This is a genomic window from Streptomyces sp. NPDC051180, from assembly GCF_040689545.1.
In the GTDB taxonomy this organism is placed as follows: domain Bacteria; phylum Actinomycetota; class Actinomycetes; order Streptomycetales; family Streptomycetaceae; genus Streptomyces.
Window position 1 is genome coordinate 1 of sequence record NZ_JBFBBC010000002.1, and the last position, 55896, is coordinate 55896.

The following is a 55896-nucleotide window of genomic DNA, read 5'->3' on the forward strand; positions in this document are numbered from 1 at the left end:
CCGGCAGGACTTTCAAAGGAACCTCGCCATCCGAAGATGGACGGGGTATCAACTAATCTGGCGTTGATTTTTGGCACGCTGTTGAGTTCTCAAGGTGCGGACGCTTCCTTCGTTCCTGTTTCCAGGCCCTCCGGGCGCTTCCTTCGTTTCCGACTCTATCAGATCTTTCCGATCCGATTTCCTCGGTGCTTTCCGGTCCCTTTTGCTTTCGCTCCGGGGCCTTTCGGCGTGGTCACTACATTAGCTGATTTCCCTGGAGGCTCATAATCGAGTCATTCGAAACGAATTTCGGAATGCCCAAATGAACCCCGACCGGGGTGATCATCTTGAGTAGTGGGTGGCCGCTCCGGGGTGCTTGAACAAGCAGGCCCGGTTCCAGCGGCTCGGGCCACGTTAGTCGCTCGGGTGGGCAGAGTCAAGCCTTCTCTTGCGAGGTGTGTGAGGACGGTAGGGACTGACGGTGCGGTCGTCCTCCAGCCAGAAGCGCCAGGGGTGGGTAGCCCCGTCGCCGCCGACGCCCGTGCGGGGGCCGGTGCGGATGCGGGCGGGGGGCGGTGGGGTGCCGGTGAGCAGGGAGAGGGGAGCGTCCGGGCCCGCGCAGACGTCGGTGCCGTTCAGGGAGAGGGCGACGTCGAGGGCGGTGGCGAGACGGGCCGGGCCCTTGGCCAGCTCGTGGTCGGAGCGGGCCGAGCGGCGGCGGGGACGGGCCTGGTCGGCGCCGCTCAGGATCTCCCCCGCGCGCAGCAGGACTCCGCTCGCCTCGCCCTCGGGGCCGCAGACCAGGTTCAGGCAGTGCCACATGCCGTAGGTGAAGTAGACGTACGCGTGACCGGGCGGACCGAACATGACGGTGTTGCGGGGGGTGCGGCCGCGGAAGGCGTGCGAGCCGGGGTCGATCGCGCCGGCGTACGCCTCCACCTCGGTGAGCCGCAGCTCCATGCGCCCTTCCTCGGTGACGCGGACCAGTGTGCGGCCCAGCAGATCGGGGGCGACCTCCAGTACGGGGCGGTCGAAGAAGGTGCGTGGGAGCGGCGTACGGTCGGGGCTCTCGCTCATGGCGCCCGAGGGTAGTGGGGAACCGGCTACGGTCGTCGCGCGTATGAGGGGTCAGGACTGAGAAGGAGTGGAAGTCATGGGATTCAAGAAGCTGCTCGCGAGCCTGGGCGCCGGTGGGGCCACTGTGGAGACGGTGCTCACCGAGGAGAACGTGGTCCCGGGTGGGGTCGTCCAGGGTGAGGTGCGGATCCAGGGCGGCAGCGTCGACCAGCAGATCGAGGGACTGTCGGTCGGTCTGCAGGCGCGCGTCGAGGTCGAGGGCGGCGACCAGGAGCACAAGCAGGACATCGAGTTCGTCAAGGTGCGTCTGGGCGGTGCCTTCGAGGTGAAGGCCGGCGCGGTGCACGTGGTGCCGTTCGGTCTGGACATCCCCTGGGAGACGCCGGTCACGTCGGTCGCCGGACAGCAGCTGCGCGGCATGAACATCGGTGTGACGACCGAGCTGGAGATCGCGCGGGCCGTGGACTCCGGTGACCTGGACCCGATCAGCGTGCACCCGCTGCCGGCGCAGCAGGCGATCCTGGACGCCTTCATCCAGCTGGGCTTCCGCTTCAAGAGCGCGGACATGGAGCGCGGTCACATCCGGGGGACGCGGCAGAAGCTGCCCTTCTACCAGGAGATCGAGTTCTTCGCGCCGCAGCAGTACCGCGGTCTGAACCAGGTCGAGGTCAGCTTCGTGGCCGACGACCGCGAGATGGACGTCGTGCTGGAGATGGACAAGAAGCCGGGCCTGTTCGGCGAGGGAAGCGACTCCTTCCGTGCCTTCACGGTGGGGCTGCACGACTTCCACACGACCGATTGGGCGGCGTACCTCAACCAGTGGCTCGCCGAGGTCGGCGGCCGTCGCAACTGGCTCTAGGCTCGGCCGGAAGTGCTGCTGTTGAGGCAGTAGCGACAGGCGATACGGAGGATTCGACGTGTCCGAGGGCAAGAGGGCGCCGCTCCCGCATGACTTCCATCCGCCGGTGGCGGCGTTCACGGTGGTGAGCGACGACATCGTGCCGGGCGGGGTCCTGAAGGACGCTCAGGTGTACGCGGCGGGGAACACTTCACCGCAGCTGCGCTGGGAGGGGTTCCCGGCGGAGACGAAGAGCTTCGCCGTCACGTGCTTCGATCCGGACGCCCCGACGGGCAGCGGTTTCTGGCACTGGGTGCTGTTCGACATCCCGGTGTCGGTGACGGAGCTGCCGGTGGGTGCGGGGTCGGGTTCCTTCGAGGGGCTGCCGGCCGGCGCCGTGCACGTACGGAACGACTACGGGTCCCGGGATTTCGGCGGGGCCGCTCCCCCGCCCGGGGATCCGGCGCACCGCTATGTGTTCACGGTGTACGCGGTGGACGGCGAGAAGCTCGGTCCGGACGGCGACGCGTCGCCGGCGGCGATCGGTTTCAACCTGCGCTTCCACACGCTGGGGCGCGCCCAGTTGGTCGGTGAGTACGCGGCTCCCGCGTCGGTCTGATCGTTCGTTTGTTGTTTGCCCGCTTCTGGTCTTGGAGAGATCAGAAGCGGGCACCTTTTGTTTCGCGAGAAATTCCGTTGTCCGACCCGGCCGGCCCGGCCATCGTTGATCCAAGCCCGAAGCCCCGCACGGGGCTGGGGCCGGCACACGGGAGGTGGGCAACATGCGGGACACCCTGGTACTCAACGCGAGCTTCGAGCCGCTGTCGACGGTCACGCTCAACCGTGCGGTGGTGCTCGTCCTGCAGGACAAGGCCGTCGTCGAGCAGGCCCATCCCGAGCTGCGGGTGCGCGGTGCGGCGGTCGATCTGCCGGTGCCGCGGGTCATCAGGTTGTGCCGTTACGTCCGGGTGCCGTTCCGAAGACAGGCCCCGTGGTCGAGGAGGGGGGTGCTGGTCAGGGACCAGCACCGGTGCGCGTACTGCGGGCGGCGGGCGACGACGGTCGACCACGTCGTGCCGCGGGCTCAGGGCGGTGGGGACAGTTGGCTGAACACGGTCGCCTCGTGCGCCGAGGACAACCACCGCAAGGCCGACCGGACGCCGGAGCAGGCGGGGATGCCGCTGCTGCACCAGCCGTTCGAGCCGACGCCGGCGGACGCGATGCTGCTCGCGCTGCGGGCGCGCGAGAGGTCGGAGCTGCCGGAGTGGCTGTCCGGCGCGGCCGCGTGATCCCGTGACCGGGTGACCGTCCGGTCCCGGTCCGTACGTGTGGAAGGGCCCGTCTCCCCTGGTGGGGAGGCGGGCCCTTCCGGCGTGCGGGGGGGCGTCCCCGGGTCAGCGGAGGGTCAGCTGGACGATGGCGACGACGCCGACCGCGATGATCACTCCGCGCAGGACGGCGGGGGGCAGCTTCCGTCCGACCTTGGCGCCGATCTGGCCGCCGAGGGTGGAGCCGACGGCGATGAGGAGGACGGCGGTCCAGTCGAACTCGGCGACGAAGAGGAAGAAGACGGCGGCGACGCCGTTGACGAGGGCGCCGAGGATGTTCTTGACGGCGTTGATGCGCTGCAGGGTGTCGTGGAGCAGCAGGCCCATGAGGGAGAGGTAGAGCACTCCCTGCGCGGCGCCGAAGTATCCGCCGTACATGCTGGCGAGGAGGAGGCCGACCAGGAGGACGGGGCCGCCGTCGGGGTGGGCCTCGGTGCCGGTCTGCTCGCGGCGGCGTTGTACGGCGGCGGCGATGCGGGGCTGGAAGAGGACCAGGACGAGCGCGAGGCCGATGAGGACGGGGACGATCGCGTCGAACGCCCGGGACGGCAGGGCGAGGAGCAGGACCGCGCCGATGAGCCCGCCGAGGAGGGCGACGGCCCCGAGGCGCAGGATGCGGGATTTCTGTCCCTTCAGCTCGCGGCGGTAGCCGATGGCGCCGCTGATGGAGCCGGGTACGAGGCCGAGGGCGTTGGAGACGTTCGCGGTGATCGGGGGGAGCCCGGTCGCGAGAAGGACCGGGAACGTGATCAGCGTTCCCGATCCGACGATGGTGTTGATGGTGCCGGCGCCGATGCCGGCGGCGAAGACCGCCAGTGCTTCCCAGATGGACAACGCCATCTCCTTACATGGTCAGTGGCTCGCCTCCCCGCCCTGAGGTCGTCAGGGTCGAGGGGCTCGCACCGATCATGCACGAAGAATTACGTGTACGTGTCAGTCAACCGAAGGTTCGTCCCGGCGCTGGGCCGGGGGGGTGCCCTTCACGTTGAACCCGGGGGCGCCGCCGCCGACGTTGCCGAAGGCGCCGGAGAGGCCCTTGAGGGCGTCGCCGATCTCGCTGGGCACGATCCAGAGCTTGTTGGCGTCGCCTTCGGCGATCTTCGGAAGCATCTGGAGGTACTGGTACGACAGCAGCTTCTGGTCGGGGTCGCCGGCGTGGATGGCCTCGAAGACCGTGCGGACGGCCTGGGCCTCGCCCTCGGCCTTGAGCGCGGCGGCCTTGGCCTCACCCTCGGCGCGGAGGATGGCGGACTGCTTCTCGCCCTCGGCGGTGAGGATCGCGGACTGGCGGGTGCCCTCGGCGGTGAGGATCGCGGCGCGCTTGTCGCGCTCGGCGCGCATCTGCTTCTCCATCGAGTCCTGGATGGAGGTCGGCGGCTCGATCGCCTTGAGCTCGACGCGGTTGACGCGGATGCCCCACTTGCCGGTGGCCTCGTCGAGGACGCCGCGCAGGGCCGCGTTGATCTCCTCGCGGGAGGTGAGGGTGCGCTCCAGGTCCATGCCGCCGATGATGTTGCGCAGGGTGGTGACGGTGAGCTGCTCGATCGCCTGGATGTAGCTGGCGACCTCGTACGTCGCGGCCCGGGCGTCGGTCACCTGGTAGTAGATGACCGTGTCGATGTTGACCACCAGGTTGTCCTGGGTGATCACCGGCTGCGGCGGGAAGGGGACGACCTGTTCGCGGAGGTCGATCCGGTTGCGGATCGAGTCGATGAACGGGACGACGATGTTCAGTCCCGCGTTGAGGGTGCGCGTGTAGCGACCGAAGCGCTCCACGATCGCCGCGCTCGCCTGCGGGATGACCTGGATCGTCTTGATCAGGGCGATGAAGACGAGCACCACCAGAATGATCAGGACGATGATGACTGCTGACATCGTGTTCCCCGTGCCCTTCGCTGCCTGTTGACTGCCGGGTGGCCTTGCATGATCGAGTTTCCCAGATGGCGGGGCGTCATGGGCGAGGTTCGGTCACATGACGACGGCGGTCGCCCCGTCGATGTCGACGACGTCGACCTGTTCACCCGGTTCGAAGCTCAGTCCGGTGTCGAGGGTGCGCGCGGACCAGATCTCCCCGGCCAGCTTGATGCGGCCTCCCTGGCCGTCGACCCGTTCCAGCACGACGGCCTGACGGCCCTTCAGGGCGTCCACTCCGGTGGCCAGGTGCGGCCGGTCGTCGCGGTGACGGGCGGCGATCGGGCGTACCACCCCGATGAGTGCCACCGAGACGACGACGAAGACGAGCACCTGCGCGACGACTCCGAAGCCGAGGGCGGCGGTCACCGCTCCGGCGACGGCCCCCACGGAGAGCATCCCGAACTCCGGCATCGCGGTCAGCACCAGCGGAATGCCGAGCCCCACCGCGCCGATCAGCCACCAGACCCATGCGTCGATGTCCACAGGGGCAATGGTAGGGCGGGTGGGGCTCTCCGGGACAGGGCGCGGGCGGCTGTGCGGGACGCCGGCGCTCCGTACGGCTACTTCAGGGGCAGACCGTGCGCGGTCCAGCGGTCGCCGACGCGCTCGACGACGAGCGGCAGGCCGAAGCAGAGCGAGAGGTTGCGGGAGGTGAGCTCCATCTCCACGGGGCCGGCCGCGAGCACCTTGCCCTGACGGATCATCAGGACGTGGGTGAAGCCCGGGGCGATCTCCTCGACGTGGTGGGTCACCATGATCATGGAGGGGGCGTACGGGTCGCGGGCGAGGCGGCCCAGGCGGCGGACCAGGTCCTCGCGGCCGCCGAGGTCGAGACCGGCGGCGGGCTCGTCGAGGAGCAGGAGCTCGGGGTCGGTCATCATTGCCCGGGCGATCAGGGTGCGCTTGCGCTCGCCCTCGGAGAGGGTGCCGAACCTGCGGTCCAGGTAGTCGTTCATGCCGAGCCGGTCGAGGAACGCCTTGGCACGGTCCTCGTCGACCGGGTCGTAGTCCTCGTGCCAGGTGGCGGTCATGCCGTACGCGGCGGTGAGGACGGTCTGCAGGACGGTCTGGCGCTTGGGGAGCTTCTCCGCCATGGCGATGCCCGCCATGCCGATGCGGGGCCGGAGCTCGAAGACGTCGGTGCCGACGCCGCCGAGCTGCTCGCCGAGGATCCGGGCGTCGCCCTTGGTGGGGAAGAGGTAGCTGGAGGCGATGTTCAGAAGGGTGGTCTTGCCGGCGCCGTTGGGTCCGAGGATCACCCAGCGCTCGCCCTCCTTGACCGACCAGGAGACCTCGTCCACCAGAGCCCGTCCGTCGCGGACCACGGATACGTCCACCAGCTCCAGTACATCGCTCATGAGCGCGTTGTCTCCCCTTGCGGTCGAGTCGTGTCGTCGCCTTGCGCCGATGGGCGCGGCGTCCAGGGGAAAACCTACGTTATCGGCGGAGCGGGCCGGTCCCTAGGGCTTCCTTAGAGTCCCTAGTCTGGGGGGATGCTTTCGGAACCACGCTCAGGACGCCTGGCCGCTTGGGGCAACGCCCTGCTGGCCGGGGCGGTGTCGCCGGACGACGCGGCGCTGGCCATTGTCGGGGAGGACGCGGTGCACCGCGTCGAGGGGCTGCCGGGTGAGGCGGGGCCGGTGGGGCTGACACTGGCCCTGGGGCGGCTGCGGCGGCTCGGGGTGACCGGGTGGCGGGTGGCGCTGCCGGCGCCGGGGCATCCGCTGGGGCTGAGCGGGCCGCCCGACTTCAACGCGCGCGCCCTGGAGGCGGAGGAGGCCGCGGTCGGCTTCGGCGCGCCCTACGGGCTCGTGCCGGAGGTCACCGAGGCGGGCCCGCCGGGCGATCTCCACGTGGAGGTCCTCTGGCGCTGTCTCGCGGTGCGCGAGGCCCCGCCGGCGGACGTGCCGTCGCTGGGCGAGGCGGAGCGGGAGCTGGCGGAGGCGCTGCGGGACGCGACCTCGGTCCTCACCCGGCTCGACGTGGCGGCCTCGGGTGCCGCCGCCGACGCGGCGCGCGAGGCGTACCGGGCCCGTGCCGAGGTCGGCCGCGAGGTGCTCGCCCCCGGCTATCCGCCCCGCGCGGTCCGGGTCCTGGAGCTCGCCCAGCGCATCGGGCTGCTCGTGGACCTGGCGTACGACCACGGGCACGGCGGTGCGGTGAGCGCCTCGGAGATGGCGGCGCGCGGAGAGGCGCTGCGGCCGGTGGAGCGGGTGGCGCGGAGGGCTCAGGTCGCGGCGTACAACGCGTATGTGGAGGAGAGGGAGCGGGAGCGGGGGTTCTGACGCGGACGTCGTCGCCGGTCGGCGGCTCCGGGGCGAGCCCGGCGCGCCGGGGCGGGCGGTGAGGGGGCACAGCGGACCCCCCGGCTCCCCGGGAACGGCGGACCCCCGGCGCCCGAGGGGCGTCCGGGGGCCGGGGGGCGGGGGCGGGAGGTCAGCCGTTGACGGCGCCGTTGCCGAAGGCCGGGTTGAGCAGGCCGATCACGTTGACCGTGTTGCCGGAGACGTTCACGGGGACGTGGACCGGGACCTGCACCAGGTTGCCGGAGGCGACGCCCGGCGAGTTGAGGGCCGTGCCCGCGGCCTCGGCACCGCCGTGGGCGGAGGCGACACCCGCACCGGCGGCGACGATGCCACCGGCGACCATGGTGAGGGCGGCGGCCTTCTTGAGGTTCTTCACTTGGTACATCCTCCTGGTCATCGCTGCGGCAGGTCCGCCGCAGCACGCCCTGGAGAACGCGGCACGCCCCGTCGGGTTGCGCCGAACGGGGGATATACACACGACGGTATGAAGGATTGAACGGTCGTGCGCCCGGCGCGTAAGGGGGGCGCGTCAGTCGGTGAGGCCGTGGCGGACGGCCCAGAGGGCGGCCTGGGTGCGGTCCGCCAGGTCGAGCTTCATCAGGATGTTCGAGACGTGCGTCTTGACCGTCTTCTCCGAGAGGACGAGGGCGCGGGCGATCTCGCGGTTGGAGCGGCCGTCGGCGATGAGGCCGAGGACCTCGCGCTCCCGCTCGGTGAGCGTGGTGCCGCGTCCGGTGCCCCCGGGGGCCTCGTCCTGGGCGAGGAGGGCCTCGGCGACCTCGGGCTGGAGCAGGACGTGCCCGGCGTGGACGGAGCGGATCGCGCCGGCCAGGGCGTCGGGGTCGATGTCCTTGTAGACGTATCCGCACGCTCCGGCGCGGAGCGCGGGGACGACCGTGCGCTGCTCGGTGAAGCTGGTGACGACGAGGACCCGGGCGGGGTTGGCGAGCTCGCGGAGCCGCTTGAGCGCCTCGATGCCGTCCGTGCCGGGCATCTTCACGTCCATGAGGACGACGTCGGGGCGGAGCTCCTCGGCGCGGGCGACGCCCTCGGCGCCGTCGGACGCCTCCCCCACGACCTGGATGTCGTCCTGTACCTCCAGGAAGGTGCGCAGGCCCCGGCGGACAACCTGGTGGTCGTCGACGAGCAGGACGCGGATCGGGCGGTCAGCCACCGGGTACCTCCATCTCGATCGTGGTGCCCTCGCCGGGGGCCGAGGTCACGGTCAGCACGCCGCCGACGCCGCTCGCCCGGTCCCGCATGGAGACCAGGCCGAGGTGGCGGCCGGCGCTGCGGACCGTACGCGGGTCGAATCCCCTGCCGTCGTCGGTGACGGTGAGCCGCGCCCCCTGGCCGCTGCGGGTGAGGGCCACGGCGACGGACGCGGCGTCCGCGTGCCGCAGGGCGTTGTGCAGGGCCTCCTGGGCGACCCGCAGCACGGCCTCCTCCTGTGCGGCCGGCAGGGCGCGTGCGCCCTGGCCGTCGAAGGTGACCCGGGCGGTGTGGGCGCGGTCGAGGACCTGGATCTGGGTGCGCAGGGTAGGGACGAGGCCGTCCTCGTCCAGGGCCGCGGGGCGCAGCTCGACGACGGCGGCGCGCAGCTCGTCGGCGGCCTCGGCGGCGAGGGCGGCGACCTCGTGGAGCTCCACCTTGGCGCGGGCCGGGTCGCGGTCGACGAGGGCCGCCGCGGCCTGGGCGGTGAGCCGGAGCGAGAAGAGCTTCTGGCTGACGGCGTCGTGGAGCTCGTGGGCGAGGCGGGAGCGTTCCTCGGCGATGGTGAGCTCGCGGCTGCGCTCGTACAGGCGCGCGTTGGTCAGGGCGATGGCGGCGTGCTGGGCGAGGATCGAGAGCAGTTCCTCGTCCTCGGCGGTGAAGCCGCAGCCGCCGCTCTCCTTCGCGCAGCGCTTGTTGGCCAGGAAGAGGGCGCCGAGGATCTCGTCGCCGTCGCGGACGGGCAGGCCCAGGAAGTCGGACATCTCGGGGTGGGCGTCGGGCCAGCCCTCGAACCGGGGGTCGAGGCGGACGTCGGCGAGGCGTTCGGTCTCCGCCTTCTGGAGCATGGCGGCGAGGATGCCGTGCTGGCGGGGCAGCGGCCCGATGGCCTTCCACTGCTCCTCCCCGACGCCGTCGACGACGAACTGGGCGAAGCCGCCGTGGTCGTCGGGGACGCCCAGGGCCGCGTACTCGGCGTCGAGCAGCTCGCGGGCGGAGGCGACGATCGTCTTGAGGACGTCGCGCACCTCCAGGCGGCGGCTCATCGCGAGCAGGGCGGTGCTCACGGCGGCCAGGCCGGAGCTCGGTCGATGGCTCATGTGGTCACCGTACCGGCGGGATGTGACCGTCCGTATCCGTCCGGGGACGGCGGCGGGGGGACGGGGGACCTAGGTCGCAGGGCGGGGGCGGCCTGCCTCCTCCTTCGGGAGGAGGGGGCTCACCGTGCGCATTGCGCACGCAACGCCGGGTGAGGTTGTTACGGGGTCGATGTGAGCCCGCGCATAGGGCCCACATCACTTACGAAGCTCGCTAGTGGACGCCATGGAGCCAGGTAGAGGCGGTGCGGGCGGGCTTCCTGGGGGTGTCGGTGGCCCGTGCACGAGCCCCTGATCCACTACCCGGGATCGTACGTCACACCTTTGCCACAGGATTTTGCGGCCGCTAAGAATTGCCCTCGTCGCCGCCGAAGAAGGCGCAGCGCCGCCCCGGCCGAGCGACCCCCAGCGATTCGAAGAGGTAGTCCGTTATGTCTGCGAACACCCCTGGCCACATTCGTGGTCTGAAGAAGACCCACAAGGCCACGATCGCCGGCGTCGCCGCTCTGGGCGCCGCGGCGCTCACCCTGTCCCTGGTGCCCGGCAACGGCTCCACCGAGACCGAGCCGCAGGCCCTCTCGGGCACGCAGCAGGTCGCCTGGTCGTACGACGCGGCCAGCCCCCAGGCGAAGGCGCTCGCCGCCAGCATCGACGAGCAGCAGTCCACCATCGGCCTGAAGGCCAAGCAGGAGGCCGAGGCGAAGGCGAAGGCCGCCGCGAAGGCCAAGGCGGACGCCAAGGCGAAGGCCGCCGCGAAGGCGAAGGCGGACGCGAAGGCCAAGGCCGCCGCGAAGGCGAAGGCGGACGCCAAGGCGAAGGCCCAGGCCGCGGCGAAGAAGCGCGCCGCGGAGAAGTCGGCCGCGAGCCGTTCCGTCGCCCGTACCCCGGTCTTCGCGAACAACCTCGACGGCTGGATCCGCGAGGCGCTCTTCATCATGGACAAGCACGACATCCCGGGCTCGTACAACGGCCTGCACAAGAACATCATGCGTGAGTCCAGCGGCAACCCCCGCGCCATCAACAACTGGGACATCAACGCCATCAACGGCATCCCGTCCAAGGGTCTGCTCCAGGTCATCTACCCGACCTTCAAGGCGTACCACGTGCCCGGCACCGCGTTCGACCAGTACGACCCGGTCGCCAACATCGTCGCCGCCGCCAACTACGCGGCCGACCGCTACGGCTCGATCGACAACGTCAACAGCGCGTACTGATCCGCTGTCGCACCCCCGCACGCCGAAGGGCGGCACCCCCACGCAGGGGGTGCCGCCCGTCGGCGTACTGCCGGATCCGGTTACTTGCGCATGACCTCGGGCTCGTGGCGGCGCAGCAGGCGCGCCACGACGACGCAGCAGACGACGGCCATCAGGAGCTGGATGCCGAGGTCCAGGCTCCACTGGGCCACCGTGTGCTCCCACAGGGGGTCGGTGTCGGTGGGGTTCTTGTGGTCCCACGGCGGCATGAGACGGGCCAGGTCGAGCGTGGTGCCGGCGCCGGCGATGCCCCAGCGGGAGGGCATGAGCCAGGCGAACTGCTCCAGGCCCGGCGAGCCGTAGACCTGGAAGAGGATGCCGGTGAAGACGACCTGGATGATCGCGAACATGACCAGGAGGGGCATGGTCTTCTCGGCGGTCTTCACGAGCGCGGAGATGACCAGGCCGAACATCATCGAGGTCAGGCCGAGGGCGATGACCTGGACGCACAGCTCGACGGCCGGCGGCATGAACAGGCCCTCCTCGGGCAGCGCCCGGGTGGAGAAGCCGATGCCGCAGATGATGACGCCCTGGAAGGCCGTGATCAGGCCGAGCACGATGACCTTGGACATCAGGTACGCGGAGCGGGAGAGGCCGGTGGCGCGCTCCCGTTCGTAGATGACCCGTTCCTTGATCAGCTCTCGTACGGAGTTGGCGGCGCCGCTGAAGCACATGCCGACCGCGAGGATCAGCATGATCGTGCCGGCGTCGCCGTTGAAGCGGGACGGCGGCTTGGGCGAGCCCAGGCCGAAGTCCGCGGGGATGACGACCGAGACCGCGCCGAGGACGGCCGGCAGGATCACCATCAGGCCCAGGAAGCCCTTGTCGGAGGCGATCACCGAGACGTAGCGGCGGATCAGCGTCCACAGCTGGGAGCCCCAGCCCTGCGGCTTGGGCGGCCTGGTCATCGAGTGCTGCGGCATCTGGACGGGCTGGGCGGCGACGGCGTCGATGTCCGCGGCGTACATCTGGTAGTGCTGCGAGCCCTTCCAGCGGCCCGCCCAGTCGTAGTCGCGGTAGTTCTCGAAGGCGGAGAAGACGTCGGCCCAGGTGGAGTAGCCGAAGAAGTTCAGCGCCTCCTCCGGCGGACCGAAGTACGCCACCGAGCCGCCGGGCGCCATGACGAGGAGCTTGTCGCACAGGCCGAGCTCGGCCACCGAGTGGGTGACGACGAGGACCGTGCGGCCGTCGTCCGCGAGGCCGCGCAGCAGCTGCATGACGTCGCGGTCCATGCCCGGGTCGAGGCCGGAGGTCGGCTCGTCCAGGAAGATCAGCGACGGCTTGGTGAGGAGCTCCAGGGCGACGGAGACGCGCTTGCGCTGGCCACCGGAGAGGGAGGTGACCTTCTTCTCCTTGTGGATGTCGAGCTTGAGCTCGCGCAGCACCTCGTCGATGCGGGCCTCGCGCTCGGCCGTGGCGGTGTCGCCGGGGAAGCGGAGCTTGGCCGCGTAGCGCAGGGCCTTCTGGACGGTCAGCTCCTTGTGCAGGATGTCGTCCTGCGGGACCAGACCGATGCGCTGGCGCAGCTCGGCGAACTGCTTGTAGAGGCTCCGGTTGTCGTAGAGGACGTCGCCCTCGTTGGCCGGGCGGTATCCGGTCAGCGCCTTGAGCAGGGTGGACTTTCCGGAGCCGGACGGGCCGATGACGCCGATCAGCGACTTCTCGGGGACGCCGAAGGAGACGTCCTTGAGGATCTGCTTGCCGCCGTCGACGGTGACCGTCAGATGGCGGGCCGAGAAGGAGACCGAGCCGGTGTCGACGAACTCTTCCAGCTGGCCGCCGATGATCCGGAACGTCGAGTGGCCGACGCCGACGATGTCCTGCGGGCCGAGGAGGGCCGTGCCGCCCTTGGGGATCGGCTGGCCGTTGACGTACGTGCCGTTGTGCGAGCCGAGGTCGCGGATCTCGAAGCGGCCGTCGGGCGTCGCGTGGAACTCGGCGTGGTTCCTGGAGACCTGGAGGTCGGAGACGACCAGTTCGTTCTCGAGGGCACGGCCGATCCGCATGACGTGACCGAGGGACAGCTGGTGGAACGTGGTCGGGCTGCGGTCGGCGTAGGCCGACGACGCCCCCGCGGCGGCGCCGTGCCCCTGGTGACCGGGTGCGCCCTGCGGGGCGCCCTGCTGGTGCGGGAACTGCGGCTGCGCGGGCGGCTGCTGCCAGCCCGGCTGCTGCTGCGGCGGTCCCTGCGTGACCCATTCCGCCTGGGCGGCCTGGTCGGCGGCCTGGTGCGCCGCCACGGGCTGGGCCACCGGCGGCTGCTGGGCCTGCGGTGCGCCCTGGGCCCCGGCGGCGAGATTGAGCCGCGGGCCGTCGGTCGCGTTGCCGAGGTGGACGGCCGAGCCGGGGGCGATCTCCATCTGGTGGATCCGCTGCCCCTGGACGAACGTGCCGTTGGTGGAGCCGTGGTCCTCGATGACCCAGCTCCGGCCGCCCCAGCTGATCGTGGCGTGGCGCCACGAGACCCTGGCGTCGTCGATGACCAGGTCACCCTGCGGATCACGGCCCAGGGTGTACGACCTGGACGGGTCGAGGGTCCAGGTCCTTCCATTCAATTCCAGTACGAGTTCTGGCACTCCACGCCCCACTACTTGTCCCCCGATGTACCCCCGTCGCGGGGAGCCCAGGGATGGCGAACATCGGGGGGAACTATTTCAGGCCCGGTCCCCTCTCCGAAAGTCGGGCAGCGTGAAGACCCGGCGCAGGCTCCCCCGGACGTCCCGCCGGAGCCCTTCGGGCGCGTGTCCGCGACCGCCCGGGTGTCCGCTACGCGGGACGGGGGGTCAGGTGGCACGCCGTGCCCGATACGGTGGAACCACCATGAGCGCATCGCAGACCTCAGACGTTCCCACCCTTCTCGTCAAGATCTTCGGGAAGGACCGTCCCGGGATCACCGCGGGACTCTTCGACACCCTCGCCGCCTACTCCGTCGACGTCGTGGACATCGAGCAGGTGGTCTCCCGTGGCCGCCTCGTCCTGTGCGCGCTCGTCACGGAGCCGACCGTGGCCACGGCGGGCGAACTCCGGGCCACCGTGCACAGCTGGGCCGAGTCGCTCAAGCTGCAGGCCGAGATCATCTCCGGTACCGGTGACAACCGGCCGCGCGGTGAGGGCCGCTCCCACGTGACCGTCCTCGGCCACCCGCTGACGGCGGAGCAGACGGCGGCCATAGCGGCCAGGATCGCGGAGACGGGCGGCAACATCGACCGCATCTTCCGCCTGGCGAAGTACCCGGTGACCGCCGTCGAGTTCGCCGTCTCGGGCTGCGAGACGGAGCCGCTGCGGACGGCCCTCGCCGTCGAGGCGCACTCCATCGGCGTGGACGTCGGCGTGGTCTCCGCCGGGCTGCACCGGCGTGCCCAGCGGCTGGTCGTGATGGACGTCGACTCGACGCTGATCCAGGACGAGGTGATCGAGCTCTTCGCGGCGCACGCGGGCTGCGAGGACAAGGTCGCCGAGGTCACGGCGGCGGCGATGCGCGGCGAGCTGGACTTCGAGCAGTCCCTGCACGCGCGCGTGGAGCTGCTGGCCGGCCTCGACGCCTCGGTGGTCGACAAGGTCCGCGCCGAGGTGCGGATGACGCCGGGCGCCCGGACCCTGATCCGTACGCTCAAGCGGCTCGGCTACCAGGTGGGTGTGGTCTCCGGCGGGTTCACGCAGGTCACCGACGATCTGAAGGAGCGGCTGGGGCTCGACTTCGCCCAGGCCAACACCCTGGAGATCGTGGACGGGAAGCTGACCGGGCGCGTGACCGGAGAGATCGTGGACCGCGCGGGCAAGGCGCGGCTGCTGCGCCGCTTCGCCACGGAGGCGGGCGTGCCGCTGGCGCAGACGGTGGCGATCGGCGACGGGGCCAACGACCTGGACATGCTGAACGCGGCCGGTCTCGGCGTGGCGTTCAACGCCAAGCCGGTGGTGCGCAAGGCCGCGGACACGGCGGTGAACGTGCCCTTCCTGGACACCGTGCTGTACCTGCTCGGCATCACGCGCGAGGAGGTCGAGGCGGCGGACGGCGGCGAGGAGCTGCTGCACTGAGCCCCGGCGCAGGAGAGGGCCCGGCCGTCGTGGGACGGCCGGGCCCTCTCGCGTACGGGAGCGTGCGGAGCGGCGTACGGGTGGGCGGGGCGACGTACGGGTCCGCGGGCGGTCGTACGGGTCCGCGGGCGGTCGTACGAGTCAGGGGTGCGGGACCCAGAAGTCGACGAGCCGGGCGGCGCCGAGCTCCACCGACTTCCAGGAGCCGTCGAAGGTGAGGACGGCGAAGGCGGAGGTGGGGAAGCCGCTGCGGTTCATCCGGGACCGGGTGTCCCCCTCGCTCTCGCCGGCGAGGGCGTCGGCGAGCCCGTGCATCCCGGGGTTGTGGCCGATCACCAGGAGGTCGGTGACGTCGTCCGGGGTCTCGTTGAGCAGCGCGATGATCTCGCCGACCGATGCCTCGTACAGGCGCTCCTCGTAGACGGTCCGGGGGCGCTCCGGGAGTTCCGATACGGCCAGCTTCCAGGTCTCCCGGGTTCTGGCGGCGGTGGAGCAGAGGGCCAGGTCGATGGCGATGCCGGTGCCGGCGAGCCTGCGGCCCGCGACGGGGGCGTCCGTGCGGCCCCGGTCGGCGAGGGGTCGCTCGTGGTCGGATTCGCCGTTCCAGTCGGCCTTGGCGTGTCGGAGCAGCACGATCCTGCGAGGTGTATCGACGCTCATGGTCAACAGCTTCGCACGAAACGGCTTCCGGCGACTCAGAGAGAGAGCGTTTGCTGGAGGTGGTCCAGAACCCTGCCGACCCCGGGATCACCCGAGGTCGCGTGGGCCTCACCCGGCCCGGCGATGAGCAGCAGGAGGGCGGCGAACGCGGCGACCGGAAGGACGAGGGCCCACCAGGGCAGCCGGGTGTCGACACCTGCGGTCGTGGCTCCGACGCGGGACTGTGCTGGGGCCGACATGGCCGCCTCCGGGGGTGGGTTGTCCGCTTTCCGTTGTCGTCTCCAACGTACGGACGGCGGAGCGGGCGGCCCATCCGGTGACCCACCCACTTCACCCTGACACTCGCCCCCTAGGGGATACGGGGGCCACCCCCACCCCGTGCCCGGCTCACGGCGAGAAGGCGGAGGCGACGACGGAGATGACGACCGTGATGCCGAGCATCGCGCCGAGCACGACGAGCAGCTTCTTCTGGCCGTTCGGGGGGTTGGGTTCGAGGACTGGCATGGGGCCAGTCTCGCATCTCAGCATTCGTCCTCGACGATGCGGTCCCGTCCGGCCAGCGAACCGATGATCATCTGCGGGATCATCAGGCCGCCCATGAGGGCGATCGGCAGTCCCCAGCCGCCGCTGTGCTGGTAGAGCACGCCGACGAGGAGGGGGCCGGGGATGGAGATGAGATAGCCGACGCTCTGGGCGAAGGCGGAGAGGCGGACGACGCCGGCGCCGGTGCGCGAGCGCATGCCGATCATGGTGAGGGCGAGCGGGAAGGCGCAGTTGGAGACGCCGAGGAGCACGGCCCAGACCCAGGCTCCGGCGGCCGGGGCGAGGAAGAGGCCGGTGTAGCCGCCGAGGCCGCAGAGACCGAGGGCGACGACGATCGGGCCCTGGTTCTTCATGCGGGTGGCGAGGCGGGGGATGACGAAGGCGAGCGGGACGCCCATGACCATGGTCACCGCGAGGAGGACGCCCGCGGTGGAGGCGGGGACGCCCGCGTCGCGGAAGATCTGCGGCATCCAGCCCATGGTGATGTAGGCGCCGGTGGCCTGGAGGCCGAAGAAGCAGCCGAGGGCCCAGGCGGTGCGGCTGCGGGCGACGCGCGGGGGCGCGGTGGTCTCCGCGGCGGCGGCCCGGCCCGTACGTCCGGCGCCGGTCCGGTCGCGGTCGCGGTCGCGGTCGCGCAGCAGCGGGATCCAGGGCAGGACGGCGAGGGCGGCGAGGGCCGCCCAGACGCCGAGGCCGAGGCGCCAGTCGCCGCCGAGGGCCTCGGTCATCGGGACGGTGGCGGCCGCGGCGAGCGAGGTGCCGAGGGCGAGCGCCATGGAGTAGAGGCCGGTCATGCTGCCGACGCGGTCGGGGAAGTACCGCTTGACGATGACGGGCATCAGGACGTTGCTGACGGCGATGCCCATGAGGGCGAGGGCGCTGGCGGCGAGGAAGCCCACGGTGCCGCCGGCGAGGGGCCGGACGGCGAGGCCGACGAAGATGGCGGCCATGCCCGCGCAGACGACGGCCGCGGGGCCGAAGCGGCGGGCGAGGCGCGGGGCGGTGATGCCGAAGACCGCGAAGCAGAGCGGGGGGACGGAGGTCAGGACGCCGGCGACGCTGCCGCTCATGTGGAGGCCGTCGCCGACGTCCTCCAGGAGGGCGCCGAAGCTGGTGATGGCGGGGCGCAGGTTGAGCGCGGCCAGGACGAGTCCGACGGTGACGAGCGCGAGGGTCCAGCGGGGGCCGGCCGCGGCCTGAAGGGCCTGTCCCGTCGAGGAGTCGTCCGCGGCGGTCCGGCGGGCGCGGGCCGGTGCGGGAGAATCCGCGGCGATGGCGGTCGTCCCGGTCGGCGCCGCGGTGGCGGTCGGTGCGGTGGCGGCCGCCGAAGCGGTGGTCCGGGCCGTCGGTGCGGCGGGGTCGGGGGTCTTCGGCTCGTCTGGCATGGGGCCATCATAGAATCATGGGATGATTGGTTGTCCAATCTCGAACGAACAGGAAGGTCCTCCATGGCCCTCGGTCACCCCCGGCGCGCCGGTCTCTCCGACCAGGTGATCGCCGAGCTGCGGAACCAGATCACCTCGGGCGAGTGGCCGGTGGGTTCGCGCATCCCGACCGAACCCGAGCTGGTCGAGCAGCTGGGCGTGGCCCGCAACACGGTCCGCGAGGCCGTCCGGGCGCTCGCGCACAACGGACTGCTCGACATCCGCCAGGGCTCGGGGACGTACGTCGTCGCCACCAGCGAACTGGCGGGCGTCATGCACCGGCGCTTCGCCGGCTCCGACCCCCGGCACGTCGCCGAGCTGCGCTCGACGCTGGAGTCCGCCGCGGCCCGGTTCGCCGCGGGGCGCCGCACGGAGAAGGACCTCAAGCAGCTCGACGCGCTGCTCCTGCGGCGCGAGGAGGCGTGGGAGTCCGGGGACGCGGAGCGGTTCGTGACCGTCGACGCCGCCTTCCACCACGCGGTCGTCGCCGCCTCGGGCAACGAGGTGCTGACGGAGCTCTACGCCGACCTCGGCGACCTGCTGCGGGACTGGCTGCGCGACGACGTGGGGCAGGTGCTGCGGCCGGAGAACCACATGGACCACGCGCGGCTGGTGGACGCGATCCGGGAGGGGGACGCCGAGCGGGCGGGCACGGAGGCGGCCGGCTACCCGTTCCTGTGCCTCAGGAGCCCGGAGCCCGCTCCGGAGCCGGGTCCGCCGGCCGGTGCGTGACCCAGGCGGCCCGCACCTCCTTCCAGCAGCGGCCGGTGATCTTGGCGTAGTCGGCGGGGCCGATGTCCACGGAGGCGCTGTCGGTGTCGACGTCCCACCAGCGCTCGCACTCCACGTGGAGGCTGACGCGGTCGGAACGCGGGTACGGGTTCTGGCAGTGGGCGGTGACGCGGGAGCCCTCGACGAGGGTGCGGCAGGACGCCTCGAACACCACCGGCTCCGCGGCCGGCGGGGCGGCGGCGGGAAGGTCCTCGGCCGGTGCGGGCGCGGTGCGCACCTCGTCGGCGACGGCTATCCCGGTGAGCAGAACGGCGACCGTGGCGAACGCGCCGAACCCCTGGCGTATCGCGCGCATACCCGTACCTCCTCCCCGTGAGCGGCAGGAACATCACGCTGCGCACCAGTCTGGGGTGATTCGCGCGACTTTTCGAGTCGTGCAGGAGTTGCGCGACGCCGGGGGCCGTGTGTCCGCGACGGGAGAGGGCGGAAGCCCGTGGCGCCCGGCCCGGGATGCGGCGAGGGCCGTGCGTCCGCCTCGGGAGGCGGGCACACGGCCCTCGGTGTCGCGTGCGGAGCGCGCGGGCGGTCAGGCGCCGATCGCGTGCAGGCCGCCGTCGACGTGGACGATCTCGCCCGTCGTCTTCGGGAACCAGTCGGAGAGCAGCGCCACGACGCCGCGGCCGGCCGGCTCGGGGTCGGCGAGGTTCCACTCCAGCGGGGAGCGGCTGTCCCAGACGGCGGCCAGCTCGCTGAAGCCCGGGATGGACTTGGCGGCCATCGAGCCGATCGGGCCGGCCGAGATCAGGTTGCAGCGGATGTTCCGCTTGCCCAGGTCACGCGCCATGTAGCGGCTGGTGGCCTCCAGGGCGGCCTTGGCCGGGCCCATCCAGTCGTACTGCGGCCAGGCGTACTGCGCGTCGAAGGTGAGGCCGACGACGGAGCCGCCCTCGGTCATCAGCGGCAGCAGCGACGTCGTCAGCGACTTCAGCGAGAAGGCGGAGACGTGCATGGCCGTGGCGACGGACTCGAACGGCGTGTTGAGGAAGTTGCCGCCGAGCGCGTCCTGCGGGGCGAAGCCGATCGAGTGCACGATGCCGTCGAGGCGGTCGCCGAGCTGCTCGCGGACCTGGCCCTCCAGGCGTGCGAGGTGCTCGTCGTTGGAGACGTCGAGCTCCAGGACCTTCACGTCGTCGGGCTTGGGGAGCTTCTTGGCGATGCGCTCGGTCAGCGACGGCCGCGGCCAGGCGGTGAGGATGATCTCCGCACCCTGCTCCTGGGCCAGCTTCGCGGTGTGGAAGGCGATGGAGGACTCCATCAGCACACCGGTGATCAGGATGCGCTTGCCCTCGAGAATTCCGCTCATGGTGATCAGTGACCCATGCCCAATCCGCCGTCAACCGGGATGACGGCTCCAGTGATGTACGAGGCGTCGTCGGAGGCGAGGAACTTCACCGCGGCGGCGATCTCCTCCGGCTGCGCGTAGCGGCCCAGGGGCACCTGGGACACGATGCCCGCGCGCTGCTCGTCGGTGAGCACCGCGGTCATGTCGGTGTCGACGAAACCAGGGGCGACGACGTTGAAGGTGAGGTTGCGCGAACCCAGCTCGCGCGCGAGGGAACGGGCGAAGCCGACGAGGCCGGCCTTGGAGGCGGCGTAGTTGGCCTGGCCCGCGGAGCCCAGCAGACCGACGACCGAGGAGATCAGGACGACCCGGCCCTTCTTGGCGCGCAGCATGCCGCGGTTGGCCCGCTTGACGACGCGGAAGGTGCCCGTGAGGTTGGTGTCGAGGACGGACGTGAAGTCCTCCTCGGACATCCGCATGAGGAGCTGGTCCTTGGTCACGCCGGCGTTGGCCACGAGGACCTCGACCGGGCCGTGCTTCTCCTCGATCTCCTTGTAGGCCCGGTCGACCTGCTCGGAGTCGGTGATGTCGCACTTGACGGCCAGGAAACCGTCCTTCTCGAGCTCAGCGGGATCGCCGGAGCGGTACGTGATCGCGACCTTGTCGCCGGCCTCGGCGAACGCGCGGGCGATGGCGAGGCCGATGCCCCGGTTTCCTCCGGTGACGAGAACCGAGCGGCTCAACGGATCACCCTTTCGATAGCGGTCTGGTAGCCGAAAACCTATCGGTATCGCTCCCGACATGAGGAATCGACCTCCGACAGTGGCGTACGGGTGTCACTGTCGGGTCCCTACAGCTCGGGGGCGGTGGGAGCGGGGTCCGCCACGCGTCCGGGGCTGCTCGGCGGGGCTCCTCAGGAAGCCCGCAGGTCGGCACGGGACAGCTCGGCACAGAGGTCGTCGAGCGTCCGGTCGTAGAGCACGGAGCGGTGGGAGAGAACATTTCTGGCCATGACGAGGAGCCGCAGCAGCCGGGCGTCGTCCGGGGGCAGGGCGAGGGACCCGCTGATGTGGGCACCGAGCAGTTCCCCCACCTGGAGTTCGCCGAAGGCCCGCTCCGGGTCGCCGCGCAGCTCCGCCGCCGGGCGCTCGGCGTGCTCCGCGACGACGGCGGCCACCGGCCGCGTGAGGTGGCCGAGGGCCCGCGCGGCGAGGCGCTGCCGGGCCTCCTCGATCCACGGGGTCAGGACGCGCTGCTGGGCCTGGGAGACCAGTGCGGCGAGCCGGGCCCGCGCGTCGGCGGTGGGCGCGGGCGCCGTGCCGTCGGCCGGGGCGGCCGGGTGCCAGACCGCCACGTGGTGGCGCAGGCGGCCCTCCCAGGAGACGACGGCGCCCCGGGACCACGCACGGCGCAGCTCGGTCCCGGGCCGGGCGAGGGCGCCGATCCGCCGCAGCGGCGGGCACTCCCCCGGCGGAGGGGCGCCGGTGGCGGCGAGGCACCGCCCGAGCGCGTCGGCCAGGGTGTGCTGCGCGCCGTCCCACTCCAGGACGAGGAGGCGGGCGAGCTCCAGGTCGGGACCGCAGATCTCGACGACGGTCTCCGAGCGCACCGCCCGGCGGACCCGGTCCGCGAGCGGATCGCGTGCCCGCCCCGGGCCGTGTCCATGGTCGGGGGCCGACAGGATCGCGGTGGCCGTGTCGAGCCGGCCGAGCACGCCCCACCACCAGTGGACGGCGGTGTCGCCGTGCCCGTCGCGCAGTGCGTCGGGCAGGGGTTCCGGCAGGTCGCCGAGGCGGGCCACGACCAGGAGCCGGGGGCGTTCGCCCGGTGGCAGGCCGGCCTCCTTGACCGCCGCCGCGAGGGAGCGGAAGAGCGCGGCCGCCCCCTGGCCGCCGTCGTGTTCCCGCCAGGCGCGGACGCCGACGACCGGGCGCTGTCCGCGGGCGCGGGCGACGAGGGCGGGGACGGCCTGGTCGGGGGTGACACCGAGGCGGTCGCCGAGGCGGGCGGTGAGCCCGTGCGGGTCGCGGCGGGTGGTGCCGGGGTCCCGCCGGGGCGCGGGCAGGCGGGGCGGGCCGCCGTCGAGGGTCCAGCCGAGGTCGAGGTCGAAGCCGTCGTCGGGCAGGTCGAGGTAGGGCAGTTCGTCGCCCTCCGGCCGGCCGCCGGTCCCCGTCCGGCCGTCGCCGCCCGCGCCGTCGTCATCGGCCCCTGCCCCGGACGCGGCCGGCGGCGGCTCGGGCTCGGACCGGGGCTCCGTCCCGCGCGCGGGGGCGGGCACGTCGACGTGCACGGGGGCGGCGGCGAGGGCCTCGCGGTACAGGGTGTCGGCGAGTCCCGACTCGACCATCGCGTCGGTGACCAGCCAGAGGCAGTTGAGGCCGGCGGCGAGGTCGGACGTGACGTCGCGCAGCCGGGTACGGACGCCGGGCAGGTCGGTCGGACGCACAACAGGAACCGCGGCCGTGCCGGGTGTGCGGGCGGGGGCTTCCGTCACGTCACCTCTCCCCGGCGGCCGCCGCCCGGGCCCGCACCGCGCGGTACGTGACCGGCTCCACCGCGAAGCCCTCGGCCGTCTCGTCGAGGACGCCGAGCTGTTCGAGGCGGTGCAGCCAGGTGTCGGTGGCCGCGTCGTCGAGTTCGACCGCCTCGCGCACGTCGTCGCGCGGGGCACCCTGGCCCTCCTCGACGTACCCGGTCCAGGTGGCGAGGCGGTCGAGGTCCCGTGCGTCGAGGCCGGAGAGGCGCAGGTGCTCGGAGAGGTTGCGGGGACCGTCGATGAGCGCGCGTATCCGCTCGACGGCGTTCTCCAGGGTCTGTCCGTGCACGGAGACGTCCGCCACCGCGGTCTCCATCCAGCGGGGCCAGCCGCCGGTGGCGGCGACCAGCCGGTCCCGGTCCTCGCGGGAGACGAAGGGGCACTCGGACCAGGCGCGCAGGGCGTCCGCGGTCCACCGCTCGGGGCGCAGCCACCGTACGGAGAGCTCGTCGAGGCCCTCGTCGGCGGCGAGCGCGGAGAGGGCGACGGCGTCGGCGACGACCACGACGGAGCGGTTCTCGTTGCCGCCGCTGCGCGGCTGGGTCTGGTGGAGGAGGCGGTCGGCGGCGGGGCCGGCGTGGACCTGCATGGAGCGGACGGCCTCGCGGAGTTCGGCCGGGGCGGCGGCGCGCAGGTCCGCGATGATGACATGGGCCTTGCGGCCGCGGCTCTTGAGCAGGGCGGTGAGGTCCTCGCCGTGGGTGTACGGGACGACCTCGACGCCCCGGTTGACGGCGAAGGCGGTGACGGCCTGGCGGACCAGTTCGGGCCGGTGGAGGGCGGTGGTGCCGATGAGGCTGACGCCGGACTGGGCGCTCTCGTGGAGCTGTTCCTCGGTGAGCGGGCTGTAGGTCTGGACGTGGCGGGCGTCGCGGCCGAGGAGGCGCCGGGCGGCGTGCGGGTTGTAGTCGTAGGGCAGGCCGAACTCGGTCTCGCGCAGTTCGAGTTCGAGCTCCTCGCGGGTGCCGAGCATGTTGACGACGTTGGGGCTGCGGACGGCGAAGCGGGAGCGGTCGCCGAGCTGGACGAGCAGGCCGAGGCCGACCATCTCGGCGAGGAAGATCTGCGCCTGCTTGGCGGTGAGCATCTCGAACCCCTCCGGCCATGCCTCGCGGGCCTCCTGGAGGAGTTCGCCGGCGCTGTAGTCGCCGCGGTAGGCGTCCTGGAGGCTGCGCAGGGCTATGACGAGGGCGAGGACGCGGTAGCGGTCCTCCAGGTTGATGGTGAAGCGGAGGCGTTCGGCGATCTGGCGGCGGACGGTCTCGGATGCGGCGACCTTCTGGACGTCGTCCTCGGTGATCCGCAGGGGCTCGCCGGAGAAGGCGTACGGGCGGTCGTGCAGGACGCGGACCAGCTCGCGGCAGAAGATCTGCACGAGGTTGGCCTGGTAGTTGGTGATGGCGAGGATGCGCCAGACCAGTTCGGGGCGCTCGAAGAAGTAGCCGAGCGCGGCCATGGGTTCGGTGACGAGCCGGACGGCGGCCTGGGTGCCGAGGGGACCGACGAGGAGGTCGGGGCCGCCGTGGACGGTGGAGACGTTGGAGAGGTGGCCGAAGCGCTGGACCTGGTGCAGACCCGCGAAGACGATCTTGAAGCGTCGTTCGGTCTGCTCCATGAGGCGCTGGAAGTGCATGACGTTGGGGAAGGTCGACTCGCTGCCGACGCGGAAGGCGCGGCGCGAGTCGGTGTTGAGGAAGGCGTCCGCCTCGTCCGCGAGGACGAGGATGCGGCGGGTGTCGTCCTGGTCGAGCCAGGCGCGGATGTTGCGCACGACGACGTCGGGGTTGGCCTGCTCGGACATCTTGTTGTTGAACACGCCCTTGCGTTTGAGGTCCTCCACCAGCCGGGTCCAGATCCGGTCGGGGGCCTCCGCGTGGCCGATCTCGGCCTTGAGCAGGTCGAGGTAGACGGCGACGTGGGCGTCGGCGCGGCTGGGGAAGATCTCGGCGACCCGGCGCAGCAGCGCGGACTTGCCGAGCTGGCGGCCGCCGTAGAGGAACATGCCGCCCTCGCGGCCCATCACCTCCCGCATCTCCTCGTCGCGGCCGTAGAAGACCTCGGGCGGGACGAGTCCGGCCACGAACGGGGTGTACGGGTTGTAGGCCGCCCAGGGCAGGGTCACCCGCTGGAGCGAGCGGAAGGAGCCGGGGGCGCGGGCCGCCATCCAGCCCATCACGGCCGAGTCGACGACCAGCGCCTGCTGGGCGAAGGAGCGGGCGGACTCGGCGAGGCCGCGGCGTCCCTCCAGGCCGAGCGGGTGCAGGTAGAGCACGATGTTGGCGCCGACGTCGGCGTCCTCCAGGTGGGCCAGCGGGCCGTCGGCCGGCTGCTCCTCCCAGACGAGCAGGACGGTGTACGAGGAGGCCCGGGAGCCCAGGGCCGCGACGTACCCGGCGCGTTCGGCGACCCGGGCGCGCACCTTGAAGCGGCGCATGCCCTGGCCCAGCGCCACCCGTTCGGCGACCACCTGGTTCGCGGCGAGTTCGAGGCCGAGGAGGCGCAGCAGCCGGGAGAGGTGCTGGGGCAGGTCGCCGCGCCGCCCGCGCGGGGTGCACAGGGCCGCCCACGCCTCCAGGCCGTTGCCGGCCGCCGGGGTGAGGGACGCGGTCGGGTCGCCGTAGTGCCGGGCCCACCAGTCGGCGTCGGTGCCCTCCCCGCCGGCCTTGGGCGCGCCGGGCGCGGTGACGCCGGTGAGGAAGGCGGCGAGTTCCGAGCCGTCGTCGGCGGGCCGCTCCGGCAGCGGCGTGTGGCCGGTGGCGAGGGCGAGGAACTCCTGCGCGGTGACGGTGTCGCCCTCGTCGATGAGGCGGGCGATCCGGTCGTGGTCGCCGGCGGAGAGCGGCTGGTCGAGACGGGAGCGGAGCTGCGCGAGGTTCTCGCGGAGCTGGCGGGTGTAGTCCTCGACCAGGGTGACGAGTTCGGCCTCCAGGGTGCGGAGCGAGTCCACGGCGAAGCGGTAGCGGCCCGACTCCTCGCCGTCGGCGAACTCCTGGAGGCGGCCGACGAACTCCCGCTCCTGGTCGGCCGCGAGCTGGTTGAGCGTGCGCATCTGGGCGAGCAGCCCGGCGGCCGCGCGGTGGTGCTCGGCGACGGCGCGCCGCCACTCCTCGTGCCCCTGCGCCAGTCGGCGGGCGGCGCTCTCGCCCCATTCGGGGTCGGTGCAGCCGTACTCCTCCGGCCGGTTCTCGGCGCCGGTGAGCAGGGCCCTGGCGAGGTGCAGGTCGCCGTCGCCGAGGTAGCGGGAGAGGGCGTACTCGGCGTCGGCGGGCGACAGCAGGGCGGCGATCCGGCGGGCCGCCCTGGGGTCGGCGAGGTCGGGGTCGCCCAGGGCGTCCCGGGGCAGGTCGGGCAGGCGGAGCAGGGCGTCGGCGGGGGGCACCGGGCCGCCGTTCTCCCGGAGCAGGTCGGCCGCGGTGTCCGCGGGGCGCTCGTGCGCGCCGGTCAGCCAGCCGCGCAGCAGGGCGAGGGCCGCGCCGCCGGTGCCGACGGGCGCGGGTTCGTCGGAGACGTCGCGGAGCACCGAGGCCAGCTCCGGGATGCCGCGGTCGCTGACGCCCTGGTGGGGGCGGCCGGCGGTGTGGGCGGCCTCGGCGCGCATGAGGAGCTCGCCGACCGAGCGGCAGGCGGTGTGCAGCTGCCGGAGCGCGCCGGCGGTGATCGGCTCCTTGGCCTGTTTCGACGTCCGGAACAGGGCGTCCGTGACCTCGATGAGCCGGTCGATGTCCTCCGCCCGCCACAGTTCCTCGCCCAGGGCGCGGAATCCGGGGGTTCCCGCGGACTGGGCCGGGCTCCGGCCGGACCACTCGATGACCTCGTTCAGGGCGTGCCGCAGCGCGCCGGAGGGGCCGACGAGGTACTGGAGCACCTGTGACGCCCGCTGGTACTTCATCTTCCGGCGCGGGAGGTCGTCGAGGAGCTGCCGGGCCGTGAGCCCGATCTCCTCGCGGGTGGCGGCCTCCTGCCCCTCCGCGCTGCCCTGGAGCATGCCGGGCTCGAAGGCGCGGCCGTCCCGGACGGCGGCCACCAGCACGTTCAGCAGGTGCTGCCAGGCGCCGCTCAGACCCGAGGGCATGACGAACCCGCTGATCAGCCCATGCGGCCAGCGGGCCGTGAGCCCCGTGCGCAGGGCCGCCGCCAGGGCCACGAGGTGCGCCTCCCGGTCCTGCGCGGCGAGGGCCGGGTCGAGCTCGTGCGCCATCTGCACGGGGGTGGCCTCGCTGTCCGACACGCAGCCGAACGCGGCGGCGGCGAAGGCGAGCGTCCGCGCCCGTACGACGCTCTCCCGCGAGGCCACGGTCAGCCAGTACGCCTCGGCCACCCGTCCTTCTCGCAGCAGCCTGCCGACGGGCGGTTCGCTCCCCGTGTCCCAGGGCGCGTACGGGTCCCAGTCCGGCGCCTCGACCCCGGCGGGCCACGGTTCCTCCACCGGTGACGCCGTCGCGGGTGCCACGGGCCCGGCGGCCTTCGCGGTCTCGGCGGGCGGGGCGGTACGGGCGGCGCCCTCGGTGGCGCGGGCCTGCGCGGGGATCGCCGCGGGCGCGGCGGCCGGTGGGGAGGAGGCGGCGGGGATCCGCGCGGGGGCCGGTTCGGTGGCGGGCGCGGGGATCGGCGGGGGCGGGGCGGCGGGCGCGGAGTCGGTCGCGGGCGCGGACGGGGCGGGCCCGGTGGACGGGACGGGCGTCGGCGCGGGCGGGGAGCCCGGTGCGGGCGCGGAGGGCGGCTGCGGCGCGGGGCCGGGTGCCGGATGGAGGGTCGGGAGCGGCGGCTCCACCGCGCGGCGGACGGCCTCGATGGCGGAGGCGCCGACCCGGACGCGGTCGGCGGCTCGGCCCACGGGGGCGGCCGCGTCGCCGGTGCCGTGGGCGGTGTGCCCGGCGGGGGCGTCGGGAACGGGGGCGTCGGGAACGGGAGGGCCGGGCGCGGGGAGGGTGGTCTCCCCCGTGGGGGTCTGCGCCCGGGGCGCGTCCGGCGCGGGTCGGTCCGGCACCTCTGTGTCCGACGCAGGTGTGTCGGCGGCGGGGCCGTCCGACGCAGGCGTGCCGGCGGCGGGCGCGTCGGGCGCGGGCGGCGGGAGGGGGTTCTCGGCGGCCGGGGCGTGGGGCCGGTCGTCCACCGCGTCGAGGGCGCGCAGCTGGGCCTCGGTGCGTTCCAGGTGGCGGCGGAGGTCGGCGGCCTCCTCCTCGCCGTCGGCGAGCTCCAGGAGCTCGGCGTACCGGCTCGTCTTGCGGCGCAGGGCGTCGCGCTGCTCCGCCCGCGCGGCCCGGAGGCGGGTCAGTCCGGCCTCGGCGTCGTCGTATCCGAGGCCCGGCTCCCAGGCGAAGCCCTCGGCGGCGAGCGCCACGGCCAGCCGTGCGCGCTCCCCGGTCCAGGCCGCGAGCGCGTCGGCGGGGGCGTCGGCGGGGAGCAGGCCGGTCCCGACGGCGTCGGCCGCCGCGCGCAGGACGGCCGCGAGGCGTGCGCCGGACCGCCTCAGGTCCGTGAGGGAGGAGGGGAGGTCCACCGGGGAGTCGGGCGGGGGCACGGGCACAGGGGCGGCATCCTCACGGTCGGGGGGCGTCGGCGGGGGCTCGTCACGGTCTTCGGGCGCGGCGCGCTCCGGGGCGTCCCGGGACGGGTCGAGGCCCGGGCCCCTCTCGTACGCGTCCGGGGGCGGGGGGCTGTCGGCCGCGGCCCGTAACGCGGCGGCGTGGTCGCGCACCAGCGGTCCGGCCGGCAGCCGGGCGGCGGGGCCGGGCATGAGCATCCCGTAGAGCGCGCACCGGGCCAGGGGAGGTTCGAGGACCGTGAGCATGGCGAGCAGTTCGTCGAGCGTGGGGTCGGCGAGGGCGCGTTCGGAGAAGCCGTACTCGCTCCCCAGGGCCTTCGCCGCCCAGGCGAGCCCGCAGCCGGCGATGCTCGCGAGCTGTCCCTGCCGGGCCTTGGCCAACCGCACGCGGACCGCGTGCAGTTCCCGGCGCGTCGGGGGCGTCCTGCGGAGCGGGCGGTCCTGGGCATGGGCGTGGGCGTGGGCGTGCTTCTCCCCGCGTAAGCACGGATGCCAGGTCAGCAGGGACCCGAGCGCGTCCTCGTCCAGCGACGACAGCCAGGACCTGACTTCGTTCACCCACCCGTGCATGGCGTGGATCATCTCATCCCACCGGTCGCGGGGTCAGGGCAACGGCCTCATCCGATGGGGCCAAGCTCCGGCTCGCGGTGGCCTGTTGGAGCGGGTTCCGCCAGGGGCGCACGACAATGGGCCGACTCCGCCGCCCGACCCGTGATTGACTTCCGGGACAGTTCGACCGCCTTCTTCCGATCGCCGAGAGCGAGGCCGCTCGTGGTCCATCAGATCGACCCTTCGTTCGTCGCGCTGCCGTTGCGGGCGCTCGCCGACGCGGCGCTCGCCCGAGCGCGCGCGCTCGGTGCCGAGCACGCGGACTTCCGCCTGGAGCGGGTGCGCAGCGCCTCGTGGCGGCTGCGCGACGCCAAACCGTCCGGATCGTCGGACACCACGGACCTCGGCTACGCGGTGCGGGTGGTGCACGGCGGGGCCTGGGGGTTCGCGTCCGGGGTCGACCTGACCATGGACGGGGCCGCGCGGGTGGCCTCGCAGGCGGTCGCGATGGCCAAGCTGTCGGCGAAGGTGATCGCGGCGGCGGGCTCCGACGAGCGGGTGGAGCTGGCCGAGGAGCCGGTGCACGAGGAGCGCACCTGGGTGTCCTCGTACGAGATCGACCCCTTCTCCGTCCCCGCCGAGGAGAAGAGCGCGCTGCTCGCCGACTGGAGCGCGCGGCTGCTCGGGGCGGACGGCGTCGCCCACGTGGACGCCTCGCTGCTGACCGTCCACGAGAACAAGTTCTACGCGGACACCGCGGGCACCGTCACCACCCAGCAGCGCGTCCGGCTGCACCCCCAGCTCACGGCGGTCGCGGTCGACGAGACGACCGGCGAGTTCGACTCGATGCGGACGATCGCCCCGCCGGTCGGACGCGGCTGGGAGTACCTGACCGGAACCGGCTGGGACTGGGACAAGGAGCTGGACGAGATCCCCGCGCTCCTCGCCGAGAAGATGCGGGCACCGAGCGTCGAGGCCGGCCGGTACGACCTGGTCGTGGACCCGTCGAACCTCTGGCTGACGATCCACGAGTCCATCGGCCACGCCACCGAGCTGGACCGGGCCCTCGGCTACGAGGCCGCCTACGCGGGCACCTCCTTCGCCACCTTCGACCAGCTGGGCAAGCTGGCGTACGGCTCCTCGATCATGAACGTGACGGGCGACCGGACGGCCGAGCACGGTCTCGCGACCATCGGCTACGACGACGAGGGCGTCCAGGCGCAGTCCTGGGACCTGGTGAAGGACGGCACCCTGGTCGGCTACCAGCTGGACCGGCGCATCGCGAAGCTCACCGGCCTCGGCCGCTCGAACGGCTGCGCCTTCGCCGACTCCCCCGCGCACGTGCCGGTGCAGCGGATGGCGAACGTCTCCCTCCAGCCGGACCCGGGCGGTCTGTCGACCGAGGACCTGATCGGCGGGGTGGAACGGGGCATCTACGTGGTCGGCGACCGCTCGTGGTCCATCGACATGCAGCGCTACAACTTCCAGTTCACCGGTCAGCGCTTCTTCCGCATCGAGAACGGCCGCCTCGCCGGGCAGCTGCGGGACGTGGCCTACCAGGCGACGACCACCGACTTCTGGGGCTCGATGGAGCAGGTCGGCGGCCCGCAGACGTACGTCCTCGGCGGCGCCTTCAACTGCGGCAAGGCCCAGCCGGGCCAGGTCGCCGCGGTCTCCCACGGCTGCCCCTCCGCCCTCTTCCGGGGCGTCAACATTCTGAACACGACGCAGGAGGCCGGACGATGAGCCCTCGCCAGGGGATCCGCCGGGGGTCCGGGGGTCGCACCCCGGGCAAGCACAGCCTGAACACGACGCAGGAGGCCGGACGATGAGCCCTCGCCAGCGGATCCGCCGGGGGTCCGGGGGTCGCACCCCGGGCAAGCACAGCCTGAACACGACGCAGGAGGCCGGACGATGAGCCCTCGCCAGCGGATCCGCCGGGGGTCCGGGGGTCGCACCCCGGGCAAGCACAGCCTGAACACGACGCAGGAGGCCGGACGATGAGCCGCGTCAGCAAGCCGTACGAGATCGTCGAGCGGGCCCTGGAACTGTCCCGGGCCGACGGGTGCGTCGTGATCGCCGACGAGGAGTCGTCGGCGAACCTGCGGTGGGCGGGGAACGCGCTCACCACGAACGGCGTCACCCGGGGCCGTACGCTCACGGTGATCGCGACCGTGGACGGCGCGCAGGGCACCGCGTCCGGTGTCGTGTCCCGCTCCGCCGTGACCGTCGACGACCTGGAGCCGCTGGTGCGGGCCGCCGAGGCCGCCGCCCGCGCCGCCGGGCCCGCCGAGGACGCGCAGCCGCTGGTGGAGGGCGTGCCCTCGTCGCCCGACTTCACGGACGCGCCCTCGGAGACCTCCTCCGCCGTCTTCGCCGACTTCGCGCCGGCGCTCGGCGAGGCGTTCGCCCGGGCCCGGACCGGCGGGCGCGAGCTGTACGGGTTCGCCAACCACGAGCTGACCTCCACCTACCTGGGGACGTCCACGGGGCTGCGGCTCCGCCACGACCAGCCGAACGGCACGCTGGAGCTGAACGCCAAGTCGCCGGACCGCTCCCGCTCAGCGTGGGCCGGCCGGTCGACGCGGGACTTCAAGGACGTCGACCCGGCCGCGCTCGACGCCGAACTGGCGACCCGCCTGGGCTGGGCGGAGCGGCGGATCGAGCTGCCCGCCGGGCGGTACGAGACGCTGCTGCCGCCGACGGCCGTGGCCGACCTGATGATCTACCAGCTGTGGTCCTCCGCGGCCCGGGACGCGGTGGAGGGCCGGACGGTCTTCTCCAAGCCCGGCGGCGGCACCCGGCTCGGCGAGACGCTCTCCCCGCTGCCGCTGACGCTGCGCAGCGACCCGAACGAGCCGGGCCTGGAGTCCGCGCCGTTCGTGATCGCGCACTCCTCCGGCGACGACTCCTCCGTCTTCGACAACGGCCTGCCGGTCGGGCCGATCGACTGGATGAAGGCCGGCGCCCTCGCGCACCTGATCACCACCCGGCACACCGCCGGTCTCACGCGCCTGCCCGTGGCGCCGGGAGCGGGGAACCTGATCCTGGACGGCGGCGGCGAGCGCTCCCTGGAGGAGATGGTCGCCTCGACCGAGCGGGGGCTGCTGCTGACCTGCCTCTGGTACATCCGCGAGGTCGACCCGGCGACGCTGCTGCTGACGGGTCTCACCCGGGACGGCGTCTACCTCGTCGAGAACGGCGAGGTGGTCGGCGAGGTGAACAACTTCCGGTTCAACGAGTCGCCGGTGGACCTGCTGTCGCGGGCCTCCGAGGCGGGCCGGACGGAGAAGACGCTGCCGCGCGAGTGGAGCGACTGGTTCACCCGGGCCGCGATGCCCGCCCTGCGGGTGCCGGACTTCAACATGAGCTCGGTCAGCAAGGGGGTCTGACCCGCCTAGACTGGGTCGTCGTACCACTGACAACTTTCTGAGGAGACGGACGATCGTGACGGACATCGTCGACGAGCTGAAGTGGCGCGGGCTCTTCGCCCAGTCCACCGATGAGGACGCACTGCGCAAGGCTCTCGCGGACGGTCCCGTCACGTTCTATTGCGGTTTCGACCCGACCGCGGCCAGTCTCCACGTCGGCCACCTGGTCCAGGTGCTCACCGTGCGCCGGCTCCAGCAGGCCGGGCACCGGCCGCTGGCGCTGGTCGGCGGGGCCACCGGCCAGATCGGCGACCCGCGGCCCACGGCCGAGCGCACCCTGAACGACCCCGAGACGGTCGCGAACTGGGTGAACCGGCTGCGTTCGCAGATCGAGCCCTTCCTCTCCTTCGAGGGGGAGAACGCGGCGGTCATGGTGAACAACCTGGACTGGACCGCCGGCCTGTCGGCGATCGAGTTCCTGCGGGACATCGGCAAGCACTTCCGGGTCAACAAGATGCTGACCAAGGACTCCGTCGCCCGGCGCCTGGAGTCCGAGCAGGGCATCAGCTACACCGAGTTCAGCTACCAGCTGCTCCAGGGCATGGACTTCCTGGAGCTGTACCGCCGCTACGGCTGCACGCTCCAGCAGGGCGGGTCGGACCAGTGGGGCAACCTGGTGGCCGGGCTCGACCTCATCCACCGCCTGGAGCCGGGCGCGCAGGCGCACGCGCTGGCGACGCCGCTGATGGTGAAGGCGGACGGCACCAAGTTCGGCAAGACCGAGGGCGGGGCCGTCTGGCTCGACCCGGAGATGACCACGCCGTACGCGTTCTACCAGTTCTGGCTGAACGTCGACGACCGGGACATCTCGACGTACATGCGCATCCTGTCCTTCCGCTCCCGCGAGGAGCTGGAGGAGCTGGAGGCGCAGACCGCCGAGCGGCCGCAGGCGCGGGCCGCCCAGCGGGCGCTGGCCGAGGAGCTCACCACGCTGGTGCACGGCGCCGACCAGTGCGCCGCCGTCGTCAACGCCTCCAAGGCGCTGTTCGGCCAGGGCGAGCTGGCGGAGCTGGACGAGGCGACGCTGGCCGCCGCCCTGTCCGAGCTGCCGCACGCGCGCGTCGCCGAGCTCGGCCAGGTGGTGGACCTGTTCACCGAGGTCGGCCTCGCGCCGAGCAGGTCGGGCGCGCGCCGCACGGTGAAGGAGGGCGGGGCCTACGTGAACAACGTGAAGGTCACCGCCGAGGACGCCGAGGTGTCGACGGACGAGCTGCTGCACGGCCGCTGGCTGGTCCTGCGGCGCGGCAAGAAGAACCTGGCGGCGATCGAGTTCGCCGGCGCGGAGGGCTGACCGGCCCGCCGCGCACCGGAGGCCCGGTGCGGCACACCCCTGTGTGCCGCACCGGGCCTCCGTCGTGTCCGGCCCGTCCGCAAGAGCCTAGGTGCGCTGCTTGCTGCCCCTCATCGAGGTCCACAGCATGTCACCGACTCCGACCACGGCGACGGCGCCGATCAGCTGGAGCAGGTGACGGGTCCAGTCGATGCCCTTGGTGTCGTTGACGCCGATCCAGGTCGCGACCGCGTTGCCGAGCACGCTGCCGATGATGCCGAACACGGTCGTCAGCCAGAGCGGGATCTGCTGCTTGCCCGGCAGGATCGCCTTCGCGATCAGACCGAGGACGAATCCCACGATGATCGCCCACAACCAACCCATCGTCGCCTCCTTGTACGCATGTGGGCCCAGTCTCGACCCATCGGCCAAACAGCGCATGTCGGACAGCGCCGGACGTGCCCCGGTCTCGTCCGCGCGAGGGGCCGGGCGTACCGTGGAGGAAGGTCCGGACCGGGGAGGTCCGGCGCGATCGGTGGGTGGTGGACGGCGATGCCGAAGCGTGGCGGGACCGAGGTCTTCCGGATCACGGGGGCGCGGCAGGGGCTCGCCGACGACGTACGCGGACGGCAGCGCCGCTATGTCATCTCGATGACGGTGCGGACGCTCTCCGTGATCGCCGCCGCGGTGCTGTGGAACGTCGAGCGGCACGTCGCGATCGTGGCGCTGGCCCTGGGAGTGCTGCTCCCCTACATCGCCGTGGTGATCGCCAACGCGGGACGTGAGTCCGCTCCGTCCCTTCCCTCCACTTTCGTCGCCCCTCCGGTGCGCCCCGCGCTGGGCGACGGGAAGGCGTCGGAGGACGCGGACGAGGAACGTCTGCACGGCCGGAACTGATCACGGACAGTGGCCGGAAACCTCAAGAAAAGCTCAGATCAATCATGTAGTTCCAGTGCACCACAGCCCATGTGCCGTGACATACTTCCTACGCGCTCCGCATCCCCCGTCGGAGCGACGGACCGATGCCGGGCAGCTCCCCCCGTGGCTGCTCGGCATCGCCCTTGCTGGACAATGATCAGGTGAGCGAAGAGAAGCCGACCTGTTCCGCCAAGGGCTGCCGCGCCGACGCCGTCTGGGTCCTCGCGTGGAACAACCCCAAGCTGCACACGCCCGACCGGCGCAAGACCTGGCTCGCGTGCGACGAGCACCGCGAGCACCTCTCCCAGTTCCTGGGCGTACGGGGCTTCCTGAAGGACGTCGTCCCGTTCGCGGAGTGGGAGTCCCCGGACGCCACCTAGGTGCGGTGCGCCGCCGGGCCGTCTCCGCGGGGCGCCGGGCGCCGGCGGAGGTCAGCCGCCGATCGCCGACATCGGGCGGTCGGGCTGGAGGAAGCTCGGGTCGTCGAGGCCCGAGCCGGCCTTCTTGCCCCACATGGCCCGCTTCCAGATCGCGGCGATCTCCTCGTCGGGGGCGTCCGAGCGGAGCGCGGCCCGCAGGTCCGTCTCCTCGGTGGCGAAGAGGCAGGTGCGGACCTGACCGTCGGCGGTGAGCCGGGTGCGGTCGCAGGCCCGGCAGAACGGGCGGGTGACGGAGGCGATGACGCCGACCGTGTGCGGGCCGCCGTCCACGACCCAGCGCTCGGCGGGAGCGGAGCCGCGCTCGTCGGCGCCCTCCGCGGTCAGCGTGAAGCGGGTGCGCAGGGACTCCAGGATGTCACCGGCGGTGATCAAGCCGTCGCGCTTCCAGCCGTGCTGGGCGTCGAGGGGCATCTGCTCGATGAAGCGGAGCTCGTACGCCTGCTCCACCGCCCAGGCCAGGAGGTCCGGCGCCTCGTCGGCGTTGAGCCCGGGCATCAGGACGGCGTTGACCTTGACCGGGGTGAGGCCGGCGTCGCGGGCTGCGGCCATGCCGTCCAGGACGTCCTGGTGGCGGTCGCGGCGGGTGAGGGTCTTGAAGACGTCGGGACGCAGGGTGTCCAGGGAGACGTTGACCCGGTCGAGTCCGGCGGCCTTGAGGGCCGACGCGGTCCGCTTGAGGCCGATGCCGTTGGTGGTGAGGGACATCCGGGGGCGCGGCTCCAGCGCGGCGCAGCGCTCGACGATGCCGACGAGGCCGGGGCGCAGGAGCGGCTCGCCGCCGGTGAAGCGGACCTCGGTGACGCCGAGGTCGGTGACCGCGATCCGGATCAGCCGGACGATCTCGTCGTCGGTGAGCAGGTCGGGCTTGGCCAGCCACTGGAGGCCCTCTTCGGGCATGCAGTAGGTGCAGCGCAGGTTGCAGCGGTCGGTGAGCGAGACGCGCAGGTCGGTGGCCACCCTGCCGTAGGTGTCGATGAGCACTGTGGGCCCCCTCCCCGTCGTGTGGATGCGTGTGTTCCGAGCCTACGTGAGCCCACCGCCGAGGAGCAGGGCAGATTGTCACGAGGACGGGCGCGGTCGCGTCGTAGAACTCTACGACGCGACCGCCCGGCGAACGCGGAACATATACGACTCAGTGCGCTCCGACGCCGGTGAGGGACTTGACCTCCAGTTCGGCGTACTTTCCCTTGTCCGGCTCCTCCTTGGACAGGATCGAGCCGAGCCAGCCGAGCAGGAAGCCGAGCGGGATGGAGACGAGGCCGGGGTTCTCCAGCGGGAACCAGTAGAAGTCGGCCGTCTTGAACATCGAGGTGGGCTTGCCGGAGACGACCGGCGAGAAGAGGACGAGGACGACGGCGGAGATCAGGCCGCCGTAGATCGACCACAGGGCGCCCTGGGTGGTGAACCGCTTCCAGAAGAGCGAGTAGAGGATCGTCGGCAGGTTGGCGGAGGCGGCGACCGCGAAGGCGAGGGCGACGAGTCCGGCGACGTTGAGGTCGCGGGCGAGGGCACCGAGGGCGATGGAGACGATGCCGATGAGGACGGTCGCCCAGCGGGCGGCCCGGACCTCCTCCTTCTCGGTGGCCTGTCCGCGCCGGATGACGTTGGCGTAGATGTCGTGCGCGAAGGACGACGAGGAGGCCAGGGTCAGACCGGCGACGACGGCGAGGATGGTCGCGAAGGCGACGGCGGAGATGACGGCGAGGAGGATCGCGCCGCCGGTGGAGCCGGCTCCGCCGCCGATCTCCAGGGCGGCGAGCGGGGCGGCCGTGTTGCCCGCCTTGTTGGAGGCGACGATGTCGGTGTTCTTGAGCAGGGCGGCGGCACCGAAGCCGAGGACGATCGTCATCAGGTAGAACGCGCCGATGATGCCGATGGCCCAGTTGACCGACTTACGGGCGGCCTTGGCGGTCGGCACCGTGTAGAAGCGGATCAGGATGTGGGGCAGGCCGGCGGTGCCGAGGACGAGCGCGATGCCGAGCGAGAGGAAGTCCAGCTTGGAGACGGCGGTGGCGCCGTACTTGAGGCCGGGCTCCAGGAAGGCGTCTCCCTTGCCGCTGTTGGTGGCGGCCGCGCCGAGCAGCTCGGAGACGTTGAAGTGGAACTTCCAGAGGATCAGGAAGGTGATCAGGAGGGTGCCCGCGATGAGCAGGACCGCCTTGACCATCTGCACCCAGGTGGTGCCCTTCATGCCGCCGATGGTCACGTACACGATCATCAGCAGGCCGACGAGCGCCACGATCGCGACCTTGCCGCCGTCGCTGGTGATGCCGAGCAGCAGCGAGACGAGGACGCCCGCGCCCGCCATCTGGGCGAGGAGGTAGAAGATCGACACGACGATCGTCGAGGTGCCGGCGGCGGTGCGGACGGGCCGCTGGCGCATCCGGTACGCGAGGACGTCACCCATGGTGAACCGGCCGGAGTTGCGCAGCGGTTCGGCGACCAGGAGGAGGGCGACGAGCCAGGCGACGAGGAAGCCGATCGAGTAGAGGAAGCCGTCGTAGCCGAAGAGCGCGATGGCGCCGGCGATGCCGAGGAAGGACGCGGCGGACATGTAGTCGCCGGAGATCGCGAGGCCGTTCTGGAAGCCGGTGAACTGGCGCCCGCCGGCGTAGAAGTCGGCGGCGCTGCGGGTCTGCCGGCCGGCCCAGACGGTGATGACGAGGGTGGCGATGACGAAGGCGCCGAAGAGGGCGATGATCAGCGGCCGGTGTTCGGTGGTGGCGTTGTCGGCCGCGAGCAGGACGGGGGTGCTCATGCGTCGCCCTCCATTCGGGTCCTGATGGCCTCGGCCTTGGGGTCGAGCCGGTTCGCCGCGTGGCGGGAGTAGAGCCAGGCGATGAGGAAGGTGGTGAGGAACTGGCCGAGGCCGAGGACGAGCGCCATGTTGATGTTGCCGAAGAGCTTGGTCCCCATGAAGTCGCCCGCGTAGTTGGAGAGCAGCACGTAGAGCAGGTACCAGGCGATGAAGGCGAGGGTCAGGGGGAAGGCGAAGGAGCGGTAGGTGCGGCGCAGTTCGCCGAACTCCTCGCCCTCCTGCACCTCGACGAACTGCTCCGTCGTGGGCGAGGCGGGACCGCGGTCGGTCTCCGTCCCGTTCCTGGGCGGCGGCGGTGCTTCGGTAGCCACGGAATCTCCTCGTGACGCGGGGGTGGACGGCATGGTCAAGGGGGCCTCACCGGGGGGTGCGGGACCGGGGCTCCGGGCGGAGCCCCTCCCCCGACCAACGGCACGGAGCCGGAAGCGAAGCGGTTCACCGGGGAAAATTCCTTGAGCAGATCTTCATGAACTCTTCTCAACTCATTGAAGGTTCGGGAAGATCAGCGATAGCTTCACTCGTCATGCACCTGTTCACGCGCAAACCCGCGCGAGGGCAGTACATACGGATGATGTGGAGAACCCATGGCTCATCTGGGATCGAGGCGCGGCCGAGCTCTCGCTCTGCCGGTCGGTCTCGCGCTCACGGCCTCGCTCGGCTTCCTTGCCCCCGGCGCCGCCTCCGCCGCGGAACTGAGCGATGCTCCGGCCACGGTGGCGACGGACGGCCCGAAGCTTTCGTACGTCGTCAACGTCGACGGGGGCCGCTGGACCGCCGCCTCGGTGAAGAAGGCGATCGCCGCCGCGGGCGGCGAGGTGGTCATCTCGTACGACCAGATAGGCGTGATAGTCGTCCACTCGCAGAACCCCGAGTTCGCGAAGACGATCCGCACGGCGCGCGGTGTGGTGTCCGCGGGTGCGACCCGCAACGCCCCGCTCTCCGTCCAGTCCGACGACTCCGTCGACGAGGGCGCGCAGACGCTGACCGCCGCCGAGGCGAAGGCCGCCGCCGCCAAGGCGACGGACGAGCAGGACCCGCTGGAGCCCCTGCAGTGGGACCTCCCGGCGATCAAGGCCGACAAGGCCCACCAGCGGACGCTCGGCAGCAAGCGCGTCACCGTCGGTGTCATCGACACGGGTGTCGACGACACCCACCCGGACCTGGCGCCGAACTTCGACGCCGCCGCGTCCGCCAACTGCGTCTCCGGCAAGCCGGACACGACCGCCGGATCCTGGCGCCCCAACCCGGGCGAGAGCGACCACGGCACCCACGTCGCCGGCACGATCGCGGCCGCCAAGAACGGCGTCGGCATCACCGGTGTCGCCCCGGGCGTCAAGGTCTCCGGCATCAAGGTGTCGACCCCGGACGGCTACTTCTACACCGAGGCCGTCGTCTGCGGTTTCGTGTGGGCGGCCGAGCACGGCGTCGACATCACGAACAACAGCTACTACACCGACCCGTGGATGTTCGCGTGCAAGAACGACGCGGACCAGAAGGCCCTCATCGAGGCGGTCACCCGCGCGACCCGCTACGCGGAGCGCCGGGGCACGGTCAACGTCGCCGCGGCCGGCAACTCGAAGTTCGACCTCGCGGCCGACTCGATCCTGGACAACAGCAGCCCGAACGACGGCACTCCGGGCGACCGGGTCATCGACCCGAAGGAGTGCTTCGACTACCCGGCCATGCTGCCGGGCGTCGTGACGGTCTCCGCGACCGGTGCCAAGGACCTGAAGGCGTCCTACTCCAACTACGGGCTCGGCGTGATCGACATCGCCGCCCCGGGCGGTGACCGCACCGAGTACCAGACCCCGGACGCCCCGGCGGTCAACGGCCGCATCCTGTCGACCACGGTCAACGGCGGCTACAACTACAAGGCCGGTACGTCGATGGCCTCGCCGCACGTGGCGGGTGTCCTGGCGCTCATCAAGTCGACGCACCCCTACGCGGGCCCGGCGGCGCTCAAGGCGCTGCTGTACGCGCAGGCCGACAAGCGCGCCTGCACCAACCCGTACGACATCGAGGGCGACGGCAAGATCGACGCCGTCTGCGAGGGCGGCAAGAACAAGAACGGCTTCTACGGAGCCGGTCTGATCGACGCGCTCGACGCCGTCCGCTGGTAGTCGCGGAGGTTCGGTGAGGTGAGGGGCCCCGGTGTGCACGCCACGCCGGGGCCCTTCGCATGGCACGGGGTGCCATAGTGCCGTCATGGACAACACGGTGCGTTCGGGTACGGAGTTGCTCTGGTCGGCTCTCGGCGGCGATCCCGCCCTGGTCGACCGGGTGGAGTACGGCGGGACCTCGGGGCTGCTGCCCGCGCGGCTCCCGGTGATGGACCTCGCGCGGGCGACGGTGGCCGCCTGCTCGCTGGCCGCGGCGGAGCGGGCGGGGGCTCACGGACCGGTGCGGGTGGACGACGGGGCCGTCGCCACCGCCTTCGTGAGCGAGCGCCATCTGCGGGTCGACGGGCGGGCTCCGGTGAGCTTCGCGCCCCTGTCGCGGTTCTGGCGGACGGCGGACGGCTGGGTCCGCACCCACGCCAACTACCCGCATCACCGGGCCGCGTTGCTGTCGGCACTCGACGCGGCCGACTCGGTCGAGGCCGTCGCGGCGGCCGTCGCGGAGCGCAAGGCCGTGGAGGTCGAGGCGGCGGTGTACGCGGCCGGCGGGCTGGCCGTCGCCCTGCGCACGCCCGAGGAGTGGGCGGCGGGCGAACAGGGCCGGGAGGTGGCCGCTCGGCCGCTGCTGACCCGGGAACGCCTCGACGAGGCCCCGCCCCGGCGCCGTCCTGGCCGGCTGCGGGTCCTGGACCTCACGCGGGTGATCGCGGGCCCGGTCGCCACCCGCACGCTGGCGCTGCTGGGGGCGGACGTCCTCCGGATCGACCCGCCGGGCAACCCCGAACTGCCGGACCAGCACGCGGACACGGACGTCGGCAAGCGGACCGCCGCCCTCGATCTGGAGCGGCCCTCCGACCGGCGGACCCTCGGCGAACTCCTCGACTCCGCCGACGTGCTGGTCACCGGCTACCGGCCGGGCGCGCTGGACCGCTTCGGCCTGCACCGCCCGGGGCTCGTCGTCGCCCGGCTCTCCGCCTGGGGCGACTACGGCCCCTGGGGCGGACGGCGCGGCTTCGACTCGCTGGTGCAGGTGGCGACGGGCATCGCCGTCACCGAGGGCTCGGACGGGAAGCCGGGGGCGCTCCCCGCGCAGGCCCTGGACCACGGCACGGGCTACCTCCTCGCGGCGGCCGTCCTGCGGTCGCTGACCGAGCAGGACCGCGACGGCGGGACGCGCCTCGTCCGCCTGGCCCTCGCCCAGACGGGCCACTGGCTGACGCACACCCTGCCGCGCTACGAACCGGAGCGGTACGTCACGGAGTCGGACGGCCCCCTCGGCCGGCTCCGGCACGCCCTGTCCCCCGTCTCGTACGAGGGCGGGCCGACGGGCTGGTCGCGGCCCCCGGGCCTCTCCGGGGCGGACGCGGCGGAGTGGCTCGGGGACTGACGGAGGGCGTCGCGACCCGGTGCGGGAGCTGCTGGGCCCCCGCACCGGATCACGGCTTGACGAGGACCTTGAGGGCCGTCCGGTCGTCCATGGCCTGGTAGCCGCCGGGGACGCCGTCGAGGCCGACGGTGAGGTCGAAGACGGGCGAGGGGTCGATGGTGCCGTCGAGCACGTCGGGGAGGAGCTCGGGGAGGTAGGCCCGGACGGGGGCGACACCGCCGCGCAGCGCGATGTTCCGGTCGAACATGACGGAGAGGTCGAGTCCGGTGCCGCTGCCGTGCGGGACGCCGACGTAGCCGATGGAGCCGCCGTCGCGGGTGATCGCCACGGCGGTGCGCATGGACTGCTCGGTGCCGACGGCCTCGATGACGCCGTGGGCGCCCTGGCCTCCGGTGAGCTCGCGGACCGCGGCCTCGGCGGCCTCGCCGCGCTCGGCGACGACGTCGGTCGCGCCGAAGCGGCGGGCGATGTCGGTGCGGGCGGTGTGGCGGCCGAGGGCGATGATCCGCTCGGCGCCCAACCGCTTGGCGGCGAGGACGCCGCAGAGGCCGACGGCGCCGTCGCCGACGACGGCCACGGTGGAGCCGGGCCTCACGCCCGCGCCGAGGGCGGCGTGGTGGCCGGTGCCCATGACGTCGGAGAGCGCGAGCAGCGCGGTGAGCAGCCGGTCGTCGGAGGCCGCGTCGGCGGGGAGCTTGACGAGGGTGCCGTCGGCGAAGGGGACGCGGACGGCCTCGCCCTGGCCTCCGTCGGAGCCGACGGAGCCCCAGAAGCCGCCGCGCGGGCAGGAGGTCTGGAGGCCCTCGGCGCAGTAGTCGCAGGTGCCGTCGGACCAGACGAAGGGGGCGACGACGAGGTCGCCGACGGCGAAGCCGCCGACCTCGGAGCCGGCCGCCTCGACGATGCCGAGGAACTCGTGGCCGATGCGCTGGCCGGGCTGCCGGGCGGACTCGCCGCGGTAGGCCCACAGGTCGCTGCCGCAGATGCAGGCGCGCAGGACGCGCAGGACCACGTCCGTGGGGTCCTGGATCACGGGATCGGGCACGTCCTCCACGCGCATGTCGAACGGGGCGTGGATGGTGGTGGCGCGCATGGCGGACGGTCCTTGCTGTCAGACGGTTGTACGACGTTCACCGTACATCGCGCGGAGCGCTCCCGCCGTCAGCAGGTACTGCGCCGCGATGTAGGTCAGCATGACCCAGAAGGCGGGGACCGGCAGCCGGGGCCACTCGGCGATGCCGGCGGCGATGAGCGTGTCGGACAGCAGGAACAGGGCGCCGCCGAGGCCGGCCAGGAGCCCGAGCGAGCTCGCGCGGTAGGCCATCGCGGTGAGCAGCAGCGAGTAGCAGGCGACGGGGACGCGCAGTCCGGCGGGGAGGTCGGGCCACAGGAGGACGACCGTGACGCCGAGCACGACGGCGTACAGCGCGCCGAGCGCCGGGGACGTGCGCCGGCGTCCGAAGAGGACGAGGTAGCAGACGTGTCCGGCGGCGAAGGAGCCCATGCCGGCGAGGAAGGCCCAGTCGGCCTCGGAGAGCAGCAGGACGTCGCCGCCCCAGCCGAGGAGGAGTGCGGCGGTGAGCGCCTTCGGGGCGCCGAGGGTGACGGCGTACGCGGCGAGCAGGGGGACGAGCAGCGGCTTGGCGAGTTGGTGGCCGAGGTCGGCGCCGGCCAGCAGGGAGCCCAGGTCCACGGCGGCGGCGAGCGCGAAGGCGGCGAGCAGCGCGCGGGAGGCGGTGGTGGGGGCGGCGCGGACGGCCGCGGGGACGGCGCTCACGCGGCGGCCTCCGCGGTGGGGGCGGCCGTGGTGGCGGTGTTCGCCCCGGTGTCCGGCGCCGGCTGCCAGCCGGGGCCGCGGAAGACGCGTCCGGCGCGCTCGCGCCAGCCGTTCGCGGCCCGGACGTCGCGGGCGATGGCGGCGTACTCGTGGGTGGCGACGCGCAGCGGGTTGTAGGTCTCGATGTTCTTGGTGAGCCCGTAGACGGGCCGCTCGGTCTCGCCGACCCAGGAGCCGAAGACCCGGTCCCAGACGATGAGGATCCCGCCGAAGTTCCGGTCCAGGTAGCCGCCCTGGGAGGCGTGGTGGACACGGTGGTGCGAGGGGGTGTTGAAGAGGTACTCGACGGGCCGGGGCAGCCGGTCGACGCGCTCGGTGTGGATCCAGAACTGGTAGACGAGGTTGACCGAGGAGCAGAACGCGAGGGCGGCGGGGTGGACGCCCAGCGCGATCAGCGGCAGGTAGAACGGCCAGGACGTCAGGCCGGTCCAGGGCTGGCGCAGCGCGGTGGAGAGGTTGAACTTCCTGCTGCTGTGGTGCACGACGTGGCAGGCCCACAGGATGCGGATGACGTGGTGTCCGCGGTGCGACCAGTAGTAGAAGAAGTCCTGGGCGAGCAGCATCAGCGGGATCGTCCACCACAGGACGGGGACGCGCAGCGGGGTCAGTTCGTGCACCGCCGCGTAGATCGCGACGATCGGGATCTTCCACAGGAAGTCGAAGAAGAGGCTTCCGAGGCCCATGCCGATGCTGGTGGCGGCGTCCTTCGCCTCGTACCCGGCGGCGTCCTCGTCGGGATGGAGGCGGTGGACGGCCATCTCCACGACGGTGAGCAGGACGAACGCCGGTATGGACCAGAGCACGACATCGGGCAGGTTCGGCATGCGGATGACGGTAGGGGCCGCGGGCGGGCACGGCTAGACGTGGTTACCAACAAGTATGCGAGACGAGGTGTCAGCGGGCTTTGGAACCTTCCGACAAGCGGCTTCCGGGCCGGTCAGGGCACTCGTCAGACCCCCGAGGCCCCCAGGAGCGTGCCCGCGCCGTAGGTGACCGCCATCGCGAGGGCGCCGCCGGCGACGTTGCGCAGGACGGCGGGGCCGGCGGAGGCGCCGCCGAGGCGGGCGCTCCACCAGCCGGTGAGGGTGAGGGCCGCGAGGACGGAGAGGACGGTGACCCACAGGCGGGCGGAGGCCGGCGGGAGGACGATCGCGAGGAGGGGGAGGAGCGCGCCCACGGTGAAGGCGAGGAAGCTGGCGCCGGCCGCGTGCCAGGGGACGGTGAGGGCGTCGGGGTCGATGCCCAGCTCCACGCGCGCGTGGGCGCGCAGGGCGTCGCGCTCGGTGAGCTGCTCGGCGGCCTCCCGGGCCACCTCGGCCGAGAGGCCGCGGGCGGCCAGGAGTCCGGTCAGCTCGGCCAGCTCCGCCTCCGGGTCCTCGCGCAGCTCCCGCTTCTCCTGGGCCAGCGCGGCCTCCTCCGAGTCGCGCTGGGTGGAGACGGAGACGTACTCCCCCGCCGCCATCGACATCGACCCGGCGAGCAGCCCCGAGAGGCCCGCGGTGAGGAGGGCGGCCTGCGACTGGGTGGCGCCGGCCACGCCGACGACGAGGCCGGCGGTGGAGACGACCCCGTCGTTGGCTCCGAGCACGGCGGCCCGGAGCCAGTTGAGACGGGAGCCGAGCCCTCCGTGGTCCTCGCCATGGGCGGTGTCCGGTGCGTCGGGTGCGGTCACGTCAGGAGCGTCGCACCCGGCGGCTCACCAGACGCGGACCGACCCGCCCGGGGCGAACGCCGGGCTGGTGGCCCCCGCGGGGACCTCCTTGAGCGGTTCGGCGATCTCCTCGACGGTCGGGCCGTGGACGGCGGCGATCGGATCGAGGAGGGCGAGGTCGAAGCCGTAGACGCGGGCCGCGTTGCCGCCGACCATGGCGGCGACCTCGTCCCTCGGCACGCCCGCGTAGGCGATGCGCAGCCCTTCGCGGGAGTACGGCGTGGTGCCCTCGTCGTGCGGGTAGTCGCAGCCCCACATGATCTTGTCGAGGCCGATCCGGTCGCGCAGCGGCACCTCGTGCGGGCGCATGAAGCTCGCGCCGACGTAGCAGTTGTCGCGCCAGACCTCGCTGGGGCCCTTGCCCATGGAGGCGGCGAGCCCGGCGCCGAACCGGGACTCGGCCGTGGTCGCGCGGGTCGCCGCCGCGACCAGCCGGGCGTGGTAGTAGTCCAGCATGTCCATGACCCCGGGGATCCAGCCGGAGCCCTGTTCCGTCAGGACAAGCATGAGGTCGGGGTGGCGGCGGAAGGCACCGCCGAAGATCAGGTGCCACAGCGCCCGGTGGGAGAACCAGGTGGTCTCCACCATGAAGACGGCGCGGGCGGCGGGTTCGTCGCCGAGCGGCGGCGAGGCCGAGCCGCCGTGGTGGTTGACCGGCACGCCGAGCTCCGCGCAGACCGCCCAGATCGGGTCGTACGACTCCGCGTACAGCTCGGGGACGCCGGAGCCCGGCGGGGCGCCGGGCAGCAGGATCCCGCCGGTCAGGCCCGCCTCCCGGGCGCGGCGGATCTCCCGGACGGCCTCGTCGACGTCGTTGAGGAGGATCTGCGCCACGCCCGCGCGGCGGCCGGGCGCGTCCGCGCAGAAGTCGGCGAGCCAGCGGTTGTGGGCGCGCAGGCCCGCCCAGCGGAGCTCGTACTCCTCGCGGGTCGGCGGCGGGGCCATCAGGGAGGCGGAGGGGAAGAACGGCGGGATGGTGTTCGGGAAGACGACCTCGGCGACGATCCCGTCCGCCTCCAGTTCACTCAGCCGGCGCCGGGAGTTCCAGTTCCGGTCGGCGGTGTCGGCGAGCAGGTCCTCGTACGGGTTGACGTAGCCGGCCGCCCACGCGTCGAACGCCTCGTGGTGCCGGCGCTCCAGGTAGGGCCGGTAGTCGAGGAGGTCGGCGCCGGCGTGGCAGTCCGCGGAGATGACGGTGTACCTGTCCATCAGCTCGCCCCCAGGACCGGGAAGTCGTGGTCGGTCAGCCAGTGGCGGCCGACCTCGCGGGAGCGGGCCCAGGACGCCTCGACCGCGCTCTGGTCGGCGGGCTGGCCCAGGTCGGCCGGGGTGGGGCCGATCCTGCGGGCGACGGGGGCCAGGGCGGCGAGGTCGAAGCCGAAGACCTCGGCCGCCGCGAGGCCGAGCATCCGCCGGGTCTCCTCGACCGGGATGTCGTGGAAGGTCCTCCGCAGCCACCCGCGCGTGTCGGGCCAGGTGCCCTCGGGGTGCGGGAAGTCGGAGCCCCACAGGATGTTGTCGACGCCGATCTCGTACCGCTGGGCCAGTTCGCGCCGCTTGGTGTTGGTGGCGCAGACGAAGACCTGCCGGTCCAGGTACTCGCTGGGCGGCCGCTTCAGCTCCGCGAAGGGCGAGAGCTTCTTGCCGCCGTGCGCGCCGAGGTAGAGCCGGTCCATGAACCAGAGCAGGTTCGGCAGCCACCAGCAGCCGGACTCGGCGACGCCGAACCGGAGGCCGGGGTGGCGCTCGAAGGCGCCTGACCAGAGCAGGAACCACAGCGGCCTGGCCGGCCACCAGGTGACCTCGGAGACGTAGATCCCGAGGTGGTCGCCGTACTCCTCGCGCGGCGCGGCCCCGGAGTGGGTGAGCACCGGCATGCCGGTCTCGGCGGCGGCCGCCCACACCGGGTCGTAGCGCCGGTCGTGGTACGGGGCCTTGTCGACCCACATGGAGGGGATCATGAGGGCGCCGAGCCCGGACTCCTTGGCGCGGTGGATCTCGGCGACGACCTCGCGGGGGTCGGCGGTGACGGGGAGCAGGGCGACCCCGCAGTGCCGTTCGGGGTTGCGCCCGACGAACTCGGCGAGCCAGCGGTTGTGCGCCGTGGCGCCCGCCATGCCGAGGACGGGGTCCTGGTCGCCGGAGAGGCCGAGGCCGACGCCGAAGGGGGCGGCGGTCCTGCTGTCGACGGCGTCCGCGTCGGGGAAGACCACCTCGCCCGCCACTCCGTCGCCGTCGAGCTCCTTGAGCCGCTGCGCGGCGTCCCAGCCGCCGCGCAGGCCCTCCTCGTTGTCGTGGAACCACTTGTCGGCGAACGCCTCGTTGCGGACGCCGAGCCGGGTCATGGCCTCCCGGCGGGCCTCGCGCCCGGCGAGGAACTCGTCGAAGGCGCGGTGGTGCCGGGATTCCAGGTAGGGCCGGTACTCCTCGGTGGGGAGCCCGGCATGGCAGTCGGACGAGATGATCAGGTACGGGTCTTCGAAGCTCACGTCGGGCTCCTTGGCCGGTCAGTCGAGGATGAAGCTCTCCAGGTACGCGGGGTTGGCGCGGTCGAGCATCGACCGCGAGCGCGCCCTGATCTGGCGGTCGCTGTGCTCGCTCTCCGGCAGCATCCAGAAGCGGTCGGCGCGGATGCCGTCGACGACGTGCTCGGCGACCTCCTCCACCGGGGTGAAGGCCACCTCGTGTCCGGCCTCCTTCATGGCGGCCTCCCACTGGTCGAGGCTGCGGTACGGGGTACGGCGCGGCCGCTGCTTGGCGTACCGCTCGGGACGGTTGCGGTGCGACTCCCACAGGCCGGTGCGGAGCATGTGCGGTCCGGGGAAGAGCACGGAGGCGCCCACGCGCGCGTGCTCGGCCCTGAGGTGGGCGTAGAGCGATTCGGTCAGGGTGACGACGGCGGCCTTGGTGACCGCGTACACGGACGCGGTGGGCAGCGGGGCGATGCCGCCGTCGCCCGAGGAGGTGTTGACGACGTGGCCGGGTTCGCCGCCCGCGATCATGCGGGGGACGAACGCCTGGACGCCGTGGAAGACGCCCCAGACGTTGACCGAGAAGGCCCACTTCCAGTCGTTGGGCTCGTGCTCCCACATGCGGCCCTCGGCACCGGAGCCGACGCCCGCGTTGTTGCAGAGGACGTGGACGGCGCCGAAGGTCTCGTAGGCGGCGTCCGCGAACGCCCGGACCTGGTCCGGGTCGGAGACGTCGACCGTCCGGGCGAGGACCCGCGCCCCGTCCGCCGCCAGCTCGTCGGCGGCCTCCTCCAGGGCTCCTCGCTCGACGTCCCCGAGGACGACCGCGAGCCCCTCGGCGGCGAAGCGGCGGGCCATGGCGCGGCCGATCCCGCTCGCCGCGCCCGTGACGACGGCGACCTGTCCCGCGCGCAGCTCCATCAGGCACTTCCTTCCGGGGGGCCGTCGAGGATCTGGAGCGGGTCGTCGTACCGCTGGTGGACGTAGGGCAGCAGGTCGCTCGCGGAGACGCGCTCGGCGACCGTGCCCCTCTGGTCGGTGGTCTTCTCGCCGATCGTGATCTCGACGAGCCGGCGCACGGGGAGGTCGGCGACCGGGTCGTACATGGACTCGCGCAGCACCACGTCGCCGGTGACCCGCTCCAGCCGGCGCACCTTCTCGTTGCGCACGCAGTGGACCAGGACCGGGTCGGCGTCGAACCCCTCCCCCTCCACCCCCGGCAGGAACTTGAAGTAGAAGTCGGTCTTCTCGACGGGCTCGGGCAGCGGCAGCGGGCCGGAGACCGCTCCGCGCACCTCGACGAAGGCGATGCCGTGCCGGGCGAGCGCCGCGCGGACGACGAGGCCGTCGCGCTCGACCGTCACCTCGCCCAGCTTCTTCGGCTCGCCGAACACCTCGCGTCCGCCGATCAGGGCGCGCTCGTGGGTCATCGGCATGACCAGCGGGTACCAGCCCTCACGGTCGCCGTGGGCGGCGGCCACGGCGACCGAGCCCGCGCCGAGGGGGTAGCCGGGCAGGTCGACCGTGCTGATGTTGGCGCGCACCAGGGGACGCGCGGTGGGTTTCAGCGGGGGCGGCAGGACCGCCGCGACGACGTCGGGATCGGTCTCCCAGACGGCTACCACGCCGGTGGACCAGATGTCGGGGAGCCGGGCGGACCGCTCGCGCGCCGCCGCCGCCTCCGCGTCGCTGCGCGCCCCGTACCGTACTCGTGCCATGACGTACCACCCTTCGGGATCGTCGGCCTGTAACACAGTTACACCGACGGCGATGAACGGTAAAGACCCGTGCACGCAGAGGAGTTGGGGGATCCGATGGCACGCTCGGCACTGAGCCGCGAGGAGGTCCTCGCGACCGCGGCGGCGCTGGTGAGGGAGCACGGCCCGGACGCCCTGACCATGCGCAGGCTCGCCGCCGAGCTCGGCACCGCGGTCACCTCGATCTACTGGCACGTCGGCAACCGCGAGTCGCTGCTGGACGCGCTGGTCGCCCGCACGGTCGACGACCTCGGCACCATCCGCCCGCACGGGACGACCCCCGCCGAGCGGATGGTCTCCGTCGCCCGTGCGATGCGGCGCGCCCTGCGCGAGCGCCCGCACCTCGTCGCGATGGTCCACGAACGGGGCCTCACCGAGCGGATGTTCCTGCCGGCCCAGCGGGCCCTGGTGCACGAGGCACACGCCGCCGGCCTGCGCGGCGCGGCCGCCGCGCGCGCGGTCCGGGCGGTCCAGTTCCAGGTCGTGGGCTACGTGCTCGTCGAACGCAACCGCGAGCGCGCCCCGGCCCAGTCCCCCGCCGAGGAGGAGCTGTGGCGCGCCGAGGAACCCGGCGCCGACCCCCTCCTGGCCCGCGCGCTGGCGGCCCCCGTGGACACCGAGCGGCTGTTCGTCGACTCCGTCCGGGCGCTGGTGGCCGGGCTGCTCACGGGCGGCTCCGGGGACACCGGGGACGGGACTGTCGGTCGCGGGCCGTATTCTCATTGACCATGCCCGAGGACCGTACGACAGCAGCGACGTGGCCGGCCGCCTACCCACAGGGGTACGCGGTCGTCGACGTGGAGACCACCGGACTCGCCCGCGACGACCGGATAGTGTCGGCTGCCGTCTACCGGCTGGACGCCCAGGGGAACGTCGAGGACCACTGGTACACGCTGGTCAATCCCGAGCGGGACCCCGGGCCGGTGTGGATCCACGGTCTGACCAGCGACGTCCTGGAGGGCGCGCCCCTCTTCCCGGAGATCGCGGCGGAGTTCGCGGCCCGGCTGGACGGCCGGGTGCTCGTCGCCCACAACGCGATGTTCGACTGGCAGATGATCGCCAGGGAGTACGCGCGCGCCGAGTCCGCGGCGCCGGTGCGGCAGCGGCTGTGCACGATCGCGCTCGCCAAGGAGCTGTCGCTGCCGCTGCCCAACCACAAGCTGGAGTCGCTCGCGGCGCACTTCGGCGTCGTGCAGCAGCGGGCGCACAACGCGCTGGACGACGCACGGGTCCTCGCCGAGGCGTTCCGCCCGAGCCTGCACGCGGCCGCCGAGCGGAACGTGCGGCTGCCGCTGCTGGAGTGCCGGCCGCTGACCGAGTGGGCCGCGTCGCCCGAGCGGCCCCGGATCGGCCACCAGGCGTCGTACGGCTCGTCGTACCGGGCGAACAGCTGGCGCCCGTCGCGGAAGCGTCCGGCGTGCCCGCACCCCAACCCCGGCCGGTACGAGTCGGACAAACCACTCAAGCAGGGCATGCGGATCGCCTTCTCCGGCGACACCTCCGTCGACCGCGAGCTGCTGGAGGACCGGACGGTCGAGGCCGGACTCCACGTCGCCTCCAGCGTGTCCCGGCTGACGAGCCTGCTCGTCACCAACGACCCCGACTCGGCCACCTCCAAGACGCTGAAGGCGAAGTCCTTCGGCACGCCGGTCGTCGACGAGGCCGCCTACACGCAGCTGCTGCGGGACGTGAGCCCGGCAGACGGGTGACAGCCCCGCCCCGGCGGGCGTGCCGTGCAGCGCGCGCCCGCCGGGGAGCACCACCCTGTGGCGCATGGCACGTTGTGAGGTCTGCGGAAACGATTACGGCATGTCCTTCGAGGTGCACGCGCAGGGCGCGGTGCACGTCTTCGACTGCTTCGCGTGCGCCATCCACCGCATGGCGCCCATCTGCGAGCACTGCCGGGTCCAGATCATCGGACAGGGCGTCGAGGTGGACGGCAGCTGGTACTGCGGCGGCCACTGCGCCCGCGCCGAGGGGAGGGTGGGCATCGTCGACAGGGTGTGACCGGGACAGGACGTGAGGAAACGATCCTGGGCCCGCCTCCGGGCGAGCCGAACCCCCCTGCGTGCACCCCGTCGGCCCAGAGGTACGGTCATGGGGTGTACCGCTTCCTGTTGTCCCGGCAGTGGGTGATCCTCACCCTCGTCGCCCTCGTGCTCGTCCCGACCATGATCGAGCTGGGCTTCTGGCAGTTCCACCGGCACGAGCGCCGGGTCGCCCAGAACTCCCTCATCGAGGACAGCATCGCGGCGAAGCCCGTGGAGGTGGAGCGGCTCACCTCGCCCGGTCACACCGTCCCGCGCGCCGACTACTGGCGCCCGGTCACCGCGACCGGCACCTACGACACCGCGCACGAGGTGGTCGTCCGCCGCCGCACCAACGCCGACGACCGGGTGGGCGTGCACGTCCTGACCCCGCTGGTCCTCCGGGACGGCCGGATCGTCCTGGTCAACCGGGGCTGGGTGCCGGCCGCCGCCGACCAGCACGCCTATCCCCCGGTGCCGCCCGCCCCCCGCGGCGAGGTCACCGTCACCGGCCGGCTCAAGGCCGACGAGACGACCGGCGCCAGCGGCATCAAGGACCTGAAGGGCCTGCCGGACCGCCAGGTGATGCTGATCAGCAGCCGGCAGCAGGCCGAGCTGATCGGCCGCGAGGTGCTCGGCGGCTACATCGAGCAGATCGCACCCGCCCCCGCGAACGGCACCCCCGAGCTGATCCCCGAACCCGACCACGACTCGATCGGCGCGCACATGGCGTACGCCGTGCAGTGGTGGCTGTTCGCCGCCGGGGTGCCCGTCGGGTGGGTGATCCTCGTCCGGCGCGAGAAGCACGACCGGCAGGCCGCACAGGGCTCCGACGTCCCCGAATCGCCGGAGGACGACACCGTGCCGGTCGAGGCGGCCCCGTCCCGCTGATTGACCGGCGCCGCTTCCGGGAACAGCCCAAAGCGTGACGCAACGTATCGACGACTACGCCCTCATCGGCGATCTCCAGACCGCCGCGCTCGTCGGCCGCGACGGATCGGTCGACTGGCTGTGTCTGCCCCGCTTCGACTCGGCGGCCTGCTTCGCCGCCGTCCTCGGCGACGAGAACAACGGCCACTGGAGAATCGCCCCCGCCGGCGCCACGACCTGCACGAGCCGGCGCTACACCGAGGACTCCCTGGTCCTGGAGACCTACTGGGAGACCCGCACCGGCACCGTCAAGGTCGTCGACTTCATGCCCCAGCGGGACCGGTCACCCGACCTCATGCGGATCGTCGAGGGCGTCAGCGGCACCGTCGAGATGAGCGCCGTCCTGCGGCTGCGCTTCGACTACGGCTCGATCGTGCCCTGGGTGCGCCGAGCCGACGACCACCGGGTCGCGGTCGCCGGACCGGACTCCGTCTGGCTGCGCAGCGAGCCGCACGTGAAGACCTGGGGGCAGCAGTTCGCCACCTGCTCGTCCTTCACCGTCGGCGCCGGCGAGAAGGTCGCCTTCGTCCTGACCTGGCACCCCTCGCACGAGCCGCGGCCCGCCCTGGTCGACCCCCACGAGGCCCTGGAGCAGACCCTCGCGGACTGGCGGGAGTGGACCGCCCGCTGCACCTACGAAGGCCCGCACCGCGAGGCGGTGGTGCGCTCCCTGATCACCCTGAAGGCGCTCACCTACGCGCCGACCGGCGGCATCATGGCGGCCCCCACCACCTCGCTGCCGGAGGAGCTCGGCGGGGTGCGGAACTGGGACTACCGCGCCTGCTGGCTGCGCGACTCCTCCCTCACCCTCGGCGCGCTGCTCGCCGCCGGCTACGTCGACGAGGCGGCGGCCTGGCGGGACTGGCTGCTGCGCGCGGTCGCCGGAGACCCCGCCGACCTCCAGATCATGTACGGCCCCGCCGGGGAACGGCGGCTCCCCGAGACCAGCCTGCCCTGGCTGCGCGGCTACGCCGACTCGTCACCCGTGCGCACCGGGAACGCGGCCGTGGACCAGTTCCAGCTCGACGTGTACGGCGAGGTCATGGACTCCCTCCACCGCGCCCACGAGGCCGGCATCCCGGCCGAGCGGCACGCCTGGAACCTCCAGCTGAGCCTGCTCGGCTTCCTGGAGTCGACCTGGCGGGAACCGGACGAGGGGCTGTGGGAGGTCCGCGGGCCGCGCCGCCACTTCACCCATTCGAAGGTGATGGCCTGGGTGGCCGCCGACCGCGCCGTGCGCACCCTGGAGGCCGACCCCACGCTGCCGGGGGACGCGACGCGGTGGCGGGCGATGCGGGACGAGATCCACGCCCAGGTGTGCGCCCGGGCGTTCGACCCGGTGCGCAACACCTTCACGCAGTCCTACGGCTCGCGGGAACTGGACGCCGCGACCCTGCTCATCCCGCGGGTCGGCTTCCTGCCGCCGGACGACCCCCGCGTCGTGGGGACCGTCGACGCGGTGCAGGCGGAGCTGACCCACGGCGGCTTCGTTCGCCGCTACAGCGTCGACTCGGGCTCGGTGGACGGACTGCCGGGCCAGGAGGGGACCTTCCTCGTCTGCTCGTTCTGGCTGGCCGACGCGCTGCGGCTGATCGGGCGGACCGAGGAGGCGCGCGCCCTCTTCGACCGGCTGGTCGCGCTCGGCAGCGACGTGGGGCTCCTCGCCGAGGAGTACGACCCGGTGGCCGGACGTCAGCTGGGCAACTTCCCGCAGGCGTTCAGCCACATCGGGCTGGTGGTGACCGCCTTCGCGCTCGCCGCCGACAAGGCGGCAGGATAGGGCCATGGATCTGGGACTGAAGGACCGTGTGTACGTGGTGACCGGCGCGACGCGAGGGCTCGGCCGGGCCTCCGCCGAGGCGCTGCTCGCGGAGGGCGCCCGCGTGCTGATCACCGGGCGCGAGGAGAAGACCGTCGCCGACGCGGTGGCCGAACTGGGCGAGGGCGCGGCCGGCGTCGCCGCCGACAACGACGACCCGGCGACCCCGGCCCGGCTGATCGCCGAGGCGCGGACCCGTTTCGGCGGCTTCGACGGCATCCTGATCAGCGTCGGCGGTCCGGCGCCGGGCTTCGCGGCGGACAACACCGACGAGCAGTGGTCGGCCGCCTTCGACACGGTCTTCCTCGGCGCCGTGCGGCTGGCCCGCGCGGCGGCCGAGACCCTCACCGAGGGCGGTGTGATCGGCTTCGTGCTCTCCGGTTCGGTGCACGAGCCCATCCCCGGCCTGACCATCTCCAACGGGCTGCGCCCCGGCCTCGCCGGCTTCGCCAAGTCGCTCTCCAACGACCTGGGACCGCGCGGGATCCGGGTGATCGGGCTGCTGCCGAGCCGGATCGACACGGACCGGGTCCGCTCGCTGGACGCGCTCTCCGGGGACGCCGACGCGGCCCGGGCGGCGAACGAGGCGACCATCCCGCTGCGCCGCTACGGCACCCCGGAGGAGTTCGGCCGGACGGCGGCGTTCCTGCTGTCGCCCGCCGCCTCGTACCTGACGGGGCTGATGCTCCCGGTGGACGGCGGGGCGCGCGGCGGCTTCTGAGCCGCCCCCGCACCGGTCCCGCCGTCAGGTCACCCGGCGGGCCCGGTGCTTCACCGCACGCAGCCGCGCCTCGGTGGGCAGCGCGGGCAGCCCGACCGACGTCCGGGCGTGGGCGAGGGCCTGGGTGCTGAGCGTGTTCAGGGCGGCCCCCGGTGAGGCGTACGGCTCCAGGAGGAGCGCGACGCGGGTGCGGGGGGCCGTGCGGCGTCCGGTGAGGGAGACCCGCGCCTTGGACACGCCCTCCTGGGCGGTGGCGTCGGCCTCCAGGACGCCCTCCAGCGTGCGGCCGCGCACGAGCGCCCCCTCGCCGTCACCGGTGTCGACGAGGACCTCGGCGAGCCGGGCCCGGCGGAACTGGACGAGCAGCCACCACAGGGCGAGCAGGACCACGATGCCGAGGACGGCGATGACCACCGGCCACCACCAGCCGTGCTCCTGGCCGCGCCGGCGGTCGGCGGTGGAGAGCAGGACGTCGGAGGGGCCCGACCAGGGCCACCAGGTCGGGACGGACAGGTCGAGGGCGGCGGCGAGGACCGCGCCGCCGGCGAGGACGAGGACCACCCCGGCGAGTCCGAGCAGGGCGCGGTTGACGCGCCGCAGGACGACGGTCACCGGCCCCTCCCCCGCTGGTCCTGACGGTTCATCGGGTCATCCCTTCTTACGGGGGCGGGCCACCCGGACGCTCAGCGCGGGCGGGTGGGCGAGGCCGAGCTCCTCGACGCCGGAGGCGAGGACGGCCTCGACGTCGGCCCGGACCTCGTCGAGCGCCCGGAAGTGCGAGACCGCGCGGACGGCGGCCTTGGAACGGCCGACGCGCACGTCGACGGACTGCACCCCGGACACCTCCATGACGCGGTCGCGCAGGGTGAGGGCGGCCGCCTCGCGGTCGAGGCAGGCCCGCACGTCGGGGTGCTCGCGGCGCATGGGGAGCACCGCGCGCAGCCCCGGGGTGGCGGCCAGGACGACGAGCCAGATCCCGAGGACGACGGCGACGGCGGCGCCGATCACCACCGCGGTGCTGTCGAGCGGCTTGGTCGCCAGGGCGTCGGCGAGCTCCCGCCGCCAGGACATGGCGGAGTGGTCCGCCCGCACGGCCGCCACGTCGTAGAGGAGCAGTCCGGTGGCACCGAGGACGACCGCCGCCAGCAAGGCGGCCGGGACGCGGCGCACGGACCAGAAGCGCCGGACGCGGCGCGCGGGGGCGTCCGCGAGGACCGGCACGGGACCGGGGCCCTCGGTGCCGGGGTCGCCCGGCACCACGGTGACCGCCTCAGCGCCGTCCGAGGGGGTCGGGGCGGGGGTGGGGGTCATGCCAGGCGCTCCCGGTGTGCGGCCTGCCGGGTGAGCGGGGAGTGCAGGCGTTCGACGTGGACGGCCACCTCGTGGACCTCCAGGCCGGCGAGTTCCTCCATGCGGGTACGGACCCGGCCCCGGACGGCCCCGCACTGGCGGGCGATGTCGGAGGGGTAGTCGAGGTCGAGGCTGACCGAGACCCGGGCGACGTCACGGTGGACGACGACGGAGGCGTGCGGCCGTGAACCGCCCTCGGGCACGGCGTCCAGGGCCTCCCTGGCAGCCTGGGCGGCGATCTTCGCGAAGACCCGGTCGGCGACCTTCGTCGCCCCCCGGTCCCGCGCCGGGTCCGTCACCACCCCGCGTCACCGCCGCCGGTCGCCGCGGTCGCGGCCGCGCAGCAGATCACCGGGTTCGAGGTCGCCGTCGAGGAAGCGACCGGCCACGAAGCCGACCGCGCCCAAGGCCGCGACCAGGAGAAACGCCCCGAAGCCGCCGAAGTATCCGGCGAAGCCGAGGGCCATGCCGGCCAGCAGGCCGACCACCGCCATGCTCATCCTGAGCCCCTTTCCATGCCCG

Annotated in this window: 54 protein-coding genes; 20 read left to right on the top strand and 34 right to left on the bottom strand. The window is 72.7% G+C overall.

Features of this window, described 5'->3' with window-relative positions; all coding sequences use genetic code 11:
• Window positions 1-393 precede the first annotated feature (393 nt).
• Window positions 394-1056, bottom strand: a complete 663-nt coding sequence (locus AB0424_RS03440; RefSeq protein WP_366301869.1) for a DNA-3-methyladenine glycosylase — start codon at window positions 1054-1056, stop codon at window positions 394-396.
• 76 nt (window positions 1057-1132) lie between these two features.
• Here AB0424_RS03440 and AB0424_RS03445 point away from each other — a divergent pair, with 76 nt between their 5' ends.
• The 3 genes from AB0424_RS03445 to AB0424_RS03455 all read left to right on the top strand — a co-directional run bounded on the left by AB0424_RS03445 (window position 1133) and on the right by AB0424_RS03455 (window position 3183).
• Entirely contained in the window at window positions 1133-1915 is a 783-nt protein-coding gene (locus AB0424_RS03445; RefSeq protein WP_366301871.1) for a sporulation protein, read from the top strand.
• A gap of 58 nt (window positions 1916-1973) precedes the next feature.
• Window positions 1974-2513, top strand: a complete 540-nt coding sequence (locus AB0424_RS03450; protein WP_366301873.1) for a YbhB/YbcL family Raf kinase inhibitor-like protein — start codon at window positions 1974-1976, stop codon at window positions 2511-2513.
• 163 nt (window positions 2514-2676) lie between these two features.
• Window positions 2677-3183, top strand: a complete 507-nt coding sequence (locus AB0424_RS03455) for an HNH endonuclease (RefSeq protein WP_366301875.1) — start codon at window positions 2677-2679, stop codon at window positions 3181-3183.
• Window positions 3184-3288: 105 nt separating this feature from the next.
• Here the strand turns inward: AB0424_RS03455 and AB0424_RS03460 are convergent, their stop codons facing one another.
• The 4 genes from AB0424_RS03460 to AB0424_RS03475 form a co-directional block, all read right to left on the bottom strand.
• Window positions 3289-4062 (bottom strand): sulfite exporter TauE/SafE family protein, encoded by a 774-nt coding sequence (locus tag AB0424_RS03460; protein ID WP_366301877.1) that lies wholly within the window; start codon window positions 4060-4062, stop codon window positions 3289-3291.
• Between the two features lie 93 nt (window positions 4063-4155).
• On the bottom strand, window positions 4156-5097 hold the full coding sequence (locus tag AB0424_RS03465; RefSeq protein ID WP_366301878.1) for an SPFH domain-containing protein: 942 nt from the start codon (window positions 5095-5097) through the stop codon (window positions 4156-4158).
• Window positions 5098-5190: 93 nt separating this feature from the next.
• Window positions 5191-5619 carry an NfeD family protein gene (locus AB0424_RS03470; protein ID WP_366301880.1) on the bottom strand — a complete coding sequence of 143 codons (429 nt, stop codon included), beginning with the start codon at window positions 5617-5619 and terminating at the stop codon, window positions 5191-5193.
• Between the two features lie 77 nt (window positions 5620-5696).
• On the bottom strand, window positions 5697-6494 hold the full coding sequence (locus AB0424_RS03475; protein ID WP_366301881.1) for an ABC transporter ATP-binding protein: 798 nt from the start codon (window positions 6492-6494) through the stop codon (window positions 5697-5699).
• 135 nt (window positions 6495-6629) lie between these two features.
• Between AB0424_RS03475 and AB0424_RS03480 the strand changes: the two genes are divergently transcribed.
• Window positions 6630-7421, top strand: coding sequence for a hypothetical protein (locus AB0424_RS03480; RefSeq protein WP_366301882.1), 792 nt, complete (start codon window positions 6630-6632; stop codon window positions 7419-7421).
• Between the two features lie 151 nt (window positions 7422-7572).
• Here the strand turns inward: AB0424_RS03480 and AB0424_RS03485 are convergent, their stop codons facing one another.
• From AB0424_RS03485 to AB0424_RS03495, 3 genes are all read right to left on the bottom strand, one after another.
• Window positions 7573-7818 carry a chaplin gene (locus tag AB0424_RS03485; RefSeq protein ID WP_366301884.1) on the bottom strand — a complete coding sequence of 82 codons (246 nt, stop codon included), beginning with the start codon at window positions 7816-7818 and terminating at the stop codon, window positions 7573-7575.
• A 153-nt stretch (window positions 7819-7971) separates the two neighbouring features.
• The gene (locus tag AB0424_RS03490; RefSeq protein WP_366301886.1) at window positions 7972-8616 is read right to left on the bottom strand and encodes a response regulator transcription factor; all 645 of its coding nucleotides are present in this window, start codon (window positions 8614-8616) and stop codon (window positions 7972-7974) included.
• On the bottom strand, window positions 8609-9754 hold the full coding sequence (locus tag AB0424_RS03495) for a GAF domain-containing sensor histidine kinase (RefSeq protein WP_366301888.1): 1146 nt from the start codon (window positions 9752-9754) through the stop codon (window positions 8609-8611). Before AB0424_RS03495 ends, AB0424_RS03490 begins: the two co-directional genes overlap by 8 nt.
• 428 nt (window positions 9755-10182) lie before the next feature.
• Between AB0424_RS03495 and AB0424_RS03500 the strand changes: the two genes are divergently transcribed.
• Window positions 10183-10965 carry a transglycosylase SLT domain-containing protein gene (locus AB0424_RS03500; RefSeq protein WP_366301890.1) on the top strand — a complete coding sequence of 261 codons (783 nt, stop codon included), beginning with the start codon at window positions 10183-10185 and terminating at the stop codon, window positions 10963-10965.
• An 80-nt stretch (window positions 10966-11045) separates the two neighbouring features.
• Here AB0424_RS03500 and AB0424_RS03505 read toward each other — a convergent pair whose 3' ends face one another.
• A complete protein-coding gene (locus tag AB0424_RS03505; RefSeq protein WP_366301892.1) occupies window positions 11046-13592 on the bottom strand; it encodes an FHA domain-containing protein in 2547 nt (848 codons plus the stop codon).
• A 232-nt stretch (window positions 13593-13824) separates the two neighbouring features.
• Here AB0424_RS03505 and serB point away from each other — a divergent pair, with 232 nt between their 5' ends.
• Window positions 13825-15039 (top strand): phosphoserine phosphatase SerB, encoded by a 1215-nt coding sequence (gene serB, locus AB0424_RS03510; protein ID WP_366301894.1) that lies wholly within the window; start codon window positions 13825-13827, stop codon window positions 15037-15039.
• Window positions 15040-15180: 141 nt separating this feature from the next.
• Here serB and AB0424_RS03515 read toward each other — a convergent pair whose 3' ends face one another.
• From AB0424_RS03515 to AB0424_RS03530, 4 genes are all read right to left on the bottom strand, one after another.
• Window positions 15181-15699: a histidine phosphatase family protein gene (locus tag AB0424_RS03515; protein ID WP_366301896.1), complete on the bottom strand. Its 519-nt coding sequence runs from the start codon at window positions 15697-15699 to the stop codon at window positions 15181-15183.
• A 35-nt stretch (window positions 15700-15734) separates the two neighbouring features.
• A complete protein-coding gene (locus tag AB0424_RS03520; RefSeq protein ID WP_366301897.1) occupies window positions 15735-15938 on the bottom strand; it encodes a hypothetical protein in 204 nt (67 codons plus the stop codon).
• Between the two features lie 148 nt (window positions 15939-16086).
• Window positions 16087-16203 carry an SGM_5486 family transporter-associated protein gene (locus AB0424_RS03525; protein WP_366301898.1) on the bottom strand — a complete coding sequence of 39 codons (117 nt, stop codon included), beginning with the start codon at window positions 16201-16203 and terminating at the stop codon, window positions 16087-16089.
• A gap of 17 nt (window positions 16204-16220) precedes the next feature.
• Complete coding sequence (locus AB0424_RS03530; protein ID WP_366301900.1) at window positions 16221-17627, bottom strand: MFS transporter; 1407 nt, start codon at window positions 17625-17627, stop codon at window positions 16221-16223.
• A gap of 63 nt (window positions 17628-17690) precedes the next feature.
• On the opposite strand from AB0424_RS03530, the gene AB0424_RS03535 reads away from it, so the two are divergent.
• Window positions 17691-18398 carry an FCD domain-containing protein gene (locus AB0424_RS03535; protein WP_366301901.1) on the top strand — a complete coding sequence of 236 codons (708 nt, stop codon included), beginning with the start codon at window positions 17691-17693 and terminating at the stop codon, window positions 18396-18398.
• Here the strand turns inward: AB0424_RS03535 and AB0424_RS03540 are convergent.
• From AB0424_RS03540 to AB0424_RS03560, 5 genes are all read right to left on the bottom strand, one after another.
• The gene (locus AB0424_RS03540) at window positions 18349-18753 is read right to left on the bottom strand and encodes a hypothetical protein (RefSeq protein ID WP_366301902.1); all 405 of its coding nucleotides are present in this window, start codon (window positions 18751-18753) and stop codon (window positions 18349-18351) included. The genes AB0424_RS03535 and AB0424_RS03540 overlap by 50 nt on opposite strands.
• Before the next feature lie 231 nt (window positions 18754-18984).
• A complete protein-coding gene (gene fabI / locus AB0424_RS03545) occupies window positions 18985-19761 on the bottom strand; it encodes an enoyl-ACP reductase FabI (protein WP_366301903.1) in 777 nt (258 codons plus the stop codon).
• A 5-nt stretch (window positions 19762-19766) separates the two neighbouring features.
• On the bottom strand, window positions 19767-20483 hold the full coding sequence (gene fabG, locus AB0424_RS03550; protein WP_366301905.1) for a 3-oxoacyl-[acyl-carrier-protein] reductase: 717 nt from the start codon (window positions 20481-20483) through the stop codon (window positions 19767-19769).
• A gap of 170 nt (window positions 20484-20653) precedes the next feature.
• On the bottom strand, window positions 20654-22234 hold the full coding sequence (locus tag AB0424_RS03555) for a hypothetical protein (RefSeq protein WP_366301906.1): 1581 nt from the start codon (window positions 22232-22234) through the stop codon (window positions 20654-20656).
• A gap of 1 nt (window position 22235) precedes the next feature.
• Entirely contained in the window at window positions 22236-28379 is a 6144-nt protein-coding gene (locus AB0424_RS03560) for a hypothetical protein (RefSeq protein WP_366301908.1), read from the bottom strand.
• A gap of 213 nt (window positions 28380-28592) precedes the next feature.
• On the opposite strand from AB0424_RS03560, the gene AB0424_RS03565 reads away from it, so the two are divergent.
• From AB0424_RS03565 to tyrS, 3 genes are all read left to right on the top strand, one after another.
• Entirely contained in the window at window positions 28593-30116 is a 1524-nt protein-coding gene (locus tag AB0424_RS03565; protein ID WP_366301909.1) for a TldD/PmbA family protein, read from the top strand.
• A 254-nt stretch (window positions 30117-30370) separates the two neighbouring features.
• Window positions 30371-31762 carry a metallopeptidase TldD-related protein gene (locus tag AB0424_RS03570; protein WP_366301911.1) on the top strand — a complete coding sequence of 464 codons (1392 nt, stop codon included), beginning with the start codon at window positions 30371-30373 and terminating at the stop codon, window positions 31760-31762.
• A gap of 55 nt (window positions 31763-31817) precedes the next feature.
• Window positions 31818-33092 carry a tyrosine--tRNA ligase gene (tyrS, locus tag AB0424_RS03575; RefSeq protein WP_366301912.1) on the top strand — a complete coding sequence of 425 codons (1275 nt, stop codon included), beginning with the start codon at window positions 31818-31820 and terminating at the stop codon, window positions 33090-33092.
• 87 nt (window positions 33093-33179) lie between these two features.
• Here tyrS and AB0424_RS03580 read toward each other — a convergent pair whose 3' ends face one another.
• Entirely contained in the window at window positions 33180-33455 is a 276-nt protein-coding gene (locus AB0424_RS03580) for a GlsB/YeaQ/YmgE family stress response membrane protein (RefSeq protein WP_366301913.1), read from the bottom strand.
• Between the two features lie 168 nt (window positions 33456-33623).
• Here AB0424_RS03580 and AB0424_RS03585 point away from each other — a divergent pair, with 168 nt between their 5' ends.
• Both AB0424_RS03585 and AB0424_RS03590 read left to right on the top strand, forming a co-directional pair.
• Window positions 33624-33968: a DUF3099 domain-containing protein gene (locus AB0424_RS03585; RefSeq protein WP_366301914.1), complete on the top strand. Its 345-nt coding sequence runs from the start codon at window positions 33624-33626 to the stop codon at window positions 33966-33968.
• 182 nt (window positions 33969-34150) lie between these two features.
• The gene (locus AB0424_RS03590) at window positions 34151-34369 is read left to right on the top strand and encodes a hypothetical protein (RefSeq protein WP_366301915.1); all 219 of its coding nucleotides are present in this window, start codon (window positions 34151-34153) and stop codon (window positions 34367-34369) included.
• A 51-nt stretch (window positions 34370-34420) separates the two neighbouring features.
• Here the strand turns inward: AB0424_RS03590 and moaA are convergent, their stop codons facing one another.
• The 3 genes from moaA to AB0424_RS03605 all read right to left on the bottom strand — a co-directional run bounded on the left by moaA (window position 34421) and on the right by AB0424_RS03605 (window position 37558).
• Window positions 34421-35410, bottom strand: a complete 990-nt coding sequence (gene moaA / locus AB0424_RS03595) for a GTP 3',8-cyclase MoaA (protein WP_366301916.1) — start codon at window positions 35408-35410, stop codon at window positions 34421-34423.
• 151 nt (window positions 35411-35561) lie between these two features.
• On the bottom strand, window positions 35562-37187 hold the full coding sequence (locus tag AB0424_RS03600) for a cation acetate symporter (protein ID WP_366301918.1): 1626 nt from the start codon (window positions 37185-37187) through the stop codon (window positions 35562-35564).
• Window positions 37184-37558 carry a DUF485 domain-containing protein gene (locus AB0424_RS03605; protein WP_366301920.1) on the bottom strand — a complete coding sequence of 125 codons (375 nt, stop codon included), beginning with the start codon at window positions 37556-37558 and terminating at the stop codon, window positions 37184-37186. The genes AB0424_RS03600 and AB0424_RS03605 overlap by 4 nt, the downstream gene beginning before the upstream one ends.
• Window positions 37559-37831: 273 nt before the next feature.
• Here AB0424_RS03605 and AB0424_RS03610 point away from each other — a divergent pair, with 273 nt between their 5' ends.
• Both AB0424_RS03610 and AB0424_RS03615 read left to right on the top strand, forming a co-directional pair.
• Window positions 37832-39367, top strand: coding sequence for a S8 family serine peptidase (locus AB0424_RS03610; protein ID WP_366301922.1), 1536 nt, complete (start codon window positions 37832-37834; stop codon window positions 39365-39367).
• 85 nt (window positions 39368-39452) lie between these two features.
• On the top strand, window positions 39453-40751 hold the full coding sequence (locus tag AB0424_RS03615) for a CoA transferase (RefSeq protein ID WP_366301923.1): 1299 nt from the start codon (window positions 39453-39455) through the stop codon (window positions 40749-40751).
• Between the two features lie 49 nt (window positions 40752-40800).
• Here AB0424_RS03615 and AB0424_RS03620 read toward each other — a convergent pair whose 3' ends face one another.
• The 8 genes from AB0424_RS03620 to AB0424_RS03655 all read right to left on the bottom strand — a co-directional run bounded on the left by AB0424_RS03620 (window position 40801) and on the right by AB0424_RS03655 (window position 48488).
• The gene (locus AB0424_RS03620) at window positions 40801-41844 is read right to left on the bottom strand and encodes a zinc-dependent alcohol dehydrogenase family protein (protein ID WP_366301924.1); all 1044 of its coding nucleotides are present in this window, start codon (window positions 41842-41844) and stop codon (window positions 40801-40803) included.
• A gap of 18 nt (window positions 41845-41862) precedes the next feature.
• A complete protein-coding gene (locus AB0424_RS03625) occupies window positions 41863-42528 on the bottom strand; it encodes a lysoplasmalogenase (protein WP_366301925.1) in 666 nt (221 codons plus the stop codon).
• Complete coding sequence (locus AB0424_RS03630; protein WP_366301926.1) at window positions 42525-43412, bottom strand: sterol desaturase family protein; 888 nt, start codon at window positions 43410-43412, stop codon at window positions 42525-42527. Before AB0424_RS03630 ends, AB0424_RS03625 begins: the two co-directional genes overlap by 4 nt.
• A 125-nt stretch (window positions 43413-43537) precedes the next feature.
• A complete protein-coding gene (locus tag AB0424_RS03635) occupies window positions 43538-44260 on the bottom strand; it encodes a VIT family protein (RefSeq protein ID WP_366301928.1) in 723 nt (240 codons plus the stop codon).
• Between the two features lie 24 nt (window positions 44261-44284).
• Window positions 44285-45508 carry an amidohydrolase family protein gene (locus AB0424_RS03640; RefSeq protein WP_366301930.1) on the bottom strand — a complete coding sequence of 408 codons (1224 nt, stop codon included), beginning with the start codon at window positions 45506-45508 and terminating at the stop codon, window positions 44285-44287.
• On the bottom strand, window positions 45508-46788 hold the full coding sequence (locus AB0424_RS03645) for an amidohydrolase family protein (protein WP_366301932.1): 1281 nt from the start codon (window positions 46786-46788) through the stop codon (window positions 45508-45510). The genes AB0424_RS03640 and AB0424_RS03645 overlap by 1 nt, the downstream gene beginning before the upstream one ends.
• Before the next feature lie 18 nt (window positions 46789-46806).
• The gene (locus tag AB0424_RS03650; RefSeq protein ID WP_366301934.1) at window positions 46807-47691 is read right to left on the bottom strand and encodes an SDR family NAD(P)-dependent oxidoreductase; all 885 of its coding nucleotides are present in this window, start codon (window positions 47689-47691) and stop codon (window positions 46807-46809) included.
• Window positions 47691-48488, bottom strand: coding sequence for an acetoacetate decarboxylase family protein (locus tag AB0424_RS03655; protein WP_366301935.1), 798 nt, complete (start codon window positions 48486-48488; stop codon window positions 47691-47693). Before AB0424_RS03655 ends, AB0424_RS03650 begins: the two co-directional genes overlap by 1 nt.
• A gap of 96 nt (window positions 48489-48584) precedes the next feature.
• Between AB0424_RS03655 and AB0424_RS03660 the strand changes: the two genes are divergently transcribed.
• From AB0424_RS03660 to AB0424_RS03685, 6 genes are all read left to right on the top strand, one after another.
• Complete coding sequence (locus AB0424_RS03660; RefSeq protein WP_366301937.1) at window positions 48585-49253, top strand: TetR family transcriptional regulator; 669 nt, start codon at window positions 48585-48587, stop codon at window positions 49251-49253.
• Window positions 49250-50236 (top strand): DEDDh family exonuclease, encoded by a 987-nt coding sequence (locus AB0424_RS03665; protein ID WP_366301938.1) that lies wholly within the window; start codon window positions 49250-49252, stop codon window positions 50234-50236. Before AB0424_RS03660 ends, AB0424_RS03665 begins: the two co-directional genes overlap by 4 nt.
• Window positions 50237-50300: 64 nt before the next feature.
• Complete coding sequence (locus tag AB0424_RS03670; protein WP_366301940.1) at window positions 50301-50534, top strand: hypothetical protein; 234 nt, start codon at window positions 50301-50303, stop codon at window positions 50532-50534.
• Window positions 50535-50629: 95 nt separating this feature from the next.
• Complete coding sequence (locus AB0424_RS03675; RefSeq protein WP_366301942.1) at window positions 50630-51445, top strand: SURF1 family protein; 816 nt, start codon at window positions 50630-50632, stop codon at window positions 51443-51445.
• A gap of 34 nt (window positions 51446-51479) precedes the next feature.
• Complete coding sequence (locus AB0424_RS03680; RefSeq protein ID WP_366301944.1) at window positions 51480-53264, top strand: glycoside hydrolase family 15 protein; 1785 nt, start codon at window positions 51480-51482, stop codon at window positions 53262-53264.
• A gap of 4 nt (window positions 53265-53268) precedes the next feature.
• Window positions 53269-54024, top strand: a complete 756-nt coding sequence (locus tag AB0424_RS03685; RefSeq protein WP_366301946.1) for an SDR family oxidoreductase — start codon at window positions 53269-53271, stop codon at window positions 54022-54024.
• Between the two features lie 24 nt (window positions 54025-54048).
• On the opposite strand, the gene amaP is transcribed toward AB0424_RS03685, so the two are convergent.
• The 4 genes from amaP to AB0424_RS03705 are packed head-to-tail and all read right to left on the bottom strand — an operon-like array spanning window position 54049 to window position 55874.
• Window positions 54049-54636, bottom strand: coding sequence for an alkaline shock response membrane anchor protein AmaP (gene amaP / locus AB0424_RS03690; protein WP_366301947.1), 588 nt, complete (start codon window positions 54634-54636; stop codon window positions 54049-54051).
• 36 nt (window positions 54637-54672) lie between these two features.
• Window positions 54673-55335 (bottom strand): DUF6286 domain-containing protein, encoded by a 663-nt coding sequence (locus tag AB0424_RS03695; RefSeq protein ID WP_366301948.1) that lies wholly within the window; start codon window positions 55333-55335, stop codon window positions 54673-54675.
• The gene (locus AB0424_RS03700) at window positions 55332-55676 is read right to left on the bottom strand and encodes a hypothetical protein (protein WP_366301949.1); all 345 of its coding nucleotides are present in this window, start codon (window positions 55674-55676) and stop codon (window positions 55332-55334) included. The genes AB0424_RS03695 and AB0424_RS03700 overlap by 4 nt, the downstream gene beginning before the upstream one ends.
• Before the next feature lie 6 nt (window positions 55677-55682).
• Window positions 55683-55874, bottom strand: a complete 192-nt coding sequence (locus tag AB0424_RS03705) for a hypothetical protein (protein WP_366301951.1) — start codon at window positions 55872-55874, stop codon at window positions 55683-55685.
• Between the last annotated feature and the right edge of the window lie 22 nt (window positions 55875-55896).

What these genes read in the sequence shown, in the direction of transcription:
- AB0424_RS03520 (WP_366301897.1), bottom strand. Translation starts at nt 15,938, where the DNA reads ATGTCGGCCCCAGCACAGTCCCGCGTCGGAGCCACGACCGCAGGTGTC.
- AB0424_RS03455 (WP_366301875.1), top strand. Translation starts at nt 2,677, where the DNA reads ATGCGGGACACCCTGGTACTCAACGCGAGCTTCGAGCCGCTGTCGACG.
- AB0424_RS03580 (WP_366301913.1), bottom strand. Translation starts at nt 33,455, where the DNA reads ATGGGTTGGTTGTGGGCGATCATCGTGGGATTCGTCCTCGGTCTGATC.
- AB0424_RS03610 (WP_366301922.1), top strand. Translation starts at nt 37,832, where the DNA reads ATGGCTCATCTGGGATCGAGGCGCGGCCGAGCTCTCGCTCTGCCGGTC.
- serB (WP_366301894.1), top strand. Translation starts at nt 13,825, where the DNA reads ATGAGCGCATCGCAGACCTCAGACGTTCCCACCCTTCTCGTCAAGATC.
- AB0424_RS03480 (WP_366301882.1), top strand. Translation starts at nt 6,630, where the DNA reads ATGCTTTCGGAACCACGCTCAGGACGCCTGGCCGCTTGGGGCAACGCC.
- AB0424_RS03475 (WP_366301881.1), bottom strand. Translation starts at nt 6,494, where the DNA reads ATGAGCGATGTACTGGAGCTGGTGGACGTATCCGTGGTCCGCGACGGA.
- AB0424_RS03540 (WP_366301902.1), bottom strand. Translation starts at nt 18,753, where the DNA reads ATGCGCGCGATACGCCAGGGGTTCGGCGCGTTCGCCACGGTCGCCGTT.
- AB0424_RS03495 (WP_366301888.1), bottom strand. Translation starts at nt 9,754, where the DNA reads ATGAGCCATCGACCGAGCTCCGGCCTGGCCGCCGTGAGCACCGCCCTG.
- AB0424_RS03685 (WP_366301946.1), top strand. Translation starts at nt 53,269, where the DNA reads ATGGATCTGGGACTGAAGGACCGTGTGTACGTGGTGACCGGCGCGACG.
- AB0424_RS03660 (WP_366301937.1), top strand. Translation starts at nt 48,585, where the DNA reads ATGGCACGCTCGGCACTGAGCCGCGAGGAGGTCCTCGCGACCGCGGCG.
- AB0424_RS03615 (WP_366301923.1), top strand. Translation starts at nt 39,453, where the DNA reads ATGGACAACACGGTGCGTTCGGGTACGGAGTTGCTCTGGTCGGCTCTC.
- AB0424_RS03500 (WP_366301890.1), top strand. Translation starts at nt 10,183, where the DNA reads ATGTCTGCGAACACCCCTGGCCACATTCGTGGTCTGAAGAAGACCCAC.
- AB0424_RS03640 (WP_366301930.1), bottom strand. Translation starts at nt 45,508, where the DNA reads ATGGACAGGTACACCGTCATCTCCGCGGACTGCCACGCCGGCGCCGAC.
- AB0424_RS03655 (WP_366301935.1), bottom strand. Translation starts at nt 48,488, where the DNA reads ATGGCACGAGTACGGTACGGGGCGCGCAGCGACGCGGAGGCGGCGGCG.
- AB0424_RS03535 (WP_366301901.1), top strand. Translation starts at nt 17,691, where the DNA reads ATGGCCCTCGGTCACCCCCGGCGCGCCGGTCTCTCCGACCAGGTGATC.
- AB0424_RS03460 (WP_366301877.1), bottom strand. Translation starts at nt 4,062, where the DNA reads ATGGCGTTGTCCATCTGGGAAGCACTGGCGGTCTTCGCCGCCGGCATC.
- AB0424_RS03570 (WP_366301911.1), top strand. Translation starts at nt 30,371, where the DNA reads ATGAGCCGCGTCAGCAAGCCGTACGAGATCGTCGAGCGGGCCCTGGAA.
- AB0424_RS03630 (WP_366301926.1), bottom strand. Translation starts at nt 43,412, where the DNA reads ATGCCGAACCTGCCCGATGTCGTGCTCTGGTCCATACCGGCGTTCGTC.
- AB0424_RS03650 (WP_366301934.1), bottom strand. Translation starts at nt 47,691, where the DNA reads ATGGAGCTGCGCGCGGGACAGGTCGCCGTCGTCACGGGCGCGGCGAGC.
- AB0424_RS03705 (WP_366301951.1), bottom strand. Translation starts at nt 55,874, where the DNA reads ATGAGCATGGCGGTGGTCGGCCTGCTGGCCGGCATGGCCCTCGGCTTC.
- AB0424_RS03620 (WP_366301924.1), bottom strand. Translation starts at nt 41,844, where the DNA reads ATGCGCGCCACCACCATCCACGCCCCGTTCGACATGCGCGTGGAGGAC.
- AB0424_RS03515 (WP_366301896.1), bottom strand. Translation starts at nt 15,699, where the DNA reads ATGAGCGTCGATACACCTCGCAGGATCGTGCTGCTCCGACACGCCAAG.
- AB0424_RS03585 (WP_366301914.1), top strand. Translation starts at nt 33,624, where the DNA reads ATGCCGAAGCGTGGCGGGACCGAGGTCTTCCGGATCACGGGGGCGCGG.
- AB0424_RS03670 (WP_366301940.1), top strand. Translation starts at nt 50,301, where the DNA reads ATGGCACGTTGTGAGGTCTGCGGAAACGATTACGGCATGTCCTTCGAG.
- AB0424_RS03530 (WP_366301900.1), bottom strand. Translation starts at nt 17,627, where the DNA reads ATGCCAGACGAGCCGAAGACCCCCGACCCCGCCGCACCGACGGCCCGG.
- AB0424_RS03440 (WP_366301869.1), bottom strand. Translation starts at nt 1,056, where the DNA reads ATGAGCGAGAGCCCCGACCGTACGCCGCTCCCACGCACCTTCTTCGAC.
- AB0424_RS03445 (WP_366301871.1), top strand. Translation starts at nt 1,133, where the DNA reads ATGGGATTCAAGAAGCTGCTCGCGAGCCTGGGCGCCGGTGGGGCCACT.
- AB0424_RS03525 (WP_366301898.1), bottom strand. Translation starts at nt 16,203, where the DNA reads ATGCCAGTCCTCGAACCCAACCCCCCGAACGGCCAGAAGAAGCTGCTC.
- fabI (WP_366301903.1), bottom strand. Translation starts at nt 19,761, where the DNA reads ATGAGCGGAATTCTCGAGGGCAAGCGCATCCTGATCACCGGTGTGCTG.
- AB0424_RS03695 (WP_366301948.1), bottom strand. Translation starts at nt 55,335, where the DNA reads ATGACCCCCACCCCCGCCCCGACCCCCTCGGACGGCGCTGAGGCGGTC.
- AB0424_RS03465 (WP_366301878.1), bottom strand. Translation starts at nt 5,097, where the DNA reads ATGTCAGCAGTCATCATCGTCCTGATCATTCTGGTGGTGCTCGTCTTC.
- AB0424_RS03600 (WP_366301918.1), bottom strand. Translation starts at nt 37,187, where the DNA reads ATGAGCACCCCCGTCCTGCTCGCGGCCGACAACGCCACCACCGAACAC.